Origin of the sequence: Streptomyces sp. NPDC005791, assembly GCF_042871485.1 — a bacterium.
GTDB lineage: Bacteria > Actinomycetota > Actinomycetes > Streptomycetales > Streptomycetaceae > Streptomyces.
The window spans coordinates 446,699-500,488 of record NZ_JBIAIP010000001.1 but is presented as its reverse complement, the minus strand read 5'-3'; the positions used below and the strand labels follow the sequence as shown (position 1 = coordinate 500,488).

66 protein-coding genes and 1 pseudogene (2 of these 67 only partly in view) are annotated in these 53,790 nt (G+C 70.3%); 11 read left to right on the top strand and 56 right to left on the bottom strand.

The features are described 5' to 3' along the window. From ACFYSH_RS02555 to ACFYSH_RS02540, 4 genes are all read right to left on the bottom strand, one after another. Positions 1-221, bottom strand: the beginning of a protein-coding gene (locus ACFYSH_RS02555) for a GuaB3 family IMP dehydrogenase-related protein (RefSeq protein WP_359469626.1). The gene continues 904 nt to the left of window position 1, outside the view; 221 of the gene's 1,125 nt are visible here — the first part of the coding sequence; the start codon lies at positions 219-221; its stop codon lies beyond the left edge, outside the window. A gap of 103 nt (positions 222-324) precedes the next feature. Beyond that, positions 325-1,830, bottom strand: a complete 1,506-nt coding sequence (guaB, locus tag ACFYSH_RS02550) for an IMP dehydrogenase (protein WP_359469623.1) — start codon at positions 1,828-1,830, stop codon at positions 325-327. Between the two features lie 148 nt (positions 1,831-1,978). Continuing rightward, positions 1,979-2,554: a sigma-70 family RNA polymerase sigma factor gene (locus ACFYSH_RS02545; RefSeq protein WP_030123887.1), complete on the bottom strand. Its 576-nt coding sequence runs from the start codon at positions 2,552-2,554 to the stop codon at positions 1,979-1,981. Positions 2,555-2,911: 357 nt separating this feature from the next. Further along, the gene (locus tag ACFYSH_RS02540) at positions 2,912-3,523 is read right to left on the bottom strand and encodes a response regulator transcription factor (RefSeq protein ID WP_003948568.1); all 612 of its coding nucleotides are present in this window, start codon (positions 3,521-3,523) and stop codon (positions 2,912-2,914) included. A gap of 423 nt (positions 3,524-3,946) precedes the next feature. On the opposite strand from ACFYSH_RS02540, the gene ACFYSH_RS02535 reads away from it, so the two are divergent. Next, the gene (locus tag ACFYSH_RS02535) at positions 3,947-4,276 is read left to right on the top strand and encodes a WhiB family transcriptional regulator (protein ID WP_359469619.1); all 330 of its coding nucleotides are present in this window, start codon (positions 3,947-3,949) and stop codon (positions 4,274-4,276) included. 121 nt (positions 4,277-4,397) lie between these two features. Here ACFYSH_RS02535 and ACFYSH_RS02530 read toward each other — a convergent pair whose 3' ends face one another. Continuing rightward, positions 4,398-5,288, bottom strand: a complete 891-nt coding sequence (locus ACFYSH_RS02530; protein ID WP_359469616.1) for a LysR family transcriptional regulator — start codon at positions 5,286-5,288, stop codon at positions 4,398-4,400. A gap of 82 nt (positions 5,289-5,370) precedes the next feature. Here ACFYSH_RS02530 and ACFYSH_RS02525 point away from each other — a divergent pair, with 82 nt between their 5' ends. Further along, a complete protein-coding gene (locus ACFYSH_RS02525; RefSeq protein WP_359469613.1) occupies positions 5,371-6,051 on the top strand; it encodes an MOSC domain-containing protein in 681 nt (226 codons plus the stop codon). Positions 6,052-6,128: 77 nt separating this feature from the next. Continuing rightward, positions 6,129-6,902 carry an SDR family oxidoreductase gene (locus ACFYSH_RS02520; RefSeq protein WP_359469610.1) on the top strand — a complete coding sequence of 258 codons (774 nt, stop codon included), beginning with the start codon at positions 6,129-6,131 and terminating at the stop codon, positions 6,900-6,902. Between the two features lie 88 nt (positions 6,903-6,990). On the opposite strand, the gene groL is transcribed toward ACFYSH_RS02520, so the two are convergent. From groL to ACFYSH_RS02505, 3 genes are all read right to left on the bottom strand, one after another. Next, positions 6,991-8,616, bottom strand: coding sequence for a chaperonin GroEL (gene groL / locus ACFYSH_RS02515; protein ID WP_359469608.1), 1,626 nt, complete (start codon positions 8,614-8,616; stop codon positions 6,991-6,993). A 98-nt stretch (positions 8,617-8,714) separates the two neighbouring features. Further along, the gene (gene groES / locus ACFYSH_RS02510) at positions 8,715-9,023 is read right to left on the bottom strand and encodes a co-chaperone GroES (RefSeq protein WP_003966899.1); all 309 of its coding nucleotides are present in this window, start codon (positions 9,021-9,023) and stop codon (positions 8,715-8,717) included. A 301-nt stretch (positions 9,024-9,324) separates the two neighbouring features. Further along, positions 9,325-10,284 carry a polysaccharide deacetylase family protein gene (locus ACFYSH_RS02505; protein ID WP_359469721.1) on the bottom strand — a complete coding sequence of 320 codons (960 nt, stop codon included), beginning with the start codon at positions 10,282-10,284 and terminating at the stop codon, positions 9,325-9,327. A 90-nt stretch (positions 10,285-10,374) separates the two neighbouring features. On the opposite strand from ACFYSH_RS02505, the gene ACFYSH_RS02500 reads away from it, so the two are divergent. Beyond that, positions 10,375-11,589 carry a methyltransferase domain-containing protein gene (locus ACFYSH_RS02500; protein WP_388750454.1) on the top strand — a complete coding sequence of 405 codons (1,215 nt, stop codon included), beginning with the start codon at positions 10,375-10,377 and terminating at the stop codon, positions 11,587-11,589. Here ACFYSH_RS02500 and ACFYSH_RS02495 read toward each other — a convergent pair whose 3' ends face one another. The 7 genes from ACFYSH_RS02495 to tsaB form a co-directional block, all read right to left on the bottom strand. Then, positions 11,590-12,240 carry a hypothetical protein gene (locus tag ACFYSH_RS02495; RefSeq protein ID WP_359469603.1) on the bottom strand — a complete coding sequence of 217 codons (651 nt, stop codon included), beginning with the start codon at positions 12,238-12,240 and terminating at the stop codon, positions 11,590-11,592. Positions 12,241-12,293: 53 nt separating this feature from the next. Next, entirely contained in the window at positions 12,294-12,566 is a 273-nt protein-coding gene (locus tag ACFYSH_RS02490) for a DUF1876 domain-containing protein (protein WP_104791830.1), read from the bottom strand. 87 nt (positions 12,567-12,653) lie between these two features. Further along, entirely contained in the window at positions 12,654-13,115 is a 462-nt protein-coding gene (locus tag ACFYSH_RS02485; RefSeq protein WP_359469600.1) for a VOC family protein, read from the bottom strand. Between the two features lie 101 nt (positions 13,116-13,216). Beyond that, positions 13,217-13,492, bottom strand: a complete 276-nt coding sequence (locus ACFYSH_RS02480) for a hypothetical protein (protein WP_359469597.1) — start codon at positions 13,490-13,492, stop codon at positions 13,217-13,219. Continuing rightward, positions 13,489-14,589 (bottom strand): tRNA (adenosine(37)-N6)-threonylcarbamoyltransferase complex transferase subunit TsaD, encoded by a 1,101-nt coding sequence (gene tsaD / locus ACFYSH_RS02475; protein ID WP_359469594.1) that lies wholly within the window; start codon positions 14,587-14,589, stop codon positions 13,489-13,491. The genes ACFYSH_RS02480 and tsaD overlap by 4 nt, the downstream gene beginning before the upstream one ends. Next, a complete protein-coding gene (gene rimI / locus ACFYSH_RS02470; protein WP_359469593.1) occupies positions 14,589-15,080 on the bottom strand; it encodes a ribosomal protein S18-alanine N-acetyltransferase in 492 nt (163 codons plus the stop codon). Before rimI ends, tsaD begins: the two co-directional genes overlap by 1 nt. Further along, positions 15,077-15,724 (bottom strand): tRNA (adenosine(37)-N6)-threonylcarbamoyltransferase complex dimerization subunit type 1 TsaB, encoded by a 648-nt coding sequence (gene tsaB, locus ACFYSH_RS02465; RefSeq protein WP_388750840.1) that lies wholly within the window; start codon positions 15,722-15,724, stop codon positions 15,077-15,079. Before tsaB ends, rimI begins: the two co-directional genes overlap by 4 nt. Positions 15,725-15,859: 135 nt before the next feature. On the opposite strand from tsaB, the gene ACFYSH_RS02460 reads away from it, so the two are divergent. Further along, positions 15,860-16,462 carry a hypothetical protein gene (locus ACFYSH_RS02460; RefSeq protein WP_388750448.1) on the top strand — a complete coding sequence of 201 codons (603 nt, stop codon included), beginning with the start codon at positions 15,860-15,862 and terminating at the stop codon, positions 16,460-16,462. Between the two features lie 30 nt (positions 16,463-16,492). On the opposite strand, the gene ACFYSH_RS02455 is transcribed toward ACFYSH_RS02460, so the two are convergent. From ACFYSH_RS02455 to glmS, 11 genes are all read right to left on the bottom strand, one after another. After that, positions 16,493-16,687, bottom strand: coding sequence for a hypothetical protein (locus ACFYSH_RS02455; RefSeq protein WP_359469587.1), 195 nt, complete (start codon positions 16,685-16,687; stop codon positions 16,493-16,495). A 135-nt stretch (positions 16,688-16,822) separates the two neighbouring features. Next, on the bottom strand, positions 16,823-18,910 hold the full coding sequence (locus ACFYSH_RS02450; protein ID WP_388750445.1) for a PQQ-binding-like beta-propeller repeat protein: 2,088 nt from the start codon (positions 18,908-18,910) through the stop codon (positions 16,823-16,825). Positions 18,911-18,984: 74 nt separating this feature from the next. Further along, positions 18,985-21,150, bottom strand: a complete 2,166-nt coding sequence (locus ACFYSH_RS02445; protein WP_388750442.1) for a PQQ-binding-like beta-propeller repeat protein — start codon at positions 21,148-21,150, stop codon at positions 18,985-18,987. 5 nt (positions 21,151-21,155) lie between these two features. After that, entirely contained in the window at positions 21,156-22,100 is a 945-nt protein-coding gene (locus ACFYSH_RS02440; protein ID WP_388750439.1) for a serine/threonine protein kinase, read from the bottom strand. Positions 22,101-22,186: 86 nt separating this feature from the next. Next, entirely contained in the window at positions 22,187-22,720 is a 534-nt protein-coding gene (tsaE, locus tag ACFYSH_RS02435) for a tRNA (adenosine(37)-N6)-threonylcarbamoyltransferase complex ATPase subunit type 1 TsaE (protein WP_388750436.1), read from the bottom strand. A 19-nt stretch (positions 22,721-22,739) separates the two neighbouring features. Further along, entirely contained in the window at positions 22,740-23,966 is a 1,227-nt protein-coding gene (locus ACFYSH_RS02430) for an alpha/beta hydrolase (RefSeq protein WP_359469572.1), read from the bottom strand. Positions 23,967-24,017: 51 nt separating this feature from the next. Then, positions 24,018-25,172, bottom strand: coding sequence for an alanine racemase (alr, locus tag ACFYSH_RS02425; RefSeq protein WP_359469569.1), 1,155 nt, complete (start codon positions 25,170-25,172; stop codon positions 24,018-24,020). Between the two features lie 60 nt (positions 25,173-25,232). After that, complete coding sequence (locus tag ACFYSH_RS02420) at positions 25,233-25,616, bottom strand: DUF488 family protein (RefSeq protein WP_359469567.1); 384 nt, start codon at positions 25,614-25,616, stop codon at positions 25,233-25,235. Between the two features lie 37 nt (positions 25,617-25,653). Further along, on the bottom strand, positions 25,654-27,105 hold the full coding sequence (locus ACFYSH_RS02415; RefSeq protein ID WP_359469565.1) for an NAD(P)H-hydrate dehydratase: 1,452 nt from the start codon (positions 27,103-27,105) through the stop codon (positions 25,654-25,656). Positions 27,106-27,109: 4 nt separating this feature from the next. Continuing rightward, positions 27,110-27,478 carry a holo-ACP synthase gene (locus ACFYSH_RS02410; RefSeq protein ID WP_145804015.1) on the bottom strand — a complete coding sequence of 123 codons (369 nt, stop codon included), beginning with the start codon at positions 27,476-27,478 and terminating at the stop codon, positions 27,110-27,112. A 12-nt stretch (positions 27,479-27,490) separates the two neighbouring features. Continuing rightward, entirely contained in the window at positions 27,491-29,338 is a 1,848-nt protein-coding gene (gene glmS, locus ACFYSH_RS02405; RefSeq protein ID WP_388750430.1) for a glutamine--fructose-6-phosphate transaminase (isomerizing), read from the bottom strand. Between the two features lie 225 nt (positions 29,339-29,563). On the opposite strand from glmS, the gene ACFYSH_RS02400 reads away from it, so the two are divergent. After that, positions 29,564-30,034 (top strand): HIT family protein, encoded by a 471-nt coding sequence (locus ACFYSH_RS02400; protein WP_359469559.1) that lies wholly within the window; start codon positions 29,564-29,566, stop codon positions 30,032-30,034. A 178-nt stretch (positions 30,035-30,212) separates the two neighbouring features. Here ACFYSH_RS02400 and ACFYSH_RS02395 read toward each other — a convergent pair. Together ACFYSH_RS02395 and ACFYSH_RS02390 are read right to left on the bottom strand one after the other, a co-directional pair. Beyond that, a pseudogene (locus ACFYSH_RS02395) lies at positions 30,213-30,536 on the bottom strand (hypothetical protein); the annotation flags it as partial. A gap of 68 nt (positions 30,537-30,604) precedes the next feature. After that, positions 30,605-30,826: a type II toxin-antitoxin system VapB family antitoxin gene (locus ACFYSH_RS02390; RefSeq protein ID WP_388750427.1), complete on the bottom strand. Its 222-nt coding sequence runs from the start codon at positions 30,824-30,826 to the stop codon at positions 30,605-30,607. Positions 30,827-30,964: 138 nt separating this feature from the next. On the opposite strand from ACFYSH_RS02390, the gene coaA reads away from it, so the two are divergent. The 3 genes from coaA (at position 30,965) to ACFYSH_RS02375 (ending at position 34,581) form a co-directional block, all read left to right on the top strand. Next, positions 30,965-31,957 carry a type I pantothenate kinase gene (coaA, locus tag ACFYSH_RS02385; RefSeq protein WP_359469555.1) on the top strand — a complete coding sequence of 331 codons (993 nt, stop codon included), beginning with the start codon at positions 30,965-30,967 and terminating at the stop codon, positions 31,955-31,957. Between the two features lie 18 nt (positions 31,958-31,975). Next, positions 31,976-32,938 (top strand): DUF389 domain-containing protein, encoded by a 963-nt coding sequence (locus tag ACFYSH_RS02380; RefSeq protein ID WP_388750423.1) that lies wholly within the window; start codon positions 31,976-31,978, stop codon positions 32,936-32,938. Positions 32,939-33,048: 110 nt separating this feature from the next. Beyond that, the gene (locus ACFYSH_RS02375; protein ID WP_388750420.1) at positions 33,049-34,581 is read left to right on the top strand and encodes a PH domain-containing protein; all 1,533 of its coding nucleotides are present in this window, start codon (positions 33,049-33,051) and stop codon (positions 34,579-34,581) included. Positions 34,582-34,612: 31 nt separating this feature from the next. Here ACFYSH_RS02375 and glmM read toward each other — a convergent pair whose 3' ends face one another. From glmM to ACFYSH_RS02355, 4 genes are all read right to left on the bottom strand, one after another. Beyond that, the gene (gene glmM, locus ACFYSH_RS02370; RefSeq protein WP_388750417.1) at positions 34,613-35,971 is read right to left on the bottom strand and encodes a phosphoglucosamine mutase; all 1,359 of its coding nucleotides are present in this window, start codon (positions 35,969-35,971) and stop codon (positions 34,613-34,615) included. A gap of 218 nt (positions 35,972-36,189) precedes the next feature. After that, on the bottom strand, positions 36,190-36,717 hold the full coding sequence (gene rpsI, locus ACFYSH_RS02365) for a 30S ribosomal protein S9 (RefSeq protein ID WP_014154572.1): 528 nt from the start codon (positions 36,715-36,717) through the stop codon (positions 36,190-36,192). A gap of 45 nt (positions 36,718-36,762) precedes the next feature. Continuing rightward, positions 36,763-37,206, bottom strand: a complete 444-nt coding sequence (rplM, locus tag ACFYSH_RS02360) for a 50S ribosomal protein L13 (RefSeq protein ID WP_030914195.1) — start codon at positions 37,204-37,206, stop codon at positions 36,763-36,765. A 227-nt stretch (positions 37,207-37,433) separates the two neighbouring features. Further along, positions 37,434-39,053 (bottom strand): ATP-binding cassette domain-containing protein, encoded by a 1,620-nt coding sequence (locus tag ACFYSH_RS02355; protein ID WP_359469542.1) that lies wholly within the window; start codon positions 39,051-39,053, stop codon positions 37,434-37,436. Positions 39,054-39,120: 67 nt separating this feature from the next. Between ACFYSH_RS02355 and ACFYSH_RS02350 the strand changes: the two genes are divergently transcribed. After that, entirely contained in the window at positions 39,121-39,975 is an 855-nt protein-coding gene (locus tag ACFYSH_RS02350) for a hypothetical protein (protein ID WP_388750412.1), read from the top strand. A 131-nt stretch (positions 39,976-40,106) separates the two neighbouring features. Continuing rightward, positions 40,107-40,442, top strand: a complete 336-nt coding sequence (locus ACFYSH_RS02345) for a hypothetical protein (RefSeq protein ID WP_388750410.1) — start codon at positions 40,107-40,109, stop codon at positions 40,440-40,442. Here ACFYSH_RS02345 and truA read toward each other — a convergent pair. From truA to rpsC, 24 genes are all read right to left on the bottom strand, one after another. Continuing rightward, positions 40,411-41,265 (bottom strand): tRNA pseudouridine(38-40) synthase TruA, encoded by an 855-nt coding sequence (gene truA / locus ACFYSH_RS02340; protein ID WP_388750407.1) that lies wholly within the window; start codon positions 41,263-41,265, stop codon positions 40,411-40,413. The genes ACFYSH_RS02345 and truA overlap by 32 nt on opposite strands. Positions 41,266-41,343: 78 nt before the next feature. Continuing rightward, positions 41,344-41,850: a 50S ribosomal protein L17 gene (rplQ, locus tag ACFYSH_RS02335; RefSeq protein WP_014154578.1), complete on the bottom strand. Its 507-nt coding sequence runs from the start codon at positions 41,848-41,850 to the stop codon at positions 41,344-41,346. A gap of 171 nt (positions 41,851-42,021) precedes the next feature. Beyond that, positions 42,022-43,044: a DNA-directed RNA polymerase subunit alpha gene (locus tag ACFYSH_RS02330; protein WP_003966937.1), complete on the bottom strand. Its 1,023-nt coding sequence runs from the start codon at positions 43,042-43,044 to the stop codon at positions 42,022-42,024. 136 nt (positions 43,045-43,180) lie between these two features. Beyond that, complete coding sequence (gene rpsK / locus ACFYSH_RS02325) at positions 43,181-43,585, bottom strand: 30S ribosomal protein S11 (RefSeq protein ID WP_003956432.1); 405 nt, start codon at positions 43,583-43,585, stop codon at positions 43,181-43,183. Between the two features lie 105 nt (positions 43,586-43,690). Beyond that, positions 43,691-44,071, bottom strand: a complete 381-nt coding sequence (gene rpsM, locus ACFYSH_RS02320; protein WP_014047799.1) for a 30S ribosomal protein S13 — start codon at positions 44,069-44,071, stop codon at positions 43,691-43,693. Between the two features lie 197 nt (positions 44,072-44,268). Beyond that, positions 44,269-44,382 (bottom strand): 50S ribosomal protein L36, encoded by a 114-nt coding sequence (gene rpmJ / locus ACFYSH_RS02315; RefSeq protein ID WP_003956441.1) that lies wholly within the window; start codon positions 44,380-44,382, stop codon positions 44,269-44,271. Between the two features lie 60 nt (positions 44,383-44,442). After that, positions 44,443-44,664: a translation initiation factor IF-1 gene (infA, locus tag ACFYSH_RS02310; protein ID WP_014047798.1), complete on the bottom strand. Its 222-nt coding sequence runs from the start codon at positions 44,662-44,664 to the stop codon at positions 44,443-44,445. A gap of 194 nt (positions 44,665-44,858) precedes the next feature. After that, a complete protein-coding gene (gene map, locus ACFYSH_RS02305; protein ID WP_388750402.1) occupies positions 44,859-45,701 on the bottom strand; it encodes a type I methionyl aminopeptidase in 843 nt (280 codons plus the stop codon). 125 nt (positions 45,702-45,826) lie between these two features. After that, on the bottom strand, positions 45,827-46,486 hold the full coding sequence (locus ACFYSH_RS02300) for an adenylate kinase (protein ID WP_359469527.1): 660 nt from the start codon (positions 46,484-46,486) through the stop codon (positions 45,827-45,829). Next, a complete protein-coding gene (gene secY / locus ACFYSH_RS02295; RefSeq protein ID WP_359469524.1) occupies positions 46,486-47,805 on the bottom strand; it encodes a preprotein translocase subunit SecY in 1,320 nt (439 codons plus the stop codon). Before secY ends, ACFYSH_RS02300 begins: the two co-directional genes overlap by 1 nt. A 224-nt stretch (positions 47,806-48,029) precedes the next feature. Then, entirely contained in the window at positions 48,030-48,485 is a 456-nt protein-coding gene (gene rplO, locus ACFYSH_RS02290; RefSeq protein WP_014047794.1) for a 50S ribosomal protein L15, read from the bottom strand. Between the two features lies 1 nt (position 48,486). Further along, positions 48,487-48,669, bottom strand: coding sequence for a 50S ribosomal protein L30 (gene rpmD, locus ACFYSH_RS02285; protein WP_006126892.1), 183 nt, complete (start codon positions 48,667-48,669; stop codon positions 48,487-48,489). Beyond that, a complete protein-coding gene (rpsE, locus tag ACFYSH_RS02280; RefSeq protein ID WP_103514101.1) occupies positions 48,669-49,268 on the bottom strand; it encodes a 30S ribosomal protein S5 in 600 nt (199 codons plus the stop codon). The genes rpmD and rpsE overlap by 1 nt, the downstream gene beginning before the upstream one ends. Before the next feature lie 47 nt (positions 49,269-49,315). Beyond that, positions 49,316-49,699 carry a 50S ribosomal protein L18 gene (rplR, locus tag ACFYSH_RS02275; RefSeq protein ID WP_033297607.1) on the bottom strand — a complete coding sequence of 128 codons (384 nt, stop codon included), beginning with the start codon at positions 49,697-49,699 and terminating at the stop codon, positions 49,316-49,318. Between the two features lie 2 nt (positions 49,700-49,701). After that, positions 49,702-50,241: a 50S ribosomal protein L6 gene (gene rplF, locus ACFYSH_RS02270; protein ID WP_359469520.1), complete on the bottom strand. Its 540-nt coding sequence runs from the start codon at positions 50,239-50,241 to the stop codon at positions 49,702-49,704. A 21-nt stretch (positions 50,242-50,262) separates the two neighbouring features. After that, complete coding sequence (gene rpsH / locus ACFYSH_RS02265) at positions 50,263-50,661, bottom strand: 30S ribosomal protein S8 (protein WP_014154584.1); 399 nt, start codon at positions 50,659-50,661, stop codon at positions 50,263-50,265. Between the two features lie 222 nt (positions 50,662-50,883). Next, positions 50,884-51,069 (bottom strand): type Z 30S ribosomal protein S14, encoded by a 186-nt coding sequence (locus ACFYSH_RS02260; protein WP_003948630.1) that lies wholly within the window; start codon positions 51,067-51,069, stop codon positions 50,884-50,886. A 2-nt stretch (positions 51,070-51,071) separates the two neighbouring features. Then, positions 51,072-51,629 (bottom strand): 50S ribosomal protein L5, encoded by a 558-nt coding sequence (gene rplE, locus ACFYSH_RS02255; protein WP_073718383.1) that lies wholly within the window; start codon positions 51,627-51,629, stop codon positions 51,072-51,074. Next, positions 51,629-51,952, bottom strand: coding sequence for a 50S ribosomal protein L24 (rplX, locus tag ACFYSH_RS02250; protein WP_014047788.1), 324 nt, complete (start codon positions 51,950-51,952; stop codon positions 51,629-51,631). Before rplX ends, rplE begins: the two co-directional genes overlap by 1 nt. Positions 51,953-51,954: 2 nt before the next feature. Next, a complete protein-coding gene (rplN, locus tag ACFYSH_RS02245) occupies positions 51,955-52,323 on the bottom strand; it encodes a 50S ribosomal protein L14 (RefSeq protein ID WP_003974257.1) in 369 nt (122 codons plus the stop codon). Positions 52,324-52,424: 101 nt separating this feature from the next. Continuing rightward, the gene (gene rpsQ / locus ACFYSH_RS02240) at positions 52,425-52,733 is read right to left on the bottom strand and encodes a 30S ribosomal protein S17 (RefSeq protein ID WP_359469516.1); all 309 of its coding nucleotides are present in this window, start codon (positions 52,731-52,733) and stop codon (positions 52,425-52,427) included. Continuing rightward, positions 52,733-52,957, bottom strand: a complete 225-nt coding sequence (gene rpmC, locus ACFYSH_RS02235; protein WP_014047786.1) for a 50S ribosomal protein L29 — start codon at positions 52,955-52,957, stop codon at positions 52,733-52,735. The genes rpsQ and rpmC overlap by 1 nt, the downstream gene beginning before the upstream one ends. Next, the gene (rplP, locus tag ACFYSH_RS02230) at positions 52,957-53,376 is read right to left on the bottom strand and encodes a 50S ribosomal protein L16 (protein WP_014154587.1); all 420 of its coding nucleotides are present in this window, start codon (positions 53,374-53,376) and stop codon (positions 52,957-52,959) included. The genes rpmC and rplP overlap by 1 nt, the downstream gene beginning before the upstream one ends. A gap of 5 nt (positions 53,377-53,381) precedes the next feature. After that, positions 53,382-53,790 carry the final stretch of a 30S ribosomal protein S3 gene (rpsC, locus tag ACFYSH_RS02225; RefSeq protein WP_327115670.1) on the bottom strand. It continues 428 nt past the right edge of the window, so only the last 409 of its 837 coding nucleotides appear in the window; the start codon falls outside the window, past its right edge — the gene reads right to left on this strand; the stop codon is at positions 53,382-53,384.

Below are 53,790 nucleotides of genomic sequence, written 5' to 3'. Positions count from 1 at the left end.
CCGAGCCCGCCCAGCTCACCGATGCGGATCGCGGTCTGCGGGGAGACCACCGAGTCCATGGGGGCGGCCAGGAAGGGCAGCTCGAAACGGTAGGCGTCGATCTGCCAGGCGATCGAGACCTCCTTCGGGTCACGGGTGCGCCGGCTCGGCACGACAGCGATGTCGTCGAACGCGTATGCCCGCCGACCGCGCTTGCCGCGCCCGATCTCGATCTCAGTCACGATGGTGTGCCTTTCCTCTACGTCTGCGCTGACCAGTATCCCCGACACACACATGAGGGGCGGTCCCGGGAACCCCGGTCCGCCCCTCACCCGCGTCGATGTGTTACTTCCTGCTGTAGTTCGGCGCTTCGACCGTCATCTGGATGTCGTGCGGGTGGCTCTCCTTGAGACCCGCCGAGGTGATCCGGACGAAACGGCCGTTGTCCTGGAGCTCCGGGACCGTCCGGCCGCCGACGTAGAACATCGACTGGCGCAGACCACCGGTGAGCTGGTGGACCACCGCGGACAGCGGGCCGCGGTAGGGCACCTGGCCCTCGATGCCCTCGGGGACCAGCTTCTCGTCGGAGGCGACGCCCTCCTGGAAGTACCGGTCCTTGGAGTACGACCGCTGGTCGCCGCGGGTCTGCATCGCGGCGAGCGAACCCATGCCGCGGTACGACTTGAACTGCTTGCCGTTGATGAACATCAGCTCGCCCGGGGACTCCTCGCAGCCCGCCAGCAGCGAGCCGAGCATCACGGTGTCCGCGCCGGCCACGAGCGCCTTGGCGATGTCGCCGGAATACTGCAGGCCGCCGTCGCCGATGACCGGCACACCGGCCGCCTTCGCGGCGAGCGAGGCCTCGTAGATCGCCGTGACCTGCGGGACGCCGATGCCGGCGACGACACGGGTGGTGCAGATGGAACCGGGGCCGACGCCGACCTTGATGCCGTCGACGCCCGAGTCGATGAGCGCCTGGGCGCCGTCACGGGTGGCGATGTTCCCACCGATGACGTCGATCCCGGAGGCGTTCGACTTGATCTTGGCGACCATGTCGCCGACGAGTCGGGAGTGACCGTGCGCCGTGTCGACGACGATGAAGTCGACACCGGCCTCGGCCAGCGCCTGAGCACGCTCGAACGCGTCCCCGGCGACACCGACGGCGGCGCCGACGAGCAGCCGGCCTTCCTTGTCCTTGGCGGCGTTCGGGTACTTCTCGGCCTTGACGAAGTCCTTGACGGTGATGAGGCCCTTGAGGACCCCGGCGTCGTCGACCAGCGGAAGCTTCTCGATCTTGTGGCGGCGCAGCAGCTCCATGGCGTCCACGCCGGAGATGCCCACCTTGCCCGTGACCAGCGGCATCGGCGTCATGACCTCGCGCACCTGACGGCCGCGGTCCGACTCGAAGGCCATGTCACGGTTGGTGACGATGCCGAGCAGCTTGCCCGCCGCGTCGGTCACCGGCACTCCGCTGATGCGGAACTTCGCGCAGAGCTCGTCCGCCTCGCGCAGCGTCGCGTCCGGGTGCACCGTGATCGGGTCGGTGACCATGCCGGACTCGGAACGCTTCACCAGGTCGACCTGGTTGGCCTGGTCGGCGATGGAGAGATTGCGGTGCAGGACACCCGCGCCACCCTGCCGGGCCATGGCGATCGCCATGCGCGCCTCGGTGACCTTGTCCATCGCCGCCGAGAGCAGCGGGATGTTCACCCGCACGTTCTTGGAGATGTACGAGGAGGTATCGATCTGATCGGGCGCCATGTCGGACGCGCCGGGCAGCAGCAGCACGTCGTCGTATGTCAGCCCGAGCGTCGCGAATTTCTCGGGCACTCCGTCGACGTTTGCAGTCATGACACCTTCCCCAAATGGCCTTGATCGGTGCGGATGTCCATGCTAACGGCCTCACGGGGTGTCTCATTCCACGATCAAGATCACCCAGCGGTTCCGTGGCTTCCTCCACACCGTCCGCACACCCACAGGAACCCTCAGTAACCGCGGTTCACTGGCCCGCGAGGGCGCGCAGTCTGCTCAGCGCACGGTGCTGAGCGACCCGGACGGCGCCCGGGGACATCCCGAGCATCTGCCCGGTCTCCTCAGCGGTCAGCCCGACCGCGACCCGGAGGACCAGCAGCTCGCGCTGGTTCTCCGGCAGATTGGCGAGAAGCTTCTTGGCCCAGGCCGCGTCGCTGCTGAGCAGCGCACGCTCCTCGGGGCCGAGGGAATCGTCGGGGCGCTCCGGCATCTCGTCGGAGGGCACCGCCGTCGATCCGGGGTGCCGCATCGCGGCGCGCTGGAGGTCGGCGACCTTGTGGCCCGCGATGGCGAACACGAAGGCTTCGAAGGGCCTGCCGGTGTCCTTGTAGCGCGGCAGCGCCATCAGCACCGCGACGCACACCTCCTGCGCGAGGTCCTCCACGAAGTGACGGGCATCACCGGGCAGCCGGTTCAGCCGGGACCTGCAGTACCGCAGGGCGAGGGGGTGGACGTGGGCCAGCAGGTCATGCGTGGCCTGCGCGTCACCGTCGACCGCACGGTGCACCAGAGCACCGATCACCGTCGTCCCGTCCTCACGCATCGGACCATGGTGCCTTGAGGCCGTCCGGTCCGAGGCACCGCGTCCCGGGTTGTGCACCGAAGCGTTATCAGCGGATGCGTCGGAACGGTCGGCGGACGCGCCGGAGGCACGGATGTGTGCACCGGCTCGCGCGTCGCCGGTGTTGTGAGCGGGTGCGCCGGATGTCATGTCCTGCGCCCTCCCCTTCCGCTCGACCGAATGTTCCGCGAGGAACTCCACAACCCCAAGGATGCGGCATCGGCCGGAAAGCGTCACATGGTCCTGGTGAGGAGGGCCCGGCCGCAGGTCCGCCGCCACCCGCCGCCCCGTCCGCCGGCGTGCGGACGGGAACGCACGGTCATCGGCCGCGCAGCGGCGTCATCGGACCAGGCCCCAGCGGAATCCCAGCGCGACGGCGTGCGCACGGTCCGAGGCCCCGAGCTTCTTGAACAGACGCCGCGCATGGGTCTTCACCGTGTCCTCGGAGAGGAACAGCTCTCGCCCGATCTCCGCGTTCGACCGCCCGTGACTCATGCCCTCGAGCACCTGGATCTCCCGCGCGGTGAGCGTGGGCGCCGCACCCATCTCGGCGGACCGCAGCCGGCGCGGGGCGAGTCGCCAGGTCGGATCGGCGAGGGCCTGGGTCACGGTCGCGCGCAATTCGGCACGCGAGGCGTCCTTGTGCAGGTAGCCGCGGGCACCGGCGGCGACCGCGAGCGCGACTCCGTCCAGGTCCTCGGCGACGGTCAGCATGATGATCCGGGCCCCGGGGTCCGCCGAGAGCAGCCGCCGGACCGTCTCCACACCCCCCAGACCGGGCATGCGTACGTCCATCAGAATCAAATCCGAACGGTCGGCCCCCCAGCGGCGGAGCACTTCCTCACCGTTGGCCGCAGTCGTCACACGCTCGACGCCGGGCACGGTCGCAACCGCGCGGCGGAGCGCTTCTCGGGCGAGCGGGGAGTCGTCGCAGACGAGGACGGATGTCATGACCGTCCTCCGCAGCTGATGCGCGTCACCTTGAGCCTCCAGGCTGATACAAGTCGTCACCTGTGCGGTTGACCCCCTCGGACATCTGCCCGAGCGCGTTCTCCGTCAACCGCCTCCCCCTCAACAACGACGGTCACTCGAAAGAGTTACGGGCCAAAGCATCCGGTTCGGCACTCTAAGTGAGGGAGTGTTCACGCAGGAGAGCGACACGGGGTCCTTCACCCGTCAACCGAATTTCCGCTCGACAACCTGCCCCATTTAGCGGGTTTTCTTCCCTTTTGCTGGCGTATGAGGCTAGATTCGCAATCAGTCATATTTACATCTACTAACACCGTAGATGTACGGTCGGAACTCCGGTCACCGATGAGCACCGCCGGTCGAGGACGCCGTCAACGAACCAGCAAGGTTTCGAGGGGACACGCAATGGCAGATTTCTCCCGCCTTCCCGGACCCAACGCGGACCTGTGGGACTGGCAGCTGCTGGCCGCCTGCCGCGGGGTCGACAGTTCACTGTTCTTCCATCCCGAGGGGGAGCGCGGAGCGGCCCGGAGTGCCCGTGAGACCTCGGCGAAAGAGGTCTGCATGCGCTGCCCGGTACGCGCCGAGTGTGCGGCGCACGCGCTCGCCGTCCGGGAGCCCTACGGCGTGTGGGGCGGCCTGACCGAGGACGAGCGCGAGGAACTCATGGGCCGCGCCCGCAACCGTCTGATCTCCGCCCACTCGGGGCCGGCCGCGGAGCCCGGCCAGACCTGAGACTCCGCACGGCCCCTCACATGCAGAAACGTTTCCTCACGACCGGCGACTCCGCGCGGGACGCGGCAAGGACGCGGCCGGGCAGGCCGCGCCACGCGGGCCGGTTCCCGGGCCACGCGGATCAGCGCGCGGCCGCCAGGGACAGCTGGTCCAGGGTCGCCGCCACCGCCGGCACCCGGGCGAGGTCGGGCAGGGTGAGGGCGACGATCTGCCGCTCCACGGCCGGCTCCACCGTCACGGTGCGCGCCCCCTTCGGACGTACGGACTCCAAGGCCAGCTCAGGGAGGACGGCCACGCCGAGGCCCGCCCCCACGAGACCGATCACCGCCGGGTAGTCGTCCGTGGCGAAGTCGATACGAGGCGTGAAGCCGGACTCCTCGCACACCTCCACCAGCTGACGCCTGCAGCGCGGACAGCCCGCGATCCACGGCTCTTCGGCCAGCTCCCCGATGCCCACGGCGTCCGTCCCCGCCAGCCGGTGCCCCTCCGGGACCAGGCCGATGAGCCGGTCCGTGAGCAACGGACGCACCACCAGGTCGTCCCACTCGCCGGTGACGTCGCCGTAGCGGAAGGCGAGGGCGATGTCGCAGTCACCGTCGCGCAGCATCTCCACCGACCGCGGCGGCTCGGCCTCGACGAGGGAGACCTGGGTGCCGGGGTGCGCGGCACGCAGGGCGGCGAGGGCACCGGGCACCAGGGTGGAGCTCCCGCTCGGGAACGAAACGAGCCGGACACGGCCGGCCCGCAGTCCGGCGATCGCGGCGACCTCCTCCTCGGCGGCGGTCAGCCCCGCGAGGATGCCGGACGCATGGCGCACCAGTGCCTCTCCCGCCTGGGTGAGGCGCATCTCGCGCCCCGTGCGTATGAGCAGCGGCGTACCCGCGGAGCCCTCCAGCGCCTTCATCTGCTGACTGACGGCCGGCTGGGTGCAGCCCAGCTCCCGCGCGGCGGCGGAGAACGACCCGGTGGTGGCCACGGCGCGCAGGACTCGGAGATGACGGGCTTCGATCACCCTTCGACCATAAGCGACTCTTGCATCGTCAGTCGAATATTCATGAGCGACTTTGAGGATCCCGCGGCTAGCCTGTCGTGTCATGAAGGTGCTCACTGTGAACCTCGGCCGTCCGACGCCCTCCGCGCACTCCGACGCGGCCGACCGCCTCACCGGAATCGGCAAGCAGCCGGCCGACGGCCCCGTGCGCGTGACCGACCCCGGCCCCAAGGGCAGCGGCGGCAGCGGTCTCTCCGGTGACGCGGTGTGCGACCTGCGCCATCACGGCGGCTCGGACCAGGCGGTGTACGCCTACGCCCGCGAGGAGCTCGACGCCTGGGAGAAGCGGCTCGGCCGCCCTCTGCCCAACGGCGCCTTCGGCGAGAACCTGACGACCCTGGGTGTCACCGTGAGCCACGCGCGGATCGGGGAGCGCTGGCGGATCGGCGACGAGCTGGTCCTGGAAGTGACGTCGGGCCGCATTCCGTGCCGTACGTTCGCGGGCCACCTGGGCGAGCGGGGCTGGGTGAAGCGGTTCACCCGCGAGGGGGCCACCGGCGCGTATCTCCGGGTGATCGAACCGGGGGCGATCCGTTCCGGCGACCCGGTCGAGGTGGTACACGTGCCCGACCACGACATCACCGCGGCCCTGGAGTTCCGGGCGACGACGACGGAGCGGGAGCTGCTGCCCCGCCTGCTCGACGCCGGTGACGCGCTGCACACGGAGACCCTGCGCGCAGCCCGGGCGTACGTGGCGAAGCAGGGCTCTTCGGCCGTTTCCTGACCGGGCGGAGAGCGACGGACCGGTCAGGGAGGAAGGCGGGTCGGCCGCCGTCCGCACGGGGCACTAACGTGCCGCATATGACGACTGCACTGATTACGGGCGCGACGGCGGGGATCGGGGCCGCCTTCGCGCGGCGGCTCGCGGGTGACGGGCACAATCTGGTGCTGGTGGCCCGGGACACGGAGCGGCTGCGGGCCCAGGCCACGCAACTCCATGACGGACATGGCATAGAGGCCGAGGTGCTGACGGCCGACCTGTCCACGGACGCCGGGATCGAGGCGGTCGCCGCACGGCTGACGGACCGTGTCAGTCCTGTCGACCTGCTGGTCAACAACGCCGGTTTCGGCAACAAGGGGCGCTACCTGGATGTCCCGATGGCCGATGAGCTGACCATGCTGAAGGTCCATTGCGAGGCGGTGCTGCGGCTGACCTCGGCCGCGGCGGGCTCGATGCGGGAACGCGGTCGCGGAGGGGTGGTCAATGTGGCCTCCGTCGCGGCCTTCCTGCCGCGGGGGACGTACGGGGCGTCGAAGGCCTGGGTCGTCCAGTTCACCCAGGGCGCGGCGAAGGACCTCGCGGGATCGGGGGTGCGGCTGATGGCGCTGTGCCCGGGCTTCGTACGGACCGAGTTCCACGAGCGGGCCGGGATGGGGACGGGCAACATCCCGGACTGGATGTGGCTCGACGCGGACAAGCTGGTGGCCGCGGCCCTGGCGGACCTGGCCCGGGGCAGGTCGGTGTCCATCCCGGACCCGCGCTACAAGGCCCTGATGGGCCTGGTGAAGCTGACGCCCCGCAGCCTGCTCGGCGGAGTCACCTCCCGCGCGGGCCGGACGTACGGCCCGCGGTAGACGCCCGGAAGCGGAGCCCGGCTGAAGACACCGAGGCCCGGTGCCCCCGCGACGGGGGTACCGGGCCTCGATGGCGTACGGAGCCGTACTAGTGGCTGTGGCCGTGGCCGCCGTGACCGGCGTCGGCCTCTTCCTCGGCCGGCTTCTCGACGACCAGGGTCTCGGTCGTGAGGAGCAGCGACGCGATGGAAGCGGCGTTCTCCAGGGCGGAGCGGGTGACCTTGACCGGGTCGATGACGCCGGCCTTCACCAGGTCGCCGTACTCGCCGGTCGCGGCGTTGAAGCCCTGACCCTTCTCGAGCTCGGAGACCTTCGAGGTGATGACGTAGCCCTCGAGGCCCGCGTTCTCCGCGATCCAGCGGAGCGGCTCGACGGCGGCGCGGCGCACGACCGCGACACCCGTGGCCTCGTCGCCGGTCTTGCCGAGGTTGCCCTCGAGGACCTTGACGGCGTGGACGATGGCGGAGCCACCACCGGAGACGATGCCCTCCTCGACCGCGGCGCGGGTCGCGGAGATGGCGTCCTCCAGACGGTGCTTCTTCTCCTTGAGCTCCACCTCGGTGGCGGCACCGACACGGATCACGCACACGCCGCCGGCCAGCTTCGCGAGGCGCTCCTGGAGCTTCTCACGGTCCCAGTCGGAGTCCGTGGACTCGATCTCGGCCTTGATCTGGTTGACCCGGCCCTTGACGTCGGCGGAGTCGCCGCCGCCGTCGACGATGGTCGTGTCGTCCTTGGAGACGGTGACGCGGCGGGCGGTGCCCAGCACGTCGAGACCGGCCTGGTCGAGCTTGAGGCCGACCTCCTCGGCGATGACGGTCGCACCGGTGAGGGTGGCGATGTCGCCGAGCATGGCCTTACGGCGGTCGCCGAAGCCCGGGGCCTTCACCGCGACGGCGTTGAACGTGCCACGGATCTTGTTGACGACGAGGGTGGAGAGCGCCTCGCCCTCGACGTCCTCGGCGATGATCAGGAGGGGCTTGGAGGCACCGGCCTGGATGACCTTCTCCAGCAGCGGGAGCAGCTCCTGGATGGAGCCGATCTTGCCCTGGTGGATCAGGATGTACGGGTCGTCGAGGACGGCCTCCATACGCTCCTGGTCGGTCACCATGTACGGGGACAGGTAGCCCTTGTCGAAGGCCATGCCCTCGGTGAACTCGAGGTCCAGACCGAAGGTGTTGGACTCCTCGACGGTGATGACACCGTCCTTGCCGACCTTGTCCATCGCGTCCGCGATGAGCTCGCCGACCTGCGGGTCCTGCGCGGAGAGCGCGGCCACGGCGGCGATGTCGGCCTTGTCGTCGATCGGGCGCGCGGTCGCGAGGAGCTCCTCGGACACGGCCTTCACGGCGGCGTCGATGCCCTTCTTCAGGGCGGCCGGGGACGCGCCCGCGGCTACGTTGCGCAGACCTTCGCGGACGAGGGCCTGGGCGAGCACGGTGGCGGTGGTGGTGCCGTCACCCGCCACGTCGTTGGTCTTGGTCGCCACCTCCTTCACCAGCTGGGCACCGAGGTTCTCGTACGGGTCGTCGAGCTCGACCTCGCGCGCGATGGTGACACCGTCGTTGGTGATGGTGGGAGCGCCGAACTTCTTGTCGATGACGACGTTGCGGCCCTTCGGACCGATCGTCACCTTCACCGTGTCGGCAAGCTTGTTGACGCCGCGCTCAAGGGCGCGACGGGCGTCCTCGTCGAACTTCAGAATCTTCGCCATGGGCTGAGCTGTCCTCTCAAACGAACTGCGCCCCTCGCCACCCGGCTAGTTATTTCGCAGGGGGCCAGGGGCGCAGAACAGAAGCAAACGTGGGTGAATTACTTCTCGACGATCGCGAGAACGTCGCGCGCCGAGAGGACGAGGTACTCCTCGCCGTTGTACTTCACCTCGGTGCCGCCGTACTTGCTGTACAGAACGACATCGCCGGTCTTGACGTCGAGCGGAAGGCGCTCGCCGTTCTCGAAGCGGCCCGGGCCCACGGCCAGGACGACGCCCTCCTGGGGCTTCTCCTTGGCGGTGTCCGGAATGACCAGGCCGGAAGCCGTGGTCTGCTCGGCGTCGAGCGGCTGGACCACAATGCGGTCCTCGAGCGGCTTGATCGCAACCTTGGAGCTGGTGGTCGACACGATCCGGTCTCCCCCTTCGGAGATCTCACGGGGTTTAACAGTCTGTGGGATGGCGACCGGACCGATCCGTCGTCGCGGGTGCCGGACCTGCCCTGTCGCGCAGTTGTGCTGGCACTCTCCCTGGGGGAGTGCCAGCACTGAGACTATGGCCGCGATTAGCACTCGGTCAAGCGGAGTGCCAATTCACCACCCTCGCGTGGCGTCGCGGAGCCTGCGCACGCCCGGACAACGAGGGAGACCGCCGCGGTGTTCCGGGCGACGGAGGGCACGCGCGCGCCGGCCCCGCCGTCGCCCGGATCGCTCAGACGTAGTCCTCCAGCCTGGCCACGGCGTAGCCCTTGTCCGTGACCGTCTTCATCACGCGGCGGATCATGTCGGCCATGGATCCCCCCCAGTCCCCCCGCCCCCGGAAGTGGGTGAGGATGATGTCACCGGGGTGCAGGTCCTGGTCCCACTCCCGCCACTCCATGTGGTCGGGGAACGCCTCGGCGGCCCACAGGGGCACCGCCGTGATGCCGCAGGACTTGGCGACGCGCAGGGTGTCACCGTTGTAGTTGCCGTACGGCGGCCTGAAGAGGGTGGGCCGCTTCCCGAAGTGCTTCTCGATCCTGTCCTGCTCGCCACAGATCTCCCGCCGCTGCTCGGCGGCCGAAAGCCCCGGGAGATAGCGGTGGTTGAGCGTGTGGTTGTGGAGGGTGACGCCCCTGGCCTGCATGTCCTTGAAGTAGCCGTAGTCGTCGCTCACCACGTAGTCGCTGAGGAACGCGCTGTACGGGATCTTCAGCTCCGTCATCATCCGCAGCAGTTCGGGATCCTTCTCCGCCCCGTCGTCCATCGTCAGGAAGACGATGCGTTCCTCGGTGGGCACGGTGGTGAAGACCGGCGGCAACGACTCCCCGCCGTCCACCTCGAACCCCTCGCGGGTCGTGATGCGGGGCCTCACGGAGGGTGGCGCGGGAGCGGTGAGCGGGACCTTCTCCAGGCCCCACTTCCTCGCCGCGGCGACACGGGCCGCCTGCTCCCGCTTCAGCCGCTCGGCCGCTGCCGCGGCGGCGGCGGGGCCCGCCGGAGGAGCGGCGGCTCCCGGGTGGCCGACCGCTCCCGGCTGCCCGGCGGCCGGCCCCTGCCGCACGGCGGCATCGTCGTCCGTCACGTCGGCACACCCGGACGCGGCGGCTCCGGCCAGCAGGACCACCAGAATCGCGCAGACCGTTCCGTGATGCTTCGCGGAGGATTTTTCCTTTTGTCGTACTAGCTGCATGGCGTCGCATCCTGCCATCGGGGCACCGGCCGCCTCCCGCGACACCTCCGGCGGGCCCACCAGGTCCCCCGGCTGGCTCACAATGGACACGTGAACGCCCTCCCCCCCGCCGATCAGGCCGACCCGCTCACCGCCTTCGCCGCCCTGCGCACCCCGGAGGGCGCGGCCCTCCTGGACGAGTTGCGCGACCACGACCCCGCCAGGGAGCTGGCGACCGCGACCCGGCTACGCCGCATGCACCCCGCCGCCCTCGTGTCGGCGGCGCTCGGCCAGGCGCGACTGCGACAGCGCGCGGTCCCGAAGTTCGGGGCGGCGGACGCGTACCGCATGTTCTTCACCCCCGACGGCGTGGAACAGGCGACCCGCACCTCCGTCGCCGGCTACCGCGCCGGGCGGTTCGCGGAGCTCGGGGTGCGCAGCGTGGCCGACCTGTGCTGCGGCATCGGCGGCGACGCCATCGCCCTGGCCCGGGCGGGCATCTCGGTCCTGGCCGTGGACCGTGATGCGCTCACCGCCCGGGTCGCCCGCGCCAACGCCGAGGCGCTCGGCCTCCAGGACCTCGTCGAGGTGCGGTGTGCCGACGTCACGGAGATCGACACGGCGCCGTACGACGCGGTCTTCGTCGACCCGGCACGACGCGGCGGACGGGGCAGGATCTTCGACCCCGAGGCCTACTCACCGCCGCTCTCCTGGGCGACCGAGGCCGCCCTGAAGGCCCCCCGGGCCGCCCTGAAGATCGCACCCGGCGTCCCCCACGAGGCGATCGATCCGCGGGCCGAGGCCGAGTGGATCTCGGACGGCGGCGATGTGAAGGAAGCCGTGCTCTGGTTCGGCGAAGGATTCACCCCCGGCGCCTTCCGGGCCACGCTGCTCCCGTCCCGCACCACCCTCGTCTCCGACGGCCCGCTCCCCGCCCCGCCGGTCGGTCCCGTCGGCCGGTATCTCCACGAGCCGGACGGCGCCGTGATCCGCGCGCATCTGGTGGCCCGCGTCGTGGAGCGCTGCGAGGGCAGGCTGGTCGACGAGACGATCGCGTACGTCACGAGCGACGCGCCGTACGCGTCGGACGCCACGGCGTCGTACGAGATCACCGATGAGCTGCCGTTCAACATGAAGAAGCTGAAGGCACTGCTGAGGGAGCGTCAGGTCGGTGTGCTGACCGTCAAGAAGCGCGGATCGGCGGTCGAACCGGAGGAGCTGCGGCGGAAGATGAAGCTGCGGGGACCGCACGCCGCCACCGTCTTCCTGACCCGGGTGGCCGGGGCCCCGACGATGCTGATCGGGCAGCCGGTGCAGCGGACCTGATCAGCCCTCCACCGTGATCAGCGGGTCCGCCGGCGCCCCGACGAGCACCCGCAGCACCCAGCGCCGGTGGGCGAACGCCTTGACGAGGCCGGTCAGCCCGGTCACCCAGGCGAGGAAGCCGAGCCCCATCAGCCAGGCCACCATGCCGTACGTCTCCTGGCCCGCCCGGGCGGTCGCCGGGACGGCCACGCAGCCGAACAGGCCCACCGCGCAGAGCGTGAACGACGTCAGCAGCCAGGCCAGGCTCGCCCGCGGTCGGCGCAGGGGCACGTCCCCCGACGGGTCGCGGTCCAGTCCGCCCCACTCCACGAGGAGGCGGTGGACCCGCAGGTCCCTGGCGACGCCGACGACCATGAGGACGGCCGCCGGGATCAGCACGGCGGCGCCGACGGCGAGGCAGATGACACCCGGGACGACGCCGAGCGCGTCGTAGGCGTCCTCGAACATCAGGAACGCCGATCCCACCAGGGACCAGCCGAGCGCGGCCAGCCCGCCCCACACCCACAGCACTCCGAGCCTCGCGGGGCCGATGAACATCCGCACCAGCTCACCGAGGATCAGCGCCCGGTCCCTCAACAGGGCGTCGCGGTCGGGCCACGTACGTATCTCCACGGGCGGAGGCGGCGGCGGGAGCGGTGAACGACCGGTCATGACCCAGACATTACCGAGTGCGCCGCCCTCCGGCGGTCGTACGGTCCGTGGGATCAGGTCAGCGGGTACGACGTCCGGCCGGACGCCTCGTCGATCTCGTCGTGCGCCTTGGTGAGCAGCTTCATCGCCAGCTCGTTGAGGGCCCGGGCGCCGGCGATCTCCTCGCCGACCCTCGGCTGCTCCGCGTCGGAGGGATGGCGGCTGGCGTACCCGTGGGCCCGCACCTCGGTCCCGTCACTCAGCCGCACCATCGCGGCCGCGCGGGTCCGGTGGGTGTCCTCCTCGAATTCCAGCTCGATGTGCCATCCGACGGTGGTCTCCATCATGTCGGTCACCTCCCGGGATTCCTGCTTCCAGGGTGCGCCCGTTCCCCCGCCCGCGCACGGCGTGCGCCACGCGGCCGCAAATCCCGCTCAGGCTTCCTGGAGGGCTCTGACGTCCAGCTTCCGCATGCCCATCATCGCCTTCATCACCCGGTCGGCCCGGGCGGTGTCGGGACCGGCGAGCAGCTCGGGCAGCACCCGCGGGACGATCTGCCAGGACATGCCGTACCTGTCCTTGAGCCACCCGCACACGCTCTCCTCGCCCCCCTCGGTGAGGGCGCCCCAGAGCCGGTCCACCTCTTCCTGCGACCCGCAGTCGACGGAGAGGGAGACGGCCTCGGAGAACGTGAACTCAGGGCCTCCGTTGAGAGCGATGTACTCCTGGCCCTCGAGCCGGAAGTCGACGGTCAGCACCGAGCCCGCGTTCGGCGACCCCTCGGTCCAGCGGGTGGTGTCCACGATGCGGGAATCACCGCCGAAGACCGAGACGTAGAACTCGGCGGCCTCCTGGGCCTGGTGGTCGAACCAGAGACAGGGCCTGATCTTCTGCATGGTCTCTCTCCTCACACGTTCCGGTGCGTCTCAGGACGCTGTGAAAGGTAGACCTCCCGCGCGCCGGAAACTCATCGCAACCGGCGCGGCACGGACCCCGCTCAGCCGTCCGCCGGACCCAGGGATTCGAAGCGCCACCGGTGCACCGGCCGGCTGATCAGCCCGTCCTCCGGCTCCGGCAGCTCGGGCAGCTCCGGCAGCTCGTCGAATTCCGCCTCCCACCAGGTCAGCACCAGCACCCGGTCCTGCGGGGCGCGCAGCAGCTCGCTGCGCAGTGGCTCCCGGGCCAGCTCGGCCGTCCGGGACCGGGCCCACTCCAGCAGTTCCGTCCCCCGGCCTTCGGCGGCACGGGCCTCCCACATCAGGGTGACCGTCATGAGTAGAGGTTGTCCTTGCTGATCTCGTGCACATGGTCGTGGCCGTGCGCATGAGCACCCGGCACATGGGTCTCGGTCACCGGCAGCGAGGAGTCCGCCGAGAGGTCCAGATCGGAGACCGGGCGGTTGCGCGCCACCATCTCCGCACCGAGCGCGGCGACCATGGCCCCGTTGTCCGTGCACAGTCCCGGCCTCGGCACCCGAAGCCGGATGCCCGCCTTCGCGCACCGCTCCTCGGCGAGCGCCCGCAGCCGCGAGTTGGCCGCGACGCCGCCGCCGATCATCAGGTGGTCGACGCCCTCGTCCTTGCAGGCCCGGACGGCCTTGCGGGTGAGGACGTCCACCACGGCCTCCTGGAAGGACGCCGCCACGTCCCGTACGGGAACGTCCTCCCCTGCCGCGCGCTTCGCCTCGATCCAGCGCGCCACGGACGTCTTGAGGCCGGAGAAGGAGAAGTCGTACGCGGGATCGCGTGAGCCGCTCAGCCCGCGCGGGAACGCGATCGCCTTCGGGTCGCCCTCCTTCGCCAGCCGGTCGATGACCGGGCCGCCGGGGAAGCCGAGGTCCAGCACCCTGGCGATCTTGTCGAACGCCTCGCCCGCCGCGTCGTCGATGGTCGCGCCCAGCGGCCGTACGTCGTTCGTGATGTCCGGGGCCAGTAGCAGCGAGGAGTGACCACCGCTCACCAGCAGGGCCATCGTCGGCTCGGGCAGCGGGCCGTGCTCCAGCTGGTCCACGCAGATGTGCGAGGCGAGGTGGTTCACCCCGTACAGCGGCTTGTTCAGGGCGTACGCGTACGCCTTGGCGGCCGATACGCCGACGAGCAGCGCCCCGGCGAGCCCGGGACCGGCCGTGACCGCGATGCCGTCGAGGTCACGGGCGCTGATCCCGGCGTCCTTCAGGGCCCGCTCGATGGTGGGGACCATCGACTCCAGGTGGGCCCGGGAGGCGATCTCCGGGACGACACCGCCGAAGCGTGCGTGTGTGTCGACACTGGACGCGACGGCGTCGGCGAGGAGCGTCGTCCCCCGCACGATGCCGACGCCGGTCTCGTCGCAGGAGGTCTCGATACCGAGTACGAGCGGTTCGTCAGCCATCAGTCTGTCTCTGTTCCTTGTACGGTCAGGCGCATGACGAGTGCGTCGATGTTGCCCGGCTGGTAGTAGCCCCGGCGGAAGCCGATGGGTTCGAAACCGAAGCGTTCGTAGAGCTTCTGCGCGCGGGTGTTGTCGACACGGACCTCCAGGAGCACGGCCGCGCACTCGAAGGCGGTGGCGTGCCGGAGCAGGTCGGTCAGGAGTTCGGAGCCGAGGCCGCTGCCCCACTGGTCGCGGCTGACCGCGATCGTCTGGACGTCGGCGAGGTCACCCGCCGAGGCGAGGCCCCCGTAGCCGACGATCCGGCCGTCCGCGGGGTCCTCGGCGACGACGTAGCGGTGGGTGGCCCGGGGCCCGCGGGCGCGGGCCAGTTCGGACCAGAACATGCCGGCCGACCAGGCGTCCTCGGGGAACAGCTCGTGTTCCAGCTCCAGCACCGGCGCGATGTCCCACCAGCGCATCTCGCGGAGCACAGCGGTCGCGGTGGTCACTTGGGGGTGACCACCTTGTAGTTCTTCGGGACCTGGGCGTCGGGCCTGCGCAGATAGAGCGGCTGCGGCGGCAGCAGGGCCTCGCCGGCGGCCAGTCGTGCGGCGGCCAGGGCGGCGAGCGCGGCGGCGGAGACGTGCTCCGGCCCCCGGGCGTCCGGGAATGCCTCGGGGTAGAGCAGCGCGCCCGCGCCGACGACGGGCAGTCCGACGAGCCGCCGGGCGATGTCGGCGGGCCTGTCGACGGCGGGTTCACCGTCCCGGGTGCGGGAGTCCTCGTACCGCGCCCAGTAGACCTCCTTGCGGCGCGCGTCGGTCGCGACGGCGAACGGTCCTTCGAGGCCGTCCCGGCCGGCGGCGTGAGCGAGGGCGTCCAGCGTGCACACGCCGTGCACCGGCACGGAGAGGGCGGAGCCGAAGGTCGCCGCGGTGACCAGGCCGACGCGCAACCCGGTGTACGGGCCGGGGCCCACCCCGACGGCCACGTCGGTCACGGCGTCGAGCTTCACCCCGGCCTCGGCGAGGACCCGGTCGACGGCGGGCAGCAACAGCTCCCCGTGCCTCCGGGCGTCGACCTGGCCGGTCTCGGCGACGACGGAGGTCCCGTCGTGAAGGGCGACGGTGACGGCGGGGGTGGCGGTATCCATGGCGAGCAGCAGCACACAAACAGCCTACGGCTCCACCGACTCGGCCAGGGCCGCCCGTGCAGCGTCCCGGTCCGCCCTTCCGCTGCTGGTACCGTCGCCGGGTATACGCGTGTACGACATAAATGCTTGTACGACATGCACCGGACGGCATGCAAAGGGGACCTCACGGTGGCAAGGGGCAGCTCGGGAATCGTGGCCGGGCTCACTGCCGCGGCGGTGGCCGCGGTCTGTTTCCTCGCCTACCAGGCGTCGGCGAACGCGCCCGACTCGGTCGCCGCCCCCTCCGCGGAGGCCTCCAGGGCTTCCGTCTCCCCCTCCGCGAAGCCGGAGCCGAAGCCGAAGCCCACGAAGGATCCGCTCGCGATCCCTGCGGACTCCGACACGGGAGCCCGCGTCGTGTACGCGCTCGGGGACCGCCGGGTGTGGGTCGTGGACGACAAGGAGAAGGCTCTCCGGACGTTCACCGTCATGCCGAGCACCGTGAATCCGCCGCCCGGCGTGTACGCGGTGACCTCGCGCTCCGGCAGCATCAAGGGCTCGGACGGCGTCATGATCGAACACGTGGTGCGTTTCGCGAACGTCGACGACGTGTCCGTGGGCTTCAGCGCCGCTCAGGACAACTCGATGAAGAGCCCCGACCCCACGACCCGGACCGGGGGCGTGCGGATGAAGCGGGCCGACGGCAACGCGTTGTGGACCTTCGCCACGGTCGGCGTGAAGGTCGTCGTCGTCCCGTAGGTACGCCGTGCCCGGCGGCCGGGCCGGGGGTCAGGCCGCGTCGCGCCCGACTTCGTGCTGTGCGTCCTCGGTGTCGTCCTCATCGGCGTGCTCGTCCCGGGGCGGCGTCGACACCGCCGTCGCGGCCGCGCAGGAGGCCAACAGGTCCTTCATCGACACCGCGGACACCGACGGTGGCTCCGCCTGCGACGACTGCGGCTGCACTTCACGCTCGGGTGCCGGCATGGATGCCTCCTCGGGCTCGACGAGAGACGTGGTTAGGTAGACCTAACCACTCCCTGTACTCCATGTGACCACGCCGGGCACCCCTGGCGCAACATTTTGCCGACGCCCTGTCGGCATGGCAGCCCGAGCGGTCCCTCAGAACACCGGCAGGGCGGTCAGCGCGTCACCGTCCACGACGAAGACGCGGTTGGCGTCGGCGGTCAGCCAGTAGCGATCGGGGTTCTCGATGAGGCGGAACACCCACGGTTCCCGGTCGTCGGCCAGATCGATCACGTTGATCCCGCCCTCCGTGTCGTTCACGGCGACCGACCAGAAGCCGTCCCCCTGGACGACGAGCGGGCTCGGCGCATGGCACTGGAGCAGGCCGGCGTGGACCCAGTCGGTCGGCGCCCCGTCCTTGGTGCTCAGGCGCTGGGGATAGCCCAGGTAGGCCGCGTACACATGCGTACCGTGCACCGTGGGAGGGCCCCAGTACGGCGTGACCTCCGACGCCTCGGGATTCGCCGAGACCCAGCGCTCCGCACCGTCGCGGGCGTGCACGGCCCGCAGGTGCTCCCCGGTCACGAAGACGGTGTCCTCGGTGGCCGCGAGCCCGGGCCGCCCCTCGGCCTGGTCGCGCAGTTCCCACGCCGCGCCGCCGTCGTCGGTCCGGACCGCGACGACCGTCCCGCCCGCTGCGGCGACGATCAGACGCCCGGCCGCCGTGACCGCGCGGGGACCGGGTTTCGCGCCGAGACCGGCTCCGGCGTCGACGGACCAGCGCACCTCGCCGTCCGCCCGGCCGACACTCCGCAGCCGTCCGTCGTCCGTGACCACGTACACCGCTTCGTCGTCCGCCGCGAGGACCCAGGAGGCGTCAGCGGCGGCGGTCCACCTGGGTTCGCCCGTCGACGCCACGAACGTGCGCAGGACGCCGTCGCCGTCCGCCGCGGCCACCAGCTCGTCGGACAGCGACACGTACCGGCGTACGGACTCGGTGCCGGGCGCCGACCAGCGGAGCTTCCCGTCGACGACGGCACGTGCCGCGATGCCCCCGTCAGGAGCGCCGACCACGACGACGTCGCGCACCGGCAGGGGTGCGGGACTGTCGTCGCCGAACACCGAGGTCCGGCGCCACAGGGGCTCGGGCGCCACGCCGAAGACGTAGTCACCCTTCTCCGCGGACAGGACCGGTGCCGTCGGTGTCTTCACGGCCGGGGGGATGCTGAAGGGGTCCGGATCACCACGGCCGTTCAGCCACAGGGCCGTCCCCCCGCCCGCGGCGGCGATCCCCCCGCCGACGACGAGCGCGGTCAGCAGCCTCCGCCGCGGCACCGAACGGCCCGGACCCACGTCCACCGCCGTGGTGAGCTCATGGAGACTGCGCCGGCGTGCCGAGACGTCCTTCGCGAGGGGGCCGTGCCGCCAGACACGGTCCGCGCCGCGCGGTGGATCGAAGGCCGTGGCGATCGCGTCCGTGGTGGGGCGCAGCGCGGGGTCCTTGGCGAGGCACGGGGCGATGAGGTACCGGAGCGCGTCCGGCACCCCGTCCAGGCGCGGCTCGCCGTGGACGACGTCGTACTGGACGGCGGCGGCGTGCGCGCCGTCGTACGCGCGTCGTCCGCTCGCCGCGTACACGAGGACGGCACCGAGGGAGAAGACGTCGGCGGCCGGCCCCACGCGGTGCCCGAGCACCTGCTCGGGCGCTCCGTACCCGGGCGTCACCGGGACCTGGCCGGTCACGGTGAGCGTGAGGCCGTGCTCGGGGCGTGCGATGCCGAAGTCGATGATCCTCGGGCCGGTGGCGGTGAGCACGATGTTGCCGGGCTTCACGTCGCGGTGCACGAGGCCGGCTGCGTGGATGTCGCGCAGTCCGCGCGCCATGGCCACGGCGAGGGCGCGTACGGCCGGTTCGCCGAGCGGGCCGTGGGCGGCGACCGCCTCGTCGAGGGTCGGCCCGACCAGGAACTCCGTCGCGATCCAGGGCCGTCCGCCCTCGGTCCTGCTGTCGATGACCTCGGCCACGCCCTCGCTGCCGACCGCCTGCGCCATCTGCGCCTCGCGGACGAAGCGCCGGGCGAGATCGGGGTCGTGGGCGAGGTGGGGGTGCAGCACCTTCACCGCGGCGACGGTCCCTCCGCCGTCCCGGCCGACGTACACCTTGCCCATGCCGCCTTCGCCGAGGACTCCGAGGATGCGGTAGGGGCCGAGTCGGATCGGGTCTCCGGTGCTCAGGGGTTTCATGGTCCGTGGGCTTCCCGTGCGGTCGGAGGAGTGGGTGTGCGGCGGCAGCCGGAGGAGCGGGCGTCCGGCGGCGGTCAGAGGAGCGGGTATCCGGCGGTGTAGGCCTCGCCCAGTGCGATGAGCCGCTCGGTCGGTCCGTGGACGAAGTACCGGGCGCGGGGAGCCTCGAACGGCTTGGCCGCCGCGCCGGTGCGGAGGTCGGCGGCGGCGAGGCCGGCGGCGGACGCGCTGTACACGTAGGCGGTGCCCACCGTGGGCGGTGCGTCGGCCTCCGCGTCCGTCCGGTCCGTCTGCGCCCAGACGGCCTCGCCGCTGTCCGCCCGGACCGCGAGGATGCCCCGGCCCTTCTCCACCGTGTAGACGACGCCGTCCTTGACCGCCGGCGGGCCGTGGACGGCTCCCGGGCGGTCCGCTTCATGCCGCCAGGCCACGGCGCCGTCCGCCAGACGCCGTGCGACGAGGCCGTCCGAGGCGAGGTACACGTGCTGTGCGTCGACGGCGGTCCGGGCGCGGTCCAGGGCCGGTCCGCTCCCGTCGAGCGGGGCCTCCCAGAGCAGTGCGCCGGTCCCGGCGTTCCGGACGGTGAGGCTCAGTCCGCCGTCCTGCGCCTGCTGGACGAGGACGAGGTGGTCGCCCTCGACCCGGCCGGACAGGAAGTGGAACCGCTCGGACCCGTCCGGCCTGGCGGGGAGCCGGTGGGTCCAGAGCGTGCCGCCCGTACGGCTGTCGACCGCGAAGAGGAACCAGGACTGGTCCTTGCGGAACCCCTCGGTCGAGTGGCGTCCTTCGCCGCCCACCCCGTGGACGACGGCCTCCGTGGCGCAGAGCAGTTGGGTCTCGTTCAGGCGTCCCCGCAGGTTCGTGAGGCGGGCGACCGTCGCACCGGCGGCTCCCGTCGCCGTGTCGAGGGTGCGGACGAGCAGCGGGGCGTCGTCGTCCAGGGCGTAGTCGGCGATGTACACCCGCCGGCCGTCCGTGACGGTCCGGCGGTGGAAGGACACGTCTCCCTCCGCCCAGAGGGACCGGCCCGTACGGGGGTCGAGGGCCTGCATCATGCTGGCGCTCGCCGCCACGAGGACGCGGTCCTCCAGCATCAGCGGAGCCGGCGGCACGACGGGGTCGATCCCGTAGTCGGACCGGACCTGCCAGAGCATGTCCGACGCGGCAGGCTTCGGGACGGTGGTGCCGCCCTGGCCGGGACTCTCCCGGCTGTGCCTCGCCCACGTCCCGGTCGCCGCCAGAGTCAGCAGGGACACGCCGCCCACGGCCAGGAAACCGCGCCGGGACGACGGCCTGACGGCGGTCCGCACGGCCGTGTCCGGCAGGGCCTCCACGCCGTGCGGCGCTGCCCGGCGGGGCATCACGGCGAAGACCGCCGAGGCGCGCCGGGCGATGTCTCCGAGAAGGGCTGCGGGCAGGTGGTCCGAGAAGTCTCCTTCCGGGGCCTCGAGCCAGGCCGCGAGATCGGTGGCGGTGGGCCGGACCTCCGGGGTCTTGTCGAGGGCCCTGACCAGGATCGGGAGCAGCGCCGGAGACACACCGGTGAGGTCGGGTTCCGCGTAGCGGACCCGGTAGAGGAGGTCGGCGGGCTGCCCGGTCCCGAAGGGCCCGTGGCCCGTGGCCGCGTAGGTGAGGACCGCGGCGAGAGCGAACACGTCACCGGCCGTGGTGTGCTCGTGGCCGGACGCCTGTTCCGGGGACATGAAGGCGGGGGTGCCCGCGGCGGCACCGGTACGCGTGAGGCGGTCGTCGCCGTCGGCGCGGGCGATGCCGAAGTCGATGACCTTGGGCCCGTCGACGGTGAGCATGATGTTGGACGGCTTGAGGTCGCGGTGGACGACGTCCGAGTGGTGGAGCTGTGCCAGTGCCGCGCACAACAGGGCTCCGAGGGCCCGTACGGCGGGTTCCGGGAGGGCTCCGTGTGCGGAGACCGCCTCGTCGAGACCGGGCCCCAGCACGTACTCGGTGGCCAGCCACGGCACCTCGGCCGAGGGGTCGGCGTCGTGGACCCGGGCCCCGTGGACCGGGCCCATGATCCGCGCCGCGTCGGTCTCCAGGCGGAAGCGGCTGCGGAACACGGGGTCCGCGGCCAGGCGGGCGTGCATCGTCTTGAGGGCCACGGTCCGGCCGTCCTGCGAACGGGCCAGGTAGACCGTGCCCATGCCTCCGCCCCCGAGGCGGGCCACCGGGCGGTAACCGCCGCATCGGAACGGGTCGTCATGGGTGAGCGGGGAGAACATGGCCGTCAGTCCCGGGTGTCGTGTACGAGCGGCGGACGGTTTCCCCGGAGGTGCACGGGCCCGGAGGGCTCCGCCGCGAGGACGGCGGCCGCCACCCGGGCGAGGGCCACGGCCACCCGCGGGGGAAGAGCGGTGGCGAAGGGCGCGTCGAGCACGGTGGCCTGCGGACCGCCCGCCACGCCGTGTCCACGACCGTTGCCCGTGGCGAACACGGCCTCCAGCTCCGCCACCGCCGGGCGGTGTGCGGGGTCCCGGGCGAGGCACGCCGTGATCACGGCGCGCAGCCCTTCGGGTATCTCGTCACGTTCGGGAACGGTGTGACCGGTGCTCGCGTACGAGAGCACGGCTCCGATCCCGTGGACGTCTCCCAGCGGACGCGGCCGGCCGCCCGTCACCTGCTCCGGCGGCAGGCTGCCGTGGTCGAGGCCCGGGATGTTCCCGCGGTACTCCCCGTCGGCCCCGGCGGAACGCACCGTGCCGAAGCCCGTCAGCCGGATGCCGACCGGAGTGACCAGGACGGCGGACGGGGTCGCTCCGGCATGCACCACACCCTGGGCGTGCGCGGCTCCCAGCGACGAGACCAACGACGCCCCCAGGGCGCGCACGAACGGCTCGGGGAGCGGCCCTCCGTGGGCGACGAGCGCGTCGGGGAGCGGGAGCGCCACGACGTAGGGCGCCGCGTACCAGGGAGCCGTCGTCGTGCCCCCCACCTCGTCCACCGGGAGGAGACCAGGGACGGACAGGTCGCGGGCGTGCCGTGCCTCGACCGCCCACCGGGCGGGATCCGCACCGGCGCCCGGCAGACAGACGAGGACGGTACGGTCGCCGTCGGCGCTCCGCGCGATGTACCGGGATTCCGGGAGGGCACCCGGGTGGCTTCCGGAGTCGAAGCGTCCCAGGACGGTGTAGGGACCGATCCGGACAGGATCGTCCCCCCGCAGGTGTTCCATGCGTCCGTCCCCCGTGTTCGCGCCGGCCGGGCCCAACCCTACTCAGCCGCCGTCGCACGGCTCACGGCCCCTCCGTGGAAGCGGCTTCAGGCCCCCGCCAGCTCCGCGCCCAGCCCCGCCCAGCGGGCGCCGATCCCGACCAGCGTCACCGTGCGGCGCTCGTCGTCCGTGTCACCGACCGCACGGTCGATGACGACCTGCAGCCGGTCATCCGACAGCTCCTCGACCTTGCCGTCGCCCCACTCCACGACGACCACCGACTCCGGCAGCGACACGTCGAGGTCCAGGTCCTCCATCTCGTCCAGGCCGCCGCCCAGGCGGTACGCGTCGACGTGTACCAGGGCCGGGCCCTCGCCCAGCGGCGGATGGACCCGGGCGATCACGAAGGTCGGCGAGGTGACGGCACCGCGTACGCCGAGGCCTTCGCCGAGACCGCGGGTCAGGGTCGTCTTGCCCGCCCCGAGTTCGCCGGTGAGCATCACCAGGTCGCCGGGGGCCAGTACACCGGCGATCCGGCGGCCCAGTTCCTTCATCTCCTCGGGGGACTCGACGGCGACGTCCAGGGTGACGGTGCCCGGTGCGGCGGTGCCGCGCGCCGGGCCGTTGTGCGCTGCTTCCATGCCGACCAACGGTAGAGGATCAGCGCGTCCCGGCCGGAACCGCTCCGATCCGCACCAGCAGGTCCGCGAGCCGGTCGGTCACCGTCTCCGGGTGCTCCAGCATCACCAGATGACCGGCGTCCGGCACGATGACCAGTTCCGCGTCCGGAAGTTCGTCAGCGATGGCCTCGCTGTGCGAACTGGGCGTCACGAGGTCCTTGTCGCCGGCCAGGATCAGCACCGGGAGTTCACGGAAGACAGGCAGGGCCGCGCTCTTGTCGTGCTCGGTGAACGCCGGATAGAACTCCGCGACCACGTCGATCGGGGTCGACTCGATGAGCCGCTCCGCGAACCGCGCGACGGCCGGGTCCACGTCCCGCGATCCGAACGAATAGCGTTTGATGAGCCCCGCGAACAGGTCGGCGGTCGCCCGCCGCCCGCGCTCGACCAGCTCCGTCTGCGAGCCGAGCGCCTTGAGCACCCCGGGCAGCACCCGGCGCACCGCGTTCACGCCGGCCACCGGAAGCCCGAAGTTCACCTCGCCGAGCTTGCCGCTCGACGTCCCGACGAACGCGACCGCCGCCACCCGGTCGCGGATCAGCTCCGGATACCGGTCGGCGAGCGCCATCATCGTCATGCCGCCCATGGAGTGCCCGACCAGCACCAGCGGGCCCTCGGGCGCCGCCGCGTCGATGACCGCCCTGAGGTCGCGGCCGAGCTGGTCGATGCCGACCGGTACGCCCTCGGCCTGCGCCCTGCCCCGCTCGGACCGGCCGTGGCTGCGCTGGTCCCAGTGGACCGTGCGGACCAGGCCGCGCAGCGCCGCCCGCTGGAAGTGCCAGGAGTCCTGGCCGAGGCAGTAGCCGTGGCTGAAGACGACGGTCAGGGGCGCGGGGTCCTTGCTGCCGAAGAGCCTGCGCCGACGGGGCCCGGAGGCGTCCGGCGTACGCGCCCCGGGGCCGCCGGCCACCCGGCTCGCGGCGCTGTCCGGTTCGATCTCGTCGACCTCGTAGTACAGCTCGGTGCCGTCGTCCGCGACCGCCCGGCCGGGCAGGCCGCGCAGCGATCCGTACGGTCCGGAGGCGTCCAGGGCGAGGCGCGCCTTCTTGCGCATGCCCCGGCCCACGGTCAGCCGCTCCACGGCGACGCCTGCCGCCGCGCCCGCGGCGAGGACGCCTATCGCCGCCCCGGCGAAGCCCGCCCGGCGCCAGCCGGCCGCCGCGACGGCCGCCGTCGCCACCACGTCCTCCGCGCTGGTCTCGCTCACCGTGCCGCGCTCCTTCGTCTAGATCATGACCACACCGCTGGGGCCGGGCTGTCAGTCCCGGCCGGAGTCCTCGTGGAGATGGACGCGCGGGACGCGTGAACCGATGCGCGTGACGATCTCGTACGCGATCGTGTCCGCCGCCCGGGCCCAGTCCTCCGCGCCGGGCTCGCCCCGGTCCCCCGGCCCGAACAGCACCGCTTCCGCCCCCGCCTCCAGGCGCTCGCCCCCGAGGTCGACCACGAACTGGTCCATGGCGACCCGACCGGCGATCCTGCGGACGGCGCCACCGACGAGCACGGGGCCCCGGCCCGAGGCATGGCGCGGGATGCCGTCCGCGTAACCGACCGGCACCAGCGCGAGCGTCGTCTCCTCGGGCGTCGTGTAGTGGTGGCCGTAGCTGATGCCGTGGCCCGGGGGCACCTGCTTGACCAGCGCGACGGAGGCCGCGAGCGTCATGACGGGGCGCAGCCCGAAGTCGGCCGGGGTCCCCAGCTCGGGGCTGGGCGAGATGCCGTACATCGCGATCCCGGTGCGTACGAGGTCGAAGTGGGACTCGGGCACGGTGAGCGTCGCCGGGGAGTTGGCGATGTGCCGCACCTCGGGCCGGACGCCTTCCTTCTCCGCGTACGCCACCATGTCGCGGAACACGCCCAGCTGGGCGGCGATCGACGGGTGGCCCGGCTCGTCGGCGCAGGCGAAGTGCGACCAGAGGCCGGTGATCCGCAGGGCTCCCGCGTCCTCGGCGGCGCGGGCGGCCGAGACGAGTTCCGGCCAGTCCGCGGGCTGGCAGCCGTTGCGTCCCAGGCCCGTGTCGGCCTTGAGCTGGACCCGGGCCGGAACGCCGGCCTCCGTGGCGGCGGCGACGACCTCGTCGAGCGCCCACATCCCGCTCACCGAGACGTCGATGTCGGCCTCGACGGCCTCACGCCACGGGCCGCCGGGCGTCCAGAGCCAGCACATCACCCGGCCGCCGATCCCGGCCGCGCGCAGCGCGAGCGCCTCCTGCGGGGTGGCGGTGCCCAGCCAGGCCGCACCGGCCTCCAGGGCCGCCCTGGCGCAGGGCACCGCTCCGTGCCCGTACGCGTCGGACTTCACCACGGCCATGAGCTGTGCCCCGGACGCACGCGCGCGCAGGGCGCGCACATTGGCGCGCAGCGCGGCGAGGTCGATCTCGGCACGGGCTCTCAGGGTCGCTGTCTCGTTCATCGCGCCCAGTGTCTCAGAGCCGTACGCCTGTGCCCTCGACCTCTGTGCCCGGTGAGGCGGTCAGCGGTGGTCGAGGGCCTGCTCCAGATGGCCGACGAGGACCGGGACGTGGCTGGCCGGGACGTCCTTCACTGCCGTGACGAGGGTGACGGCGCCGCCCCCGCGCAGCAGGGCGAGCAGCTGCTCGACGGCCTCGGTGTGCGCGGGGTCGCCGAGCTCGGTCCGGTAGCGGTCCACGAAGTCGTCGTACCGGGTGTCGGGGTCCTCGTGGTACCAGGTGCGGAGCTCCTTCGACGGTGTCACGTCCTTGGCCCACAGGTCGACCGCCGCGTGTTCCTTGGAGAGTCCGCGTGGCCAGAGCCGGTCGACGAGCACGCGGGTGCCGTCGTCCTCCTCCGGAGGGTCGTAGACCCTGCGTACGCGGATGCCGCTGCCGCTGCCCACCGCCGACCACCTTCCGTTCCCGTGCTTCCAGCCTGGATCAGGCCCGCACGTCCCGCCAGGCGGCCGGTACCGCGTCCGCGACGTCCTGTGCGGTGACCGGCGCCCCGTCGGAGGCCCGGCGCGCCGCGAGCCCGTGCAGGTAGGCGCCCACCGACGCGGCGTCGCGCGGCGCGAGACCCGCGGCCAGCAGCGAGCCGGTCAGCCCGGACAGCACATCACCGCTGCCCGCCGTGGCCAGCCAGGACGTCCCGGTCGGATTGACCCGCACGGGCGTGTCCCCGGGCTCCGCGACGAGGGTCGTCGAGCCCTTTAGCAGCACCGTGGCGCGGTAGCGCGCCGCCAGCTCCCGTACGGCGGCGAGCCGCCCGGCCTCGACCTCCTCGCGCTCCACGCCGAGCAGCGCGGCGGCCTCCCCGGCGTGCGGGGTGAGGACGGTGGCAGCGGTCCGCTCCCGTACGGCCCCGGCGTCCATCAGCCGCAGCCCGTCCGCGTCGACCAGCACCGGGACGTCCGCCGCCAGTACGTCGGACACCGCTCCGGCCGCCTGTGCGCCGTCGCCGAGCCCGGGGCCGACCACCCAGGCCTGGACGCGCCCGGCCTCCGACGGCGGGCCGGGGTGCACCAGGGTCTCCGGGAAGCGGGCGATCACCGCGCCGGCGCCGGGGCCCGCGTACCGCACCGCGCCGGCACCGCCGCGCAGGGCCCCCGCGACGGCGAGCACGGCCGCGCCCGGGTACCGCTCCGAGCCGGCGGCCACCCCGACGACCCCACGCCGGTACTTGTCGCTCTCGGCTCCGGGCACGGGCAGCAGGGCCGCGACGTCGGCGTACTGGAGGGCCTCCAGGTCCGGCCGTCCGGGGAGTTCCGCCGCCAGGCCGATGTCGACGAGCCGGAGCGCGCCCGCGTGTTCGGCGGCCGGGTCGATGAGCAGCCCCGGCTTGTACGCACCGAAGGTGACCGTCGCGTCCGCCCGTACGGCCTCGCCGAGCACCTGGCCGGTGTCCGCCTCGACCCCGCTCGGCAGGTCCACCGCGAGCACGGGCGCATGGCCTCCCGTGACCGCCCGTACGAGCTCCGCCGCCTCGGGGCGCAGCCCGCCGCGGCCCCCGATCCCGGTGATGCCGTCGACGACGAGGTCGACGGGGGCGCAGGCGCCGAGGTCCGGTCCGTCGAGGACCTGCCCGCCCGCCGCAAGCAGCGCGGCAAGACCGGCCCCGTGGACCTTGTCCGGCGAGGTCAGCAGCGCCCGCACGCCGGCTCCGCGCCGGGCCAGCCCGGCACCCGCGTACAGCGTGTCGCCGCCGTTGTCGCCGCTGCCGACGAGGAGGAGCACCCGGGATCCGTACACCCGTCCGTTGCGCCGGAGCAGATCACCGCAGGCCACCGCGAGCCCGGCGGCCGCGCGCCGCATGAGCGCCCCCTCCGGCAGTCGTGCCATCAGCGCCTGTTCGGCGGCCCGTACGGTCTCGACGCTGTACGCATGTCGCATGTGCTCAACCCTCCGCGATCACCACGGCCGACGCCACCCCCGCGTCATGGCTGAGCGACACGTGCCAGCTGCGGACACCGAGCTCGGCCGCCCGCGCCGCGACGGTGCCGCGTACCTCCAACCGGGGCCGCCCGCTGTCCTCGACGCACACCTCGGCATCGGTCCAGAGCAGGCCCCCCGGTGCGCCGAGCGCCTTGGCCAGGGCCTCCTTCGCGGCGAACCGGGCCGCCAGCGAGGCGATCCCCCGCCGCTCCCCGCCCGGCAGCAGCAACTCCCGCTCCAGGAAGAGCCGCTCGGCCAGCTGCGGCGTACGCCCCAGCGCGGCGCCGAAGCGTTCGATCTCCGCCACATCGATCCCGACCCCAATGATCACGCGCTCACTCACTCACTCGACGGTCACGGACTTCGCCAGATTGCGCGGCTGGTCCACCTCTTTGCCCCGGGCGGTCGCCAGCTCGCAGGCGAAGACCTGCAACGGCACGGTGGCGACCAGCGGCTGAAGCAGCGTAGGCGTTGCCGGGATCCGGATGAGGTGATCGGCGTACGGGACGACCTCCTCGTCGCCCTCCTCGGCGATGACGACCGTACGGGCACCACGGGCCCTGATCTCCTGGATGTTCGACACGATCTTGTCGTGCAGCACCGAGCGGCCGCGTGGGGACGGCACGACGACGACGACCGGCAGCCCCTCCTCGATCAGCGCGATCGGCCCGTGTTTGAGCTCCCCGGCGGCGAAACCCTCGGCGTGCATGTAGGCGAGCTCCTTGAGCTTCAGCGCCCCTTCCATGGCCACCGGGTAACCCACGTGCCGGCCCACGAAGAGCACCGTGTCGTGGGCGGCCAGCGACCGGGCCAGTTCACGGACCGGCTCCATGGCCCCCAGCACGCGTTCGACCGCGCCGGACATCTCGGAGAGCTGGCGCACGACGGTGCGGATCTCGTCGCCCCACTTGGTGCCCCGCACCTGGCCCAGGTACAGCGCGACGAGGTAGCAGGCGACGAGCTGGGTCAGGAACGCCTTGGTGGAGGCGACGGCGACCTCCGGCCCGGCGTGCGTGTAGAGGACGGCGTCCGACTCCCTCGGGATGGTCGAGCCGTTCGTGTTGCAGATGGCGAGGACCTTCGCCCCCTGTTCACGGGCGTGCCGGACCGCCATCAGGGTGTCCATCGTCTCGCCCGACTGCGAGATGGCGACGACGAGGGTGCGCGGGTCCAGGATCGGATCGCGGTAGCGGAACTCGCTGGCGAGTTCCGTCTCGCAGGGCAGCCTGGTCCAGTGCTCGATGGCGTACTTGGCGATCATCCCGGCGTGGAAGGCGGTTCCGCAGGCGACGACGACGACCTTGTCGACCTCGCGGAGCTCGCCCTGCGGGATGCGCACCTCGTCGAGGTGGAGGGAACCGGAGCCGTCGGTACGGCCGAGGAGCGTGTCGGCGACGGCCTTGGGCTGGTCGGCGATCTCCTTGAGCATGAAGGAGGCGTAACCGCCCTTCTCGGCGGCCGACGCGTCCCAGTCCACGTGGTAGGCGCGTACGTCGGCGGGCCGGCCGTCGAAACCGGTGACCGCCACCCCGTCCCGGCGCAGCTCGACCACCTGGTCCTGGCCGAGCTCGATCGCGTCCCGGGTGTGCGCGATGAAGGCGGCCACATCGGAGGCCAGGAACATCTCCCCGTCCCCCACCCCCACCACCAGCGGCGAGTTCCGCCGGGCCCCCACCACCACGTCGGGCTCGTCCGCGTGTACGGCCACCAGGGTGAACGCGCCCTCCAGCTGCCGGCACACCTGCCGCATGGCCTCCGCCGGGTCACCGCCCGAGGAGTACGCCTCGGCGAGCAGATGGGCGACCACCTCGGTGTCGGTCTCGGATGCCAGGCCGTGGCCCCGCCCGGCCAACTCCTCGCGCAGCGCCGCGAAGTTCTCGATGATCCCGTTGTGCACGACGGCGACCCGGCCCGCGTTGTCGAGGTGCGGGTGGGCGTTGGCGTCGGTGGGCGCGCCGTGCGTGGCCCAACGGGTGTGCCCGAGCCCGGTGTTACCGGCGGGCAGCGGCCGGTCCTTGAGCTCCTTCTCCAGGTTGACGAGCTTCCCGGCCTTCTTCGCCGAGGCCAGCCCCCCGTCCGCGAGGACGGCGACCCCCGCGGAGTCGTACCCCCGGTACTCCAGCCGCTTCAGCCCCGCGACCACGACGTCCTGCGCCGACTGCGTCCCGACGTAACCCACGATTCCACACATATCGTCACCATACGGCCGGTCCCCCCGGCCGGGGCGGTGCGGAGGCGCCTGCCGCTGCGCCAAAAGTGTCCGCCCCGCCCGTGAACGTGTCGTCAGCCGCGAAGGCTCCGGGGTGGCGACCCCGATCGAGCGGCCTGCGTCCGGCTGGGCACACTCTTCGGACGGCGGAGGAGATGAGGCGTAACCCGGTGCGTGCCCGGCCGTACGGTTCTACGCTCCGGGACCATGACGCCACCCGCGTGTTACCCGTGCGAAAAGGAAGCACAGTTCGACGCACTGCCGCCCCGGGAGCGTGTGGCCTCCGACCAGTACTGGCGGGTGGCCCACGCCTTCGGCACGGCGCTCCCGGGCTGGCTGGTGCTGCTGCCGCGCCGCCACGTCACGGCCGTCCACGACCTCACGGACGCGGAGGCCGCCGCGCTGGGGACGTGGCAGGTCCGCCTCTCCCGGGCGCTCCGCGACGTGACCGGCTGCGACAAGACCTACGTCGTCCAGTTCGCCGAGGCCGAGGGCTTCGCCCATGTGCACTTCCACATCGTGCCGCGTACGGCGGAGCTGCCGCAGGAGCAACGGGGGCCGAGGGTGTTCGAGTTGCTACGGGCCCCGGAGTCCGAGCGTGTGACAGCCGACCGGGCGGACCGGATGGCCCTTGCGCTCCGGGCCCGGCTCGGTCATCGCCACGCGTCGACCACCTGACCAGAGGCGACGAGAACACGCAGATCACGACCGCGCCCGGTGAAGGGCGCACCATCTCGCTGAAGTAGGAGCCACTCAAAGTACGAGCCGTTCCCACTGTGCTTCTGAGGGCCGCTCCAGGACCCGGTCGCCGTGCCGCCGGGCCCCCGCGCGAGGGGGCCCGTCGGCACGGTCCTGCTCAGCGCACGTCGACGAAGTCGCCGGCGGCGGTGGCCGTGCCCGAGGTGGACGAACCGCCGAACGTCCAGCGCCAGTAGCCGTCGACCGATGCCTTGACGGTGGTCTTCAGCGCGCCCGTACTCGACGACGCGGCCGTCTTGACGGTGGAGTAGACGGAGCTGCCCTTCTTACGGAACTGCAGGCTGACCGTCTTACCGGCGTAACCGGTGTACGTGTGCTTCACCCAGTCCGCCCGCTTGAGGCTGCCGGTGACGGTGATCGTCTTGCCCTTCGTCACCGGTTCGGGCGAGTCGTTGACCGTGGCCTTGGCCCAGCGCTTGACACCGCCCCCTTGGCCGCGGTGGTGTCGTGGTAGAGGAACGGGCGCGCGCTCCACGCGGACCAGTCGGATCACCGATGGTCCTTCACCGCACGGTGGCGGCGCTCGGCATCCTCCACAGCACCCCAGCGCTGGGCCCGCTCGAAGTGCCGGCTGATGCGCGCCGCACGGTCCTGCTGGTCCGCGTAGTACCGGAGCGCAAGGTTGACCGCTTCCTTCTTGGTCCTGGCTCTGGACAGCGCCATGGTGCGTTCCAGCGCGTCATCGTCCATGTCGATCTGGGTGACGGACATCCGGCGCCTCACTTCAAGCGATGTGGGTCATGTACAAGCGATCGCAGGCCATCCACAAACAGGCCGCCGCCCGTGCGACCGGGCCCACGTGACCGACCCCACCCCCCACTCCGTCAAAACTCCCGCAACAATGAGTACGTGATCACCTCGCCCGCACGGAGCCCCCGCCGCACCGAGCACGCGCCGACGCCCTACGTCGACCTGACCCGGGCGGAGTGGAGCGCCCTGCGTGACAAGACCCCGCTGCCGCTCACCGCCGAGGAGGTCGAGAAGCTGCGCGGCCTCGGCGACGTCATCGACCTCGACGAGGTGCGGGACGTCTATCTGCCGCTCTCCCGGCTGCTCAACCTCTACGTCCAGGCCACCTCCGGCCTGCGCGGCGCCCTGAACACCTTCCTGGGTGACGCGGGCAACGGGCACGGCGAGCAGCGCGGCACCCCCTTCGTCATAGGGGTCGCGGGAAGTGTCGCCGTCGGCAAGTCCACCAGCGCCCGCATCCTCCAGGCGCTGCTGGCGCGCTGGCCTGAGCATCCCCGGGTGGAGCTGGTGACGACCGACGGGTTCCTGCTGCCCATGAAGGAGCTGGAGGCGCGGGGCCTGATGTCGCGCAAGGGGTTCCCCGAGTCGTACGACCGGCGGGCGCTGACCCGGTTCGTCGCCGACATCAAGGCCGGCAAGGACGAGGTGACGGCGCCCGTCTACTCGCACCTGATCTACGACATCGTGCCGGACCAGCGGCTGACCGTGCGCCGCCCCGACATCCTGATCGTCGAGGGGCTGAACGTGCTGCAGCCGGCGCTGCCCGGCAAGGACGGCCGGACCAGGGTCGGGCTCGCGGACTACTTCGACTTCAGCGTGTACGTCGACGCGCGCGCCGAGGACATCGAGACCTGGTACCTCCACCGCTTTCGCAGGCTGCGCGAGACGGCGTTCCAGAACCCGTTCTCGTACTTCCGCAAGTACACGCAGGTCTCCGAGGCGGAGGCGCTGGACTACGCGCGCACCATGTGGCGGACCGTCAACAAGCCCAATCTGCTGGAGAACGTGGCGCCGACACGCGGCCGTGCCACTCTGGTGCTGCGCAAGGGGCCGGACCACAAGGTCCAGCGTCTGTCACTGCGCAAGCTCTGACTCCGGAAAGGGTGCACCGTGCTGCATCTGCGCCTCATCGTGCCCGCCGACCGCACCGACGAGGTGGTCGCACTCATGGAACGGACCGTGGGAACCGCCCATCTCGCGGTGCTCGCGGGCGCCGCGCGAAGCCCGGTGGGCGATGTGGTCCTGTGCGACGTGGCACGGGAAGCCGGTGACGAACTCATCGGCGAGCTGCGGAGGATGGAGATCGACGACTGCGGCTCCATCACCGTCGAGAACATGGACCTCACCCTCTCCAAGCGCGCCGACGAAGCCGAACGCTCGGCCCCGGGTGAGGGCGCGGACGCCGTGCTCTGGGAAGAGCTGAGCGAGGTGACCCACGAGGAGTCGACCTTCAGCGTCACCTATGTGGCCTTCCTCGCCCTCGCGACGATGCTCGCCGCGTGCGGGGTGATGCTGGACAACGCGGTCCTGATCGTGGGTGCGATGGCGGTGGGCCCGGAGTTCGGTCCGCTGGCCGGCATCTCGACGGCGCTGGTGCAGCGCGAGCCCCGGTTGGTCGCCCGGTCGCTGTGGGCACTGGTCGGCGGCTTCGCCGTGGCGATGGTGCTGACGGCGGGCTTCGCCTGGCTGCTGGACGCACTGGGGCTGTTCACGGAGGACATGGTCAAGGCCGAGCGGCCCAACACCGGGTTCATCTGGCACCCGGACTGGATGTCCTTCGTGGTCGCGCTGCTCGCGGGCGTCGCGGGGACCCTCTCGCTGACATCGGCGAAGTCCGGGGCCCTGGTCGGTGTGGCCATCTCGGTCACCACGGTGCCGGCGGCCGCCAATGCCTCCGTCGCCTTCAGCTATCAGGATCTCCAGCAGACCTGGGGGTCCTCGGGGCAGCTGCTGGCCAACCTGGGCGGCATCGTCCTCGCCGGGACGCTGACGCTGCTGGTCCAGAAGGCGCTGTGGAACAGGCAGCGCGGGACGGCCCCGGCGGACCGGCGTACGGCCGACGTCTCCGGATGACCACGGCCCCTGGTCAGGGGACACGGGACACGGGTCGGCAGTGTCGCGGGCCCCGAAGCTGCCGGACACCGTACAAGCGCGAGCGGGCCCGCCGATGACACGATCCCGGCATGAACGATGACCGGGAAGTGATCTGCCGTCCCCTCGGAAGACGCGCCTTATGGTGCCTCGTCGCGCTGGGGGCTGCCGGGGTGGGCTCGGCCGCGGTCCGCGCCGTGTACCGGGGCACGCTCCTGGACGTGTGGGTGGGCCTCGGCCTGCTGCTCGCGCTGCTCGGCCTCGTCTGCCTGTACGCGGCCACCGTGCGGGTGAGCGCGGATGCCGACGGCCTGCGCTCCCGCACGCTGCTGCGCCGCCGGAACCTGGCGTGGTCCGACATCGCCGACCTGCGCGTCTACATCCAGTACGGGCGGAACCAGGAGATCCACCGCGTCAGTGTGCTGCTGCGCGACGGACGCACACCCCGGCTGCCCCTGCCGCTGAGCGGGTCCTGCGACGACCGCCCGGAGTTCGACGCCCGGCTGGACGCGCTCCGCGCGCTGCACCGCCGTCACGGAGACCCGGAGACGAGCCACGTCCCCGTCCTCTCGTACCGCACCGCCGGGCGTGGGTCTGCCGTGGCGGCGGTCCTGTGCGTGCTGTTGCTGGCGGGCGCGGGCCTGGCCGCGTGGTTCGTGCCGGTCGCCGCGTCGGAGAAACAGGCGTGGACGGCGGCCGCCCTCCGCGCCGCCGGCGCTCCTGCCGCGGAGCGGGGTGAGTGCCTGAGCACGCAGCCTGCGGTGATCGCGCGGACGGAGGTCGGCGGGTTGAGGCAGAGCAGCCGGCTGCACTTCGCCGACGGCGGGCCCTTCGAACGGCTCGGGGTCTCGCAGGACGCAGCCCGGGGTTTCGAGCCCGGTGACCGCGTCGAACTGACCGTCTGGCGGCACCAGGTGAGAGAGGTCACCGGAGAGCACCACGTGTGGCGCGAGCACTTCCCCGGCGGCGGAGAGCTCGCCGTCATCGCGGCCGGGCTCGCCCTCGGCGCCGGCTACCCCGCCGCCCGGGTGCTGATCCGCCGACGCGGGCGGCGGCTGCCGGACGACGAGGTCCTGCCCTCGGCCCTGCCCTTCGCGGGAGCGCTCGTCGGTACGGCCGTGTGGCTGCTGCCGCTCTGCTACCTCCACCCCACGGATCCGCTCGGCTCGACCGTGACCGTCGCGTGGACGGCCTCAGGCGCGGTGGCGACACTGGGCATGTCCGCCTGGGCCTGGTACGCCACGCGCGTCCGCACTCCCGGGAACGCGGCGGCGAGCGGGGACGAGCTGTCGCCGGACGAGGCGGACCGGTTCCTGGCCGCCCGTTTCCTGGAGCACACCGACTACAACCCGAACGGCTTCGGCTCCCACATAGTGCTGGGGGACGGCCCGCCGGCGGTGACACCGCACCCCGGGCCGGGCCGGTTCGCGGCGAGACGGATCCCGGTGGAGCGGCTGACCGTCTCGTGCGTGCGGCGTGCCCGGGGAGGCGACGGCGACACCGTCGACCGGAGCTGGCACATCGCCGAACTCGACGACGCGGGCCGACCGGTCCGCCTCGCGGCCGCCCCGGACGACCTGGCCCGCATCGTCCGGGCGCTGGACGCCGGACGGCCCCGGCCGTGAAGCCGGAGCCGTCCGCCTGAGCCTCGGTCGGTCAGCCGAGCGCGGACTTCACCACGTCGGCCAGCTGCCCGGCGACGGTGCGGGCCTGCTCCAGGTCGGCGGCCTCGACCATGACCCGTACGAGCGGCTCGGTGCCCGACTTGCGCAGGAGCACCCGCCCGGTGTCGCCCAGCTCACGCTCGGCCTGGGACACCGCGGCGGCGACCTCCGGAGAGGTGTCCACGCGGGACTTGTCGACGTCCGGCACGTTGATGAGGACCTGGGGGAGGCGCTGCATCACACCCGCCAGGTCGGCGAGCGTACGTCCGGTGGCGGCCACCCGGGCCGCCAGCATCAGCCCCGTCAGGGTGCCGTCACCCGTCGTGGCGTGGTCCAGGACGATGACGTGGCCGGACTGCTCCCCGCCCAGCGCGAAGCCCTCGGCCTTCATCGACTCCAGGACGTAACGGTCACCGACCGCGGTCTGGACGAGCTGGATGCCCTCCCGCTCCATCGCCATCTTGAAGCCGAGGTTCGACATGACCGTGCCGACGACGGTGTCCTTGCGGAGCTGTCCGGCCTCGCGCATGGCGAGGGCGAGCACCGCCAGGATCTGGTCGCCGTCCACCTCGTCGCCGTTTCCGTCCACGGCCAGGCAGCGGTCGGCGTCACCGTCGTGCGCGATGCCGAGGTCGGCGCCGTGCTCGACGACGGCGGCGCGCAGCAGCTCCAGGTGGGTGGAGCCGCAGCCGTCGTTGATGTTGAGGCCGTCCGGTTCGGCGCCGATGGTGACGATCTCGGCCCCGGCACGGGCGAACGCCTCGGGCGAGACCCGGGCGGCGGCACCGTGCGCCTCGTCGAGGACGACCTTCAGCCCGTCGAGCCGGTTCGGGAGGACACCGATGAGGTGCGCGACGTAGCGGTCGAAGCCCTCGGCGTAGTCGGTGACCCGGCCCACTCCGGCGCCGGTCGGGCGGGCCCACGGCTCGCCGGTGCGGTGCTGCTCGTAGACCGTCTCGATGCGGTCCTCCAGCTCGTCGGCGAGCTTGTGGCCGCCACGGGCGAAGAATTTGATGCCGTTGTCCGGCATGGCGTTGTGGCTGGCCGAGAGCATGACACCGATGTCCGCGCCGAGCGCTCCGGTGAGGTACGCCACGGCGGGCGTGGGCAGCACGCCGACGCGCAGGACGTCCACACCTGCGCTGGCCAGGCCGGCCACGACGGCGGCCTCCAGGAACTCTCCGGACGCACGCGGATCGCGGCCCACCAGGGCGGTCGCCCGATGCCCTTCGAAGGTGCCCGCCTCGGCGAGTACGTGCGCCGCCGCGACCGAGAGTCCGAGCGCGAGCTCGGCTGTCAGATCCGCGTTGGCGACACCGCGCACGCCGTCCGTGCCGAAGAGTCGTCCCACTGGTGTCCTCCGAAGTGCTCCGAAACCACAAACCAAAGCAAGCAAAACAGGGCAAAGCAAGGCAAGACACAGCAAAGATGGGCGCGCCTGCGGCTGCCAGCCCTATAAACGTGCAAACGTCTTAAGCCGTTATACGCCCGCGAGGGCTGATAAACGAACGCCCCAGCAGCACGAGGTGTGCCGCCGGGGCGAACGTGTAACGCGGACGAGCAGGCGATTTAGCGCTTGCTGTACTGCGGGGCCTTACGGGCCTTCTTGAGACCGGCCTTCTTGCGCTCGACCGCACGGTCGTCGCGGGAGAGGAAGCCGGCCTTCTTCAGCGTGGCGCGGTTGTTGTCCACGTCGGCCTCGTTCAGCGCGCGGGCCACACCGAGGCGCAGGGCGCCGGCCTGACCGGAGACGCCGCCACCCGAGATGCGGGCGATGACGTCGTAGCGGCCGTCGAGCTCGAGCACCTTGAAGGGCTCGTTGACTTCCTGCTGGTGCACCTTGTTGGGGAAGTAGTCCTCAAGGGTGCGACCGTTGATCTTCCACTTGCCGGTGCCCGGAACGATCCGGACGCGGGCGATGGCGTTCTTGCGACGGCCAAGGCCGGCCGCGGGCTGCGGGTCACCGAAACGGCCCGCGAGCGACTCGGAGGTGTACTCACCCTCGACGGGGACCTCCGACTCGAAGGTGGTCACCTCGGCGAAGGTCTCTTCGCCCTCGGTGCCCTCGACGGGCGTCTCAACAGTGGTCTCGGCCACGATTCTCCTCAGATCTTTCTTTACGTCTTAGGGGGGAGGCCGGAACTACTGCGCGACCTGGGTGATCTCGAACGGGACCGGCTGCTGCGCAGCGTGCGGGTGCTGGTCGCCCGCGTAGACCTTGAGCTTCGAGAGCATCTGGCGACCCAGGGTGTTCTTGGGGATCATGCCCTTGATGGCCTTCTCGACGGCCTTCTCGGGGTTCTTCGAGAGCAGCTCGTCGTACCGCACGGAACGGAGACCGCCCGGGAACCCGGAGTGGCGGTACGCCATCTTCTGGGTCTTCTTGTTGCCGGAGAGGTGAACCTTCTCGGCGTTGATGATGATGACGAAGTCGCCCATGTCCATGTGGGGGGCGTAGATCGCCTTGTGCTTGCCTCGGAGGAGGTTCGCAGCCGTGGTGGCCAGACGGCCGAGGACGATGTCCTCGGCGTCGATGATGTGCCACTGGCGAGTGACATCGCCGGGCTTGGGGCTGTACGTACGCACTTCGTAGCCTTCGCTTCTTCAGTGGATGAGGTCCAGACACATGGCACCTCTGAAGCGATCATGCAGCTGGGGCTCACAATGCCGGGGACGCTGCCCGTATGCGAGCCACTGGTAACTGCTCCAGAGAACCTACGTAAGGGCCCCTCGCGTGAGAACGACGAAACCAATACGTATAACAACCCCAGACACTACCCGCCCCGCCCCGGACGGGTCAAAACGCGCCGCCCCTACCGCTCCCGCTCGACCCTGCGCTCGTCCCAGACGGGCTTCGTGGACTCCCGCACCACCCCGTCCGACCCGAAGACCAGGTACCGGTCGAAGGACTTCGCGAACCAGCGGTCGTGGGTGACGGCCATGACCGTCCCGTCGTACACCTCGAGACCGTCCTGCAAGGCCTCGGCCGACTCCAGGTCGAGGTTGTCCGTCGGCTCGTCGAGCAGCAGCGCGGTGGTGCCGGCCAGCTCCAGGAGCAGGATCTGGAAGCGCGCCTGCTGCCCGCCGGACAGCCTCTCGAAGGCCTGGTCACCCTGGCGCTCCAGCTCATAGCGCCGCAGCACCGACATCGCGCCGCCGCGGTCCTTGGCGTGCTCCGTCCACAGGATCTCGACGAGTGTCTTGCCGAGCAGCTCCGGATGGGCGTGCGTCTGCGCGAAGTGGCCGGGCACGACCCGCGCCCCGAGCTTCCACTCACCGGTGTGCTCCACCGGCTCCCCCGCCAGGAGCCGCAGGAAGTGCGACTTCCCCGACCCGTTGGAGCCGAGCACGGCGACCCGCTCGCCGTAGTAGATCTCCAGGTCGAACGGCTTCATCAGCCCTGTCAGCTCCAGGTTGACGCACGTCACCGCACGCACCCCGGTCCGTCCGCCGCGCAGCCGCATCCGGATGTCCTGCTCGCGCGGCGGCTCGGGCGGCGGGCCGGCGTCCTCGAACTTCTTGAAGCGGGTCTGCATCGCGTGGTAGCGGTTCGCCATGTCGGGGCTGTTCGCCGCCTGCTGCCGCATCCGCAGGACCAGCGCCTTCAGCCGGGCTCGCTCCTCCTCCCAGCGCCGCAGGAGCTCCTCGAAACGCGCGAACCGCTCCTTGCGGGCCGCGTGGAACGTGTCGAACGAGCCACCGTGCACCCATACGTCCGAGCCGGCCGGGCTGGGCTCCACACTCACGATCTTCTCGGCGGCCCGCGACAGCAGCTCCCGGTCGTGGGAGACGAAGAGCACCGTCTTACGGGTCTCCTTGAGCCTCTCCTCCAGCCACCGCTTGCCGGGGACGTCCAGATAGTTGTCCGGCTCGTCCAGCAGCAGCACCTCGTCAGGGCCTCGCAGCAGCGCCTCCAGGACCAGTCGCTTCTGCTCGCCCCCGCTGAGCGTGCGCACCTCGCGCCACTGCGCCTTCTCGTACGGGACGCCGAGCGCGGCCATGGTGCACATGTCCCACAGCGTCTCGGCCTCGTAACCCCGCGCCTCCGCCCAGTCGCTCAGCGCCTGCGCGTACGCCATCTGCGCGGCCTCGTCATCGACAGTGAGGATGCGCTCCTCGGCCGCGTCGACGGCCCGCGCCGCCTCCCTGATCCTGGGCTGCGCCACGGATACCAGCAGGTCACGCACGGTCCGCTCGTCCCGTACGGAGCCCACGAACTGGGCCATGACGCCGAGCCCGCCGCTCACCGAGACCGAGCCGCCGTGCGGCTGGAGCTCCCCGGCGAGCAGCTTCAGGAGGGTCGTCTTGCCCGCCCCGTTCGCGCCGACGAGGGCGACGACCGCGCCGTCGGCCACCCGGAACGACGCGTCGCCGAGCAGCACCCGTCCGTCCGGTAGGTAGTACTCGAGGTGGCCCGCTTCAAGATGTCCCATGCACAGCATTGTCACGGCATGCGAACCGTTGGCCCAACCGGTTTCTCCAGGCTCTAGGATTCGCCGCATGAGCTTTGGGCAAGGGGGGCCCTCCTGGGGGCCGGGAGAGAGCCGGACTCCGGACTGGGCGGCACTGGCGGAGGCGTCCGCCGCACGCGGCCGGCGCCGCAAGTGGCTGATGGCAGGCGGCGGCGCGCTGGCCACCGCCGTCGTGGCCGCGATCGTGGCCACGGCCGTCATCACGACCGACGGCGGTGGCGGCGCCTCCGGGCCGGGCAAGAACGCGAGCGAGCTGCCGGCCCCCGCCGACCTGCCGTCGGAGAGCTCCGCGCCCGACCCCTCCTTCTCCTCGGTGGCACCGCCGCCGCCGCCGGACCCGAAGGACTACATCTCCGACGAGAAGAAGGACAAGGCCCCGGTCACCGTCGACGCCTTCTTCCCCGGCAGGAAGCTGACCATGGGCGACCGCGTCTACGCCAAGGGCGCCACCGCCCGTACGGCGAACTGCGCGACGACGACCCAGGGTGCCCTGGGGTCGATCCTCGACAGCAACGGCTGCGACCAGGTCGTCCGCGCGACGTACAGCAAGGACGGCATCGCCGTCACCCTCGGACTCGCCGTCTTCGGCACCGAGGCGGAGGCCAGGAAGGCGGCCCAGCAGGCGTCCGGCGGACTCGCCTCCCTCAGCGGCTCCGGAGTCCCCACCTTCTGCCGTGGCGGATCCGTCTGCCGGCGCACCGCCAACTCCTACGGCCGGTTCGCCTACTTCACGGTCGGCGGCTACACCAGCGGGAAGAACGTCACCACGGCGGCCAAGGACGTGTACGCCGTCGGCGACGACCTGACCGAGTTCGCCTTCCGACAGATCCGGCACCGCGGCGAGGTCCAGGCATCAGCGGCCGCCGGCGCCCCCGCCGTCTGACCACCCTCCTCACCATCCCGCGCGTCCTGCGTGACAGCGACGCGACAGGCGCCGACCTGCCGCCGGACGACGCCGTGGTCCTCGACGCCCGGATCCTTCGCTGCGGGAGGCCCTGGCCGCCGCGGCGGCGGGTGACCACGCCCCGGAGACGCTCGCAGGGCTGCCGGGCGCGGATCCTGGCCCGGCGGGGCTTCCTCGCGGGGGTGCGGGACACCCTGACCACGAAGGACGCCGTGCACCCGGGGTCCCCGCCCCCGGACGAGGCCCGCCCCGTCCGCTGGTGGGTGCTGCGCAGCCTGAACCCGCTGTTCTTCACCTCGGTGGCGGTCTACGCCTGGTGGACCCCGGACATCGGCTGGTTCAGCTCCGCCGTGATGACCCTGCTCGCCGTGGACGGCGCGGCCAGACTGCTCCGTGCCCTGCGCCGCAGGCCGGTCAGCAGCAGCCCGCCCCCGGCAGCGTCCTGACGTTACGGGCCTCCACGGCCCTGGCCGCCAGCAACGCGTCGGCCGGATACGCCACTTCCTCCAGCGTCAGCCCGTGCGGCCGCACCACGTGCACCCCCGGGTCCCGCACCCTCGCCGCCAGCACCTCGGCCGGCCACCCGGCAGGCCGGCGCCCGTCCCCGACGAACAGCGCGGCGCCGATCAGCGCCCGCACCATGTTGTGGCAGAACGCGTCCGCCTGCACGGTCGCCGCCAGCACACCGGACTCCGCGTCCCGCACCCAGTGGAACTTCTGCAGCGTCCGGATCGTCGTGGCGCCCTCACGCTTCTTGCAGTACGCGGCGAAGTCGTGCTCCCCCGTCATCAGGGCGGCCGCCTCGTTCATCGCGTCCAGGTCCAGCGGCCGGTCGTGCCACAGGACGTGGCCCCGGGTCAGCGGGTCCACACCACCCGGCCGGTCCCCCACCCGGTACGTGTAACGCCGCCACAGCGCGGAGAAGCGCGCGTTGAACCCGGCCGGGGCCTCGACCGCCCGCCAGATCCGTACGTCCAGCGGGAGGCGGCCCGCCATCCGCCGCAACAGCTTCTCCTCGTGCTCGGCCCACACCTCGGCCGGCAGATCCACGTGCGCCACCTGCCCGCGCGCGTGCACCCCCGCGTCGGTGCGCCCGGCGACCGTCAGGTCGTACGTCACCGACGACCGCGTCACGGTCCGCAGCGCGTCCTCGATCTCGCCCTGCACGGTGCGCCTGCTGGTCTGCTTCGCCCAGCCGGAGAAGTCCTTGCCGTCATAGGAAAGGTCCAGCCGTACCCGTACCAAGCCGGGCCCTGCCTCGTCACTCACCCGCAGATCCTCTCAGAACCGAACGGGCCCGCACCGCCCCGGAGGGTGATGCGGGCCCGTACCTGGGTCTCAGAACGCTCAGGCGTCCTTGGACTCCTCAGCGGCGGCGTCGGCCGGCTTGGCGTCCTCGACGGTCTCGGCCGGAGCCTCGTCCTTCTTGAGGGCGTCTTCCTTGACGGCGCGCTTCGTGGCGGCCTCGGCCTCACCGGTGGCCTGCTGCGCCACGGTCAGCGCCTCGACCAGCTCGATGACGGCCATCGGGGCGTTGTCGCCACGACGGTTGCCGATCTTGGTGATGCGGGTGTAACCACCGGGGCGGTTCTCGTACCGCGGGGCGATCTCGGTGAAGAGCGTGTGCACGATGCTCTTGTCCGTGATCGACTGCAGCACCAGGCGACGGTTGTGGATGTCGCCCTTCTTCGCCTTGGTGATGAAACGCTCGGCGACCGGACGCAGGCGGCGGGCCTTGGCCTCGGTCGTGGTGATGCGGCCGTGCTCGAACAGCGACTTCGCGAGGTTGATGAGAAGAAGCTTCTCGTGCGCAGCGCTGCCGCCCAGACGGGCACCCTTGGCGGGCTGAGGCATGGTTTTTCTCCTTGTGTGCTGCACCGGCCGTATCAGGTACCGGTGTCAGTTCCCACGAGGCGGTCGCCCCGCGGAAGTCATACGTCGCAGCGGCTGCCGGGCCGGCCCGGCTTCACCGGACAGCCCGGCACGGAGCGCCCCGGAACGCGGGCACCCCGGCCGGGAGGCGACTCAGTACTGCTCGGTCTCCACGAAACCGGCGTCCGCGTCGTCGTCCGCGCCGAACGCGTCAGCCGCGGCGGTCGGGTCGAATCCGGGCGGGCTGTCCTTGAGCGCCAGGCCCATGCCGGCCAGCTTCGCCTTGACCTCGTCGATCGACTTCGCACCGAAGTTGCGGATGTCGAGCAGGTCCGCCTCGGAACGGGCCACGAGCTCGCCCACCGAGTGGATGCCCTCGCGCTTGAGGCAGTTGTACGAACGGACCGTGAGCTCGAGCTCCTCGATCGGCAGCGCCAGATCGGCGGCGAGCGCGGCGTCCGTCGGGGACGGGCCCATGTCGATGCCCTCGGCGTCGATGTTGAGCTCGCGCGCCAGACCGAACAGCTCGACCAGGGTCTTACCGGCCGACGCCATGGCGTCACGGGGCCGCATGGCCTGCTTGGTCTCGACGTCGACGATCAGCTTGTCGAAGTCGGTGCGCTGCTCGACACGGGTCGCCTCGACCTTGTACGTGACCTTGAGCACCGGGGAGTAGATGGAGTCGACCGGGATCCGGCCGATCTCCTGGCCCACCTGCTTGTTCTGGACGGCGGAGACGTAGCCGCGACCGCGCTCGACGGTCAGCTCCATCTCCAGCTTGCCCTTGCCGTTCAGCGTGGCCAGGACCAGGTCCGGGTTGTGGACCTCGACACCGGCCGGCGGGGCGATGTCAGCAGCGGTGACCAGGCCGGGGCCCTGCTTGCGCAGGTACATCACGACCGGCTCGTCGTGCTCCGAGGAGACGACCAGCTGCTTGATGTTGAGAATGAGGTCGGTCACGTCCTCCTTGACGCCCGGCACGGTGGTGAACTCGTGCAGGACCCCGTCGATCCGGATGCTGGTGACAGCGGCACCGGGGATCGAGGAGAGGAGGGTGCGACGCAGGGAGTTGCCGAGGGTGTAACCGAAGCCCGGCTCCAGCGGCTCGATCACGAACCGGGAGCGGAACTCGTCGACGACCTCTTCGGTCAGCGACGGACGCTGAGCGATAAGCATGCTGAATTCCTTCAGTCGTGGGCACCCGCTATTTGATGCCCTACAGATGAGACAAGGATACGGGCGGCACGCCCCTGAGGGACATACCGCCCGCACCCGGCGCTACTGGCGCACGGCCGTCACCGACCGTGGCGCATCAGACGCGGCGACGCTTCGGCGGACGGCAGCCGTTGTGCGGCGTCGGGGTAACGTCCTGGATCGAACCGACCTCGAGGCCCGTGGCCTGGAGGGAACGGATCGCGGTCTCGCGGCCGGAGCCCGGACCCTTCACGAAGACGTCGACCTTGCGCATGCCGTGCTCCTGCGCGCGGCGGGCGGCCGACTCGGCGGCCATCTGCGCGGCGAAGGGGGTGGACTTGCGCGAGCCCTTGAAGCCGACGTGGCCGGCGGAGGCCCAGGAGATCACGTTGCCCGAGGGGTCCGTGATCGAGACGATGGTGTTGTTGAACGTGCTCTTGATGTGGGCGTGCCCGTGAGCGACGTTCTTCTTTTCCTTGCGACGCACCTTCTTGGCTGCGCCCTGACGACCCTTGGGGGGCATGTCTTGACTCCAGATGGAGAGGGGAGGTGATCGGTCCTACAGCGAAGACCGCTGGTTTCCGCGAACGCCCGGTGACCCGGACACCCGCAGTACGTCCGCTGAGGACTACTTCTTGCCCGGCTTCTTCTTACCGGCGATGGCGCGACGCGGGCCCTTGCGGGTACGCGCGTTCGTGCTGGTGCGCTGACCGTGGACCGGCAGACCGCGACGGTGCCGGATGCCCTGGTAGCAGCCGATCTCGATCTTGCGGCGGATGTCGCCCTGGATCTCGCGGCGAAGGTCACCCTCGGTGCGGAGGTTGGCGTCCACGTACTCGCGGATCTTGACCAGGTCCTCTTCGGCCAGGTCACGAACGCGGGTGTTGGGGTTCACGCCGGTCGTGGCGAGGATCTCCTTGGACCGGGTACGCCCGATGCCGAAGACGTAGGTGAGGGCAACCTCCACGCGCTTTTCGCGCGGGATGTCAACACCTGAAACGCGTGCCATTCAATGGCTCCAGTTGTTATTTCGGGGGTCTTCCACAGCACCACTCCCGAACGCCGACTCCACCCGCATGGGAAGGAGTGGTACGTCCGGGTCCCCGGCCCCCGCCGGAGGTGTCGTCAGCCGAAGCGTGGACGGGTACTGCGTATGTACGTTTACGTGCGTCGCGCGAAGAGCTGCGAGATGCAGGTGGTCGTGCGTCAGCCCTGGCGCTGCTTGTGGCGCAGGTTGTCGCAGATGACCATGACCCGGCCGTGACGGCGGATCACCTTGCACTTGTCGCAGATCTTCTTGACGCTCGGCTTGACCTTCATGGGATGTCAGGTTCTCCGGGTCAGTGCCCTCACCACGCCGAAGCGGGATGGCGGCAAGATCTACTTGTACCGGTAGACGATCCGGCCACGCGTCAGGTCGTACGGAGACAGCTCCACGACGACCCGGTCATCCGGGAGGATGCGGATGTAGTGCATCCGCATCTTGCCGCTGATGTGCGCGAGGACTTTGTGACCGTTCTGAAGTTCCACCCTGAACATGGCGTTCGGGAGGGACTCGATCACGGTGCCCTCAATTTCGATGGCACCTTGCTTCTTGGCCACGCTTCGCCCTTCGAATCGGCTACCTTGATCGACTATCACACCGCCGCATGCAGACACACGGATGCACGAGAGCCGACGAGTCAGTCTACGTCAGCGGACTCGAAAAGACGAATCCGTCAAGTTTGCCCACTTCCTCTGATCCTTAGACACAGATCAGCGGGGCAGTCCTCGGCCGACGGGGATCCCCTCGGTCCTCACGAACGTGAGCACGGGTCCGGGGCCACCTCGACACCGTACGGGGCGAGCCTCGCCCGCCCGCAGTCCGGCGCGGTCAGGACCAGCGGCCCCTGCTCGGTGAGGGCGATCGAGTGCTCCCAGTGCGAGGACCAGGAGCCGTCGGTCGTGAGGACCGTCCACTCGTCGGCGAGGACCTTCGTCTGCGCCGTACCCAGCGAGACCATCGGCTCGATCGCCAGGCAGACGCCGGGGACGAGCTTGATGCCCTTGCCGCGCTTGCGGGAGACGTAGTTCAGCAGGTGCGGGTCCATGTGCATCTCGGTGCCGATGCCGTGGCCGCCGTAGTCCTCGATGATCCCGTACTTACCGGTGGCCGGGCGGGGCTGGCGGCGGATGTAGGACTCGATGGCCTTCGAGATGTCGACGAGCCGGTTGTTCACCTTCATCGCGGCGATCCCGGCCCACATGGACTCCTCGGTCACCCGGGACAGCTCGACGAGCTCCGGAGCGTGACCGGTGCCCACGAAGGCGGTGTACGCCGCGTCGCCGTGCCAGCCGTCGATGATCGCGCCGGCGTCGATCGAGATGATGTCTCCGTCCTTGAGGACGGTCTTCTCGTCGGGGATGCCGTGCACCACGACCTCGTTGACCGAGGTGCAGATCGTCGCGGGGAACCCGCCGTATCCCAGGAAGTTCGACTTCGCACCGTGGTCGGCGATCACCTTGCGCGCGACCTCGTCCAGGTCCTTCGTGGTGGCGCCGGGCACGGCCGCCTCGCGCGTGGCGGCGTGAATGGCAGCGACCACCAGGCCCGCCTCGCGCATCTTCACGATCTGCTCGGGGGTCTTGATCTGCACCATCGCTGGGCGCCTTTCTGCAATGCGGAGGGGGAATGTGGGCCGTAATCCACGATACGGCGCGAAAACAGTCGGCCGCGACGCCCGAGGGCGCCGCGGCCGGCTGCGGTGATGAGACGGGGAGGAGGTCAGCCCTCGTCGGACTTCTTGAGGGCCTCCATGGCCCGGTCGGTCACGTCGGTGACCTTGCCGAGCGCGGAGATCGTCACGACCAGGTCCTGGGACCGGTAGTAGTCGATGATCGGCTCCGTCTGCGTGTGGTAGACCTCAAGACGCGTACGGACCGTCTCCTCGGTGTCGTCGTCCCGCTGGTACAGCTCGCCGCCGCAGGCGTCGCAGACGCCCTCGGCCTTCGGCGGGTTGTACGTCACGTGGAAGACGTGCGCGCTGTCGTTACGGCAGATGCGGCGGCCCGCGATGCGCTTGACCACCTCGTCCTCGGGGACCTCGAGGTCAAGAACCGCGTCGAGCTCGACGCCCTCGCTGTGCAGCATCTCGTCGAGCGCCGCGGCCTGCCCCACGTTGCGGGGGAAGCCGTCCAGCAGGAAACCGTTCTCGGCGTCCGGCTGGGACATGCGGTCCTTGGCCATCGCGATGGTGACTTCGTCCGGCACCAGCTGTCCCGCGTCCATGAAGGAGCGGGCCTGCTTGCCAAGGTCGGTGCCCTGGCTGATGTTGGCGCGGAAGAGGTCGCCCGTGGAGATGTGCGGAATCGAAAGATTCTTGGCAAGGAACGCGGCCTGCGTTCCCTTGCCGGCACCGGGCGGCCCGACGAGGACGATTCGCATCAGCGGAGGAACCCTTCGTAATTGCGCTGCTGGAGCTGACTCTCGATCTGCTTCACGGTCTCCAGACCCACACCCACGATGATCAGGATGCTCGTCCCGCCGAACGGGAAGTTCTGGTTGGCACCACCGAAGCCGGCCAACGCCATCGTCGGCACAAGAGCGATCAGACCCAGGTACAGCGATCCCGGCCAAGTGATCCTGTTGAGCACGTAGCTCAGGTACTCGGCAGTAGGTCGACCAGCCCGGATACCCGGGATGAAGCCACCATACTTCTTCATGTTGTCCGCGACTTCCTCGGGGTTGAACGAGATCGCCACATAGAAGAAGGCGAAGAACACGATCAACAGGAAGTACGTCGCGATGTAGTACGGGTGGTCGCCCTTGACGAAGTGATCCTGAATCCAGGTCGCCCAGCCCGCGGTGGAGTTGGAGAACTGAACGATTAGAGCAGGAATGTAGAGCAGCGAAGAAGCGAAGATGACCGGAATCACACCCGCCTGGTTCACCTTCAGCGGGATGTAAGTGGACGTACCACCGTACGACCGGCGCCCGATCATCCGCTTCGCGTACTGCACCGGAACCCGGCGCTGGGCCTGCTCGACGAAGACGACGAGGCCGACCATCACGAAGCCGATGAGGATGACCGTGATGAACTCGATCCACCCGTCGGCCAGCTTGCCGCTCTCCTTGATGGCCCACAGGGCGCCCGGGAAGCTGGCGGCGATCGAGATGAACATGAGGATCGACATGCCGTTGCCGATGCCGCGGTCGGTGATGAGCTCACCGAGCCACATGACGGCGGCGGTGCCCGCGGTCATGGTGATCACCATGACGACGGTCGTGAAGATCGACTGGTTCGGGACGATCTGGTCGGCGACCGGGCAGCCGCTGAACAGCGCGCCGCTGCGGGCGGTCGCCACGAGGCCGGTGCCCTGGAGGATGGCCAGCGCCACGGTCAGGTAACGCGTGTACTGCGTGATCTTGGCCGTGCCCGACTGTCCCTCCTTCTTCAGGGCTTCGAGTCGGGGGATGACGACGGTCAGCAGCTGAAGAATGATGCTGGCCGTGATGTACGGCATGATTCCGAGCGCGAAGATCGTGATCTGCAGCAGTGCACCACCGCTGAACATGTTCACCAGACCGAAGAGGCTGTTGTTGCCCTTGCTTGCCTGATCAACACAAATCTGGACGTTCTCGTAGCTCACCCCCGGTACGGGAATGTGCGCACCGAGACGGTAGAGCACGATGATGCCGAGCGTGAAGAGCAGCTTCTTGCGCAGGTCGGGCGTCTTGAACGCCCGGGCGAACGCGGTGAGCACGGTGCCTCCTGCGACCCCCGCGCAAAAGCGTGAGGTGACGGTCTTGAGGATCGACGATTACGTAACAGCCAAAGAGCCCCGGGCTCTTGCCCAGGTCGTACCACAGCAACAGTGCACGCCACCTTACCGGCGTACATGCCCCCCTAGGAACGACCAACCGGGGATGCCCCAAATGAGAGGCATCCCCGGTCGGGTGTTCAGGCCACTGCCCTGTCCGAGTTGTCTCAGACGAGTTCGGTGACGGTGCCGCCTGCGGCGGCGATCTTCTCCTTGGCGGAGCCGGAGACGGCGTCAACCGAAACCTGCAGCGCCACGGAGATCTCGCCCTGTCCGAGGACCTTGACGAGGTGGTTGTTGCGCACAGCGCCCTTGGCGACCAGGTCGGCCACCGTGACCTCTCCACCCTCGGGGTAGAGCGTCGCGAGCTTGTCCAGGTTCACGACCTGGTACTCCGTGCGGAACGGGTTCTTGAAGCCCTTGAGCTTCGGGAGACGCATGTGGAGGGGCATCTGGCCACCCTCGAAGCGCTCCGGAACCTGGTAACGAGCCTTCGTACCCTTGGTACCACGGCCTGCGGTCTTACCCTTGGACGCCTCACCACGACCCACACGGGTCTTGGCGGTCTTGGCGCCCGGGGCAGGCCGGAGGTTGTGGGCCTTCAGCGGGCTGTTCTCCGCCATGTCAGTCAACCTCCTCAACCGTCACGAGGTGGCGGACGGTCTGAACCATTCCGCGGAACTCGGGGCGGTCCTCCTTGACAACCGAGTCGTTCAGGCGCTTGAGCCCGAGCGACCGCAGGGTGTCGCGGTGGTTCTGCTTGCTGCCGATGTACGACTTCGTCTGCGTGATCTTGAGGCGAGCCATTACGCACCCGCTCCCGCACGCGCACGGAGCAGAGCCGCGGGGGCGACGTCCTCGAGGGGCAGACCACGGCGAGCCGCGATCTCCTCGGGACGCTGCAGGCCCTGAAGGGCCGCCACGGTCGCGTGCACGATGTTGATCGGGTTCGAGGAACCGAGCGACTTCGACAGGATGTCGTGAACGCCGGCGCACTCCAAGACGGCGCGCACCGGGCCACCGGCGATCACACCGGTACCGGGGGAAGCAGGCTTGAGCAGGACGACGCCCGCAGCCTTCTCGCCCTGGATCGGGTGAGGGATGGTGCCCTGGATACGCGGGACCTTGAAGAAGCTCTTCTTGGCTTCCTCGACGCCCTTGGCGATGGCCGCGGGAACTTCCTTGGCCTTGCCGTATCCGACACCGACGGTGCCGTCACCATCGCCCACCACGACCAGCGCGGTGAAGCTGAAGCGACGACCACCCTTCACTACCTTGGCGACGCGGTTGATCGCGACGACACGCTCGACGTACGCGGTCTTCTCGGCCGCAGCACCGTCACGGCCCTTCCGGTCCCGCCGCTCGCCGCCACCGGCACCGCTTCCGCGGCGCTGGGGTCCAGCCATTGGATTTACCTCTCTCTGTTACGTCCGCTGTGCGTTGGAACCGGGGCTTAGAACTTCAGCCCGGCTTCACGGGCGGCGTCAGCCAGAGCGGCAATCCGCCCGGCGTACTGGTTACCACCGCGGTCAAACACGACGGCCTCGACGCCTGCAGCCTTGGCACGCTCGGCGACAAGCGCGCCGACCTGCTTGGCCTGGGCGCTCTTGTCACCCTCCGCACCACGGATCGACGTGTCCAGGGTCGACGCCGACGCGAGCGTGTGGCCCGCGATGTCGTCGATGACCTGGGCGACGATGTGGCGGTTGGAACGCGTCACGACCAAGCGGGGACGCTCCGGCGAACCGGAGATGTGCTTGCGGACGCGGATGTGGCGCCGCTTGAGAGCGGCACGCTTGTACGCGTCGCCCTTGGCGATCTTCACACCGTATGCCATGGCTACTTACCAGCCTTTCCGACCTTGCGGCGGATGACCTCGCCCGCGTACTTGACGCCCTTGGCCTTGTACGGGTCGGGCTTCCGCAGCTTGCGGATGTTGGCGGCTACCTCGCCGACCTTCTGCTTGTCGATGCCCTCGACGCTGAGCTTCGTGGGCGACTCGACCTTGAAGGTGATGCCATCCGGAGCCTCGATGAGGATCGGGTGGCTGTAGCCCAGGGCGAACTCCAGGTTGGAGCCCTTCGCCTGGACGCGGTAACCGACACCGCTGATCTCGAGCGCCTTGCTGTATCCCTGGGTCACACCGGTGATCATGTTCGCCACCAGCGTGCGGGACAGGCCGTGAAGGGCCTTGTTCTGACGCTCGTCGTTCGGGCGGACGACGTTGAGCACGCCGTCCTCACCCTTGGTGACCTCGATCGGCGCTGCGACGGTGTGCGTGAGGGAACCCTTCGGGCCCTTCACCGCGACCGTGCGGCCATCGATGGTGACGTCCACACCGGCGGGAACCTGGATGGGGAGCTTGCCGATTCGCGACATGAGCTTTTCCTCCGTTCCCGACTACCAGACGTAGGCGAGGACTTCCCCACCTACGCCCTTCTTGCTGGCCTGCTGGCCGGTCAGGAGACCGTGGGACGTGGAGATGATCGCCACGCCCAGGCCGCCCAGAACCTTCGGCAGATTGGTGGACTTTGCGTATACACGCAGACCCGGCTTCGAAATGCGCTTGATGCCGGCAATCGAACGCTCGCGGTTCGGCCCGAACTTCAGCTCGAGGACGAGGCTCTTACCGACCTCGGCGTCCTCGACCTTCCAGCCGGTGATGAAGCCCTCCTGCTGGAGGATCTCCGCGATGTGCGACTTGATCTTGCTGTGCGGCATCGCGACATCGTCGTGATACGCCGAGTTCGCGTTACGCAGACGCGTGAGCATGTCTGCGATGGGATCAGTCATGGTCATGAGTTGGCCTTCGGCCTCTCTCGCCGGGGTTTCCTGTATGCGCCATCCCTCTCCCCACTCAGTGGCGGGACGGGTGCGGTGCGGGGACCTACGGCGTAGTAAGTCGGTCAGGGCGGCAGGCGCCCAACCCTTCAAGCCTACGGCATGAAGAGTGGGGCTCCTGCCGACCGGATACTTACCGAGAGCTTTCTGGTCCTCCGACGCCCAGGGGGCGAAGGAGAATTACCAGGAGCTCTTGGTCACGCCCGGCAGCTCGCCACGGTGAGCCATCTCACGAAGGCACACGCGGCACAGGCCGAACTTGCGGTAGACGGAGTGGGGCCGGCCGCAGCGCTGGCAGCGGGTGTACCCGCGGACGCCGAACTTCGGCTTACGGGCGGCCTTAGCGATCAGAGCCTTCTTCGCCACGGTCAGTTCTCCTTGAACGGGAAGCCGAGGTGACGAAGCAGGGCACGACCCTCGTCGTCGTTGGTCGCCGTGGTGACCACGGTGATGTCCATGCCCCGGACCCGGTCGATCTTGTCCTGGTCGATCTCGTGGAACATGACCTGCTCCGTGAGACCGAAGGTGTAGTTGCCACGGCCGTCGAACTGCTTCGGCGACAGGCCACGGAAGTCACGGATACGCGGAAGCGCGAGCGACAGCGTACGGTCCAGGAACTCCCACATGCGGTCACCACGGAGGGTGACGTGGCAGCCGATCGGCTGCCCCTCGCGCAGCTTGAACTGCGCGATCGACTTGCGGGCCTTCGTGACGGCCGGCTTCTGGCCCGTGATCGTGGTGAGGTCCTTGACGGCCCCGTCGATCAGCTTGGAGTCGCGGGCGGCGTCGCCCACACCCATGTTGACCACGATCTTGACCAGCCCGGGAACCTGCATGACGTTCTCGTACGAGAACTCCTCACGCAGCTTGCCGGCGATTTCTTCGCGGTAGCGCGTCTTGAGACGCGGCGCAGTGGTGGTCGTCATCAGATGTCCTCACCGGTCCGCTTGGCAACGCGGATCTTCTTGCCCTCGTCGTCAAAGCGGTAGCCGACGCGGGTGACGACCTTGTTGCCGTCCTTCTCCACGACCAGCTGTACGTTGCTGACGTGGATCGGGGCCTCGGTGGTGACAATGCCACCCGTCTGCGAACCGCGAGCCGTCTGACCGGCCTTGGTGTGCTTCTTGACCCGGTTGACACCCTCGACGAGGACACGGTCCTGAGCGGGGAAGGCAACGATGACCTTGCCCTGCTTGCCCTTGTCCTTACCGGTGATGACCTGAACCAGGTCGCCCTTCTTGATCTTCATGCTTACAGCACCTCCGGCGCGAGCGAGATGATCTTCATGAACTTCTTCTCGCGCAGCTCACGGCCCACCGGGCCGAAGATACGGGTGCCGCGGGGGTCGCCGTCGTTCTTGAGAATGACAGCGGCGTTCTCGTCGAAGCGGATGTACGAGCCATCCGGGCGACGGCGCTCCTTGACGGTGCGAACGATGACGGCCTTGACGACGTCACCCTTCTTCACGTTGCCACCGGGGATCGCGTCCTTGACGGTGGCGACGATGACGTCACCGATGCCCGCGTAGCGGCGACCCGAGCCACCGAGAACACGGATGGTGAGAATTTCCTTCGCACCCGTGTTGTCGGCGACACGCAGTCGCGACTCCTGCTGGATCACGTCTATCTCCTGATCGTCTGCCGGTTCCCGGCAGGGGCTCCGTCACCGGAAGCCCCTGCCGAGCCTGGCGGAACTGGCCTGAGGGGAGACCCCCTCAGGGATTACTTGGCCTTCTCGAGGATCTCGACGATGCGCCAGCGCTTCGTCGCAGACAGCGGACGCGTCTCCATGATGATGACGCGGTCGCCGACGCCTGCGGCGTTCTGCTCGTCGTGGGCCTTGAGCTTGTTGGTACGGCGGATGACCTTGCCGTACAGCGCGTGCTTGACGCGGTCCTCGACAGCGACGACGACGGTCTTGTCCATCTTGTCGCTGACGACCAGACCCTCACGGGTCTTACGGAAACCGCGGTCGCCCGCGGCGGAGCCGCTCTTGTCTGCAGTGGTCTCAGTCACAGTCTTCTCGCTCATCAGACGCTCTCCACCGTCTCGATGCCCAGCTCGCGCTCGCGCATCAGGGTGTAGATCCGGGCGATGTCCTTACGGACGGACTTGAGCCGACCGTGGTTCTCGAGCTGCCCAGTCGCCGCCTGGAAGCGGAGGTTGAACAGCTCTTCCTTGGCCTCGCGGAGCTTGTTGAGAAGCTCCTCGTTGCCCAGCTCGCGCAGCTCGGACGCCTTGGTACCGGCCGACATCACGACTCACCTGCCTCGCGCCGAACGATCCGGCACTTCATCGGAAGCTTGTGAGCAGCGCGGGTGAGCGCCTCACGAGCAATCTTCTCGTTCGGGTAGGACAGCTCGAACATCACCCGACCGGGCTTGACGTTCGCGATCCACCACTCGGGAGAACCCTTACCGGAACCCATGCGGGTCTCGGCAGGCTTCTTCGTCAGGGGGCGGTCCGGGTAGATGTTGATCCAGACCTTGCCGCCACGCTTGATGTGGCGGGTCATCGCGATACGAGCTGCCTCGATCTGACGGTTCGTCACATACGCCGGGGACAGCGCCTGGATGCCGTACTCGCCGAACGCAACCTGCGTGCCACCCTTGGACATACCGCTGCGCTTCGGGTGGTGCTGCTTGCGGTGCTTGACCCTACGGGGGATCAGCATTTCGGTCAGGCCTCCGTTCCGGTGCTCTCAGCCGGAGCAGCGGCGGCGGGAGCGTCGGCCTTGGGGGCCTCCGCTGCCGGCGCGGACTGCTGCGGCTTGCGGCCGCGACCGCCGCGCTCGCCACCACGGCCACCACGGCCGGCCGGGCGGTCAGTGCCGCCACGAGCCGGACGGTTGCCGGCGCGAGCCGCTGCGTTCTCGGCGCGGACCTCGGCGATGTTCTTGACGTCGCCCTTGTAGATCCAGACCTTCACGCCGATGCGGCCGAAGGTCGTCTTGGCCTCGAAGAAGCCGTAGTCGACGTTCGCACGGAGCGTGTGCAGGGGCACGCGGCCCTCGCGGTAGAACTCCGAGCGGGACATCTCGGCGCCGCCGAGGCGGCCACCGCACTGGATCTTGATGCCCTTGGCGCCC

Bases quoted from the DNA above. Each gene is read 5' to 3' on its own strand.
- ACFYSH_RS02415 (WP_359469565.1), bottom strand. From the start codon at position 27,105: ATGCGACATGCGTACAGCGTCGAGACCGTACGGGCCGCCGAACAGGCG.
- rplO (WP_014047794.1), bottom strand. From the start codon at position 48,485: ATGGCGGAGAACAGCCCGCTGAAGGCCCACAACCTCCGGCCTGCCCCG.
- rpmJ (WP_003956441.1), bottom strand. From the start codon at position 44,382: ATGAAGGTCAAGCCGAGCGTCAAGAAGATCTGCGACAAGTGCAAGGTG.
- rpsM (WP_014047799.1), bottom strand. From the start codon at position 44,071: ATGGCACGCGTTTCAGGTGTTGACATCCCGCGCGAAAAGCGCGTGGAG.
- tsaB (WP_388750840.1), bottom strand. From the start codon at position 15,724: ATGGATACCGCCACCCCCGCCGTCACCGTCGCCCTTCACGACGGGACC.
- ACFYSH_RS02445 (WP_388750442.1), bottom strand. From the start codon at position 21,150: ATGTTCTCCCCGCTCACCCATGACGACCCGTTCCGATGCGGCGGTTAC.
- groL (WP_359469608.1), bottom strand. From the start codon at position 8,616: ATGGCGAAGATTCTGAAGTTCGACGAGGACGCCCGTCGCGCCCTTGAG.
- ACFYSH_RS02545 (WP_030123887.1), bottom strand. From the start codon at position 2,554: ATGCGTGAGGACGGGACGACGGTGATCGGTGCTCTGGTGCACCGTGCG.
- alr (WP_359469569.1), bottom strand. From the start codon at position 25,172: ATGAACGAGACAGCGACCCTGAGAGCCCGTGCCGAGATCGACCTCGCC.
- ACFYSH_RS02300 (WP_359469527.1), bottom strand. From the start codon at position 46,486: ATGCGAATCGTCCTCGTCGGGCCGCCCGGTGCCGGCAAGGGAACGCAG.
- rpmC (WP_014047786.1), bottom strand. From the start codon at position 52,957: ATGTCGGCCGGTACCAAGGCGTCCGAGCTGCGCGAGCTGGGCAACGAG.
- rplP (WP_014154587.1), bottom strand. From the start codon at position 53,376: ATGCTGATCCCCCGTAGGGTCAAGCACCGCAAGCAGCACCACCCGAAG.
- ACFYSH_RS02520 (WP_359469610.1), top strand. From the start codon at position 6,129: ATGACGACTGCACTGATTACGGGCGCGACGGCGGGGATCGGGGCCGCC.
- rplX (WP_014047788.1), bottom strand. From the start codon at position 51,952: ATGAAGATCAAGAAGGGCGACCTGGTTCAGGTCATCACCGGTAAGGAC.
- ACFYSH_RS02390 (WP_388750427.1), bottom strand. From the start codon at position 30,826: ATGTCCGTCACCCAGATCGACATGGACGATGACGCGCTGGAACGCACC.
- rpsK (WP_003956432.1), bottom strand. From the start codon at position 43,585: ATGCCCCCCAAGGGTCGTCAGGGCGCAGCCAAGAAGGTGCGTCGCAAG.
- ACFYSH_RS02455 (WP_359469587.1), bottom strand. From the start codon at position 16,687: ATGCCGGCACCCGAGCGTGAAGTGCAGCCGCAGTCGTCGCAGGCGGAG.
- ACFYSH_RS02350 (WP_388750412.1), top strand. From the start codon at position 39,121: ATGAGCTTTGGGCAAGGGGGGCCCTCCTGGGGGCCGGGAGAGAGCCGG.
- ACFYSH_RS02450 (WP_388750445.1), bottom strand. From the start codon at position 18,910: ATGAAACCCCTGAGCACCGGAGACCCGATCCGACTCGGCCCCTACCGC.
- rplF (WP_359469520.1), bottom strand. From the start codon at position 50,241: ATGTCGCGAATCGGCAAGCTCCCCATCCAGGTTCCCGCCGGTGTGGAC.
- glmS (WP_388750430.1), bottom strand. From the start codon at position 29,338: ATGTGTGGAATCGTGGGTTACGTCGGGACGCAGTCGGCGCAGGACGTC.
- ACFYSH_RS02480 (WP_359469597.1), bottom strand. From the start codon at position 13,492: ATGACGGTCACCCTGATGTGGGAGGCCCGTGCCGCCGAAGGCCGGGGG.
- ACFYSH_RS02400 (WP_359469559.1), top strand. From the start codon at position 29,564: ATGACGCCACCCGCGTGTTACCCGTGCGAAAAGGAAGCACAGTTCGAC.
- ACFYSH_RS02460 (WP_388750448.1), top strand. From the start codon at position 15,860: ATGCACCGGACGGCATGCAAAGGGGACCTCACGGTGGCAAGGGGCAGC.
- ACFYSH_RS02375 (WP_388750420.1), top strand. From the start codon at position 33,049: ATGAACGATGACCGGGAAGTGATCTGCCGTCCCCTCGGAAGACGCGCC.
- rplQ (WP_014154578.1), bottom strand. From the start codon at position 41,850: ATGCCTCAGCCCGCCAAGGGTGCCCGTCTGGGCGGCAGCGCTGCGCAC.
- ACFYSH_RS02535 (WP_359469619.1), top strand. From the start codon at position 3,947: ATGGCAGATTTCTCCCGCCTTCCCGGACCCAACGCGGACCTGTGGGAC.
- rplE (WP_073718383.1), bottom strand. From the start codon at position 51,629: ATGACGACCACCACTGCGCCGCGTCTCAAGACGCGCTACCGCGAAGAA.
- tsaD (WP_359469594.1), bottom strand. From the start codon at position 14,589: ATGGCTGACGAACCGCTCGTACTCGGTATCGAGACCTCCTGCGACGAG.
- ACFYSH_RS02490 (WP_104791830.1), bottom strand. From the start codon at position 12,566: ATGATGGAGACCACCGTCGGATGGCACATCGAGCTGGAATTCGAGGAG.
- guaB (WP_359469623.1), bottom strand. From the start codon at position 1,830: ATGACTGCAAACGTCGACGGAGTGCCCGAGAAATTCGCGACGCTCGGG.
- ACFYSH_RS02485 (WP_359469600.1), bottom strand. From the start codon at position 13,115: ATGCAGAAGATCAGGCCCTGTCTCTGGTTCGACCACCAGGCCCAGGAG.
- map (WP_388750402.1), bottom strand. From the start codon at position 45,701: ATGGTGCAGATCAAGACCCCCGAGCAGATCGTGAAGATGCGCGAGGCG.
- tsaE (WP_388750436.1), bottom strand. From the start codon at position 22,720: ATGGAAGCAGCGCACAACGGCCCGGCGCGCGGCACCGCCGCACCGGGC.
- rpsE (WP_103514101.1), bottom strand. From the start codon at position 49,268: ATGGCTGGACCCCAGCGCCGCGGAAGCGGTGCCGGTGGCGGCGAGCGG.
- rpmD (WP_006126892.1), bottom strand. From the start codon at position 48,669: ATGGCTCGCCTCAAGATCACGCAGACGAAGTCGTACATCGGCAGCAAG.
- ACFYSH_RS02330 (WP_003966937.1), bottom strand. From the start codon at position 43,044: ATGCTTATCGCTCAGCGTCCGTCGCTGACCGAAGAGGTCGTCGACGAG.
- ACFYSH_RS02355 (WP_359469542.1), bottom strand. From the start codon at position 39,053: ATGGGACATCTTGAAGCGGGCCACCTCGAGTACTACCTACCGGACGGA.
- ACFYSH_RS02540 (WP_003948568.1), bottom strand. From the start codon at position 3,523: ATGACATCCGTCCTCGTCTGCGACGACTCCCCGCTCGCCCGAGAAGCG.
- rpsH (WP_014154584.1), bottom strand. From the start codon at position 50,661: ATGACCATGACTGATCCCATCGCAGACATGCTCACGCGTCTGCGTAAC.
- ACFYSH_RS02495 (WP_359469603.1), bottom strand. From the start codon at position 12,240: ATGACCGGTCGTTCACCGCTCCCGCCGCCGCCTCCGCCCGTGGAGATA.
- rpsQ (WP_359469516.1), bottom strand. From the start codon at position 52,733: ATGAGCGAGAAGACTGTGACTGAGACCACTGCAGACAAGAGCGGCTCC.
- rplR (WP_033297607.1), bottom strand. From the start codon at position 49,699: ATGGCATACGGTGTGAAGATCGCCAAGGGCGACGCGTACAAGCGTGCC.
- ACFYSH_RS02525 (WP_359469613.1), top strand. From the start codon at position 5,371: ATGAAGGTGCTCACTGTGAACCTCGGCCGTCCGACGCCCTCCGCGCAC.
- ACFYSH_RS02505 (WP_359469721.1), bottom strand. From the start codon at position 10,284: ATGCAGCTAGTACGACAAAAGGAAAAATCCTCCGCGAAGCATCACGGA.
- ACFYSH_RS02440 (WP_388750439.1), bottom strand. From the start codon at position 22,100: ATGGAACACCTGCGGGGGGACGATCCTGTCCGGATCGGTCCCTACACC.